We start from the raw sequence: 57671 nt of genomic DNA on the forward strand, positions 1-57671 counted from the left end.
CGGCATCGTGATGGCCATGGTGCCGACTTTCCAGCGCCGCCTGAACCAGCTGTATTCGGCGGAAGGCCAGCGCCAGGGCATGCTGGTGGAAACCATCCACGGCATGCGTACCGTGAAAGCGCTGGCGATCGAGCCATCGCAGCGCCGCGTGTGGGACCAGCGTTCAGCGGAAGCCATCACCATGCACTTCCGCGTTGGCCAGATTTCGATTGCCGGTAACTCCGTTACCGACTTCCTCGGCAAGCTGCTGCCGGTGACCATCATCATCGCCGGCGCCGCCGATGTATTCAGCGGTTCGCTGACGGTGGGTGCGCTGATCGGCTTCCAGATGCTGTCCGGCCGCGTGACGCAGCCGCTGATTTCGATTGTGGGCCTGGTCAACGAATACCAGGAAACCGCGCTGTCGGTGAAGATGCTGGGCGAGGTGATGAACCGCGCGCCGGAAGGCCGCCCGGGCGCCAATGGCCTGCGTCCGATCCTGCAAGGCGAGATCAAGTTCGACAACGTGGTGTTCCGTTATCCGGGTTCGCAGAACATGGCGCTGAACAAAGCCTCCTTCACGATTGAAGAGGGCACGGTGGTGGGCATCGTTGGCCGTTCCGGTTCCGGCAAGACTACGCTGACCAAACTGATTCAGGGCCTGTATCCGCTGCAGGAAGGCCTAGTGCGCTTTGACGGCATCGATGCGCGCGAGATTGAACTGTCGCACCTGCGCCGCCAGATCGGCGTGGTCCTGCAGGAGAACTTCCTGTTCCGCGGCACCGTGCGCGAGAACCTGGCCGTGACCAAGCCGGATGCCACATTTGAAGAACTGGTGGCCGCGGCGCAAGCGGCTGGCGCCGACGAATTCATTGAGCGCCTGCCGCAGGGCTATGACACGGTGCTCGAAGAGAATGCCACCAATCTGTCCGGCGGCCAGAAACAGCGCCTGTCGATTGCCCGCACGCTGGTGTCGCGTCCCCGCATCCTGATCCTGGATGAAGCGGCATCGGCGCTCGATCCGGAATCGGAAGCCATCTTCATTAACAACCTGTCCAAGATTGCCGTCGGCCGCACCGTGGTGATGATTTCGCACCGCCTGTCGACGCTGGTGAACTCCGACAAGATCATGGTCATGCAACAAGGCTCGCTGGTTGATTCCGGCCGCCACGAAGAACTGCTCACCCGTAGCGATACTTACCAGCACTTATGGAACCAGCAAACAAGTCACCTTTAAACTTCAAGCGCGGCAAGAAGGACGAGACCGAGATCGAGTTCCTGCCGGACGCCGACGCCATCGAGCGCGGCCCGCTGCCGAAGTCCGTGCGCATCACGCTGCACGTGCTGCTGTTCGCGTTTGTGTCCTTCATCATCTGGGCCTGCGTGTCGCCGGTGGAGAAGATCGTGGTCGCCCACGGCAAGCTGGTGAACCCGCTGCCAAACATCGTGGTGCAGCCGCTGGATACGTCCATCATCCAGAGCATCGATGTGCGTGTTGGCCAGGTGATTAAAAAAGGCCAGGTGCTGGCGACGCTGGACCCGACCTTTACCGCCGCCGACGAGACGCAGCTGCGCGTGCGCCTGGAATCGCTGGATACGCAGGCGCAGAGCCTGCGGTCGGAGCTGTCCGGCAGGCCGGGCGCCACCACCAGCGCCGGCAGCAGCGACGATGCAGTGCTGCAGGCCCAGTTGTCGAGCGAACGCAAAGGCAATTACGAAGCGCAGAAAACCAAGATGGACCAGAACATCGCGCGCCTGCGCGCCGGCCTGGAAACCAACAAGCATGACCAGAGCATCCTGGCCCAGCGCGTGAAATCGCTGCGCGAAGTGGAAGCCATGCAGGAGCAGCTGATGGCCGAGCAGTTCGGCGCCAAGATGCACTTGCTGGAAGCGCGCGACCGCCGTCTGGAAGTCGAACGCGATATGGATTTGCAGCGCAATAAATCGATCGAGATGGGGCGCGAGCTGGCGTCGGCGGAATCAGAGCGCGCGGCATTTGAAAAGAGCTGGCGCCAGAAGTCGATGGAAGACCTGCTGAGTGCTAGCCGTGAACGCGACAGCATCAACGAACAGCTGGCCAAGGCCGACAAGCGTCACAAGATGGTGCAGATGGTGGCGCCGGCCGATGGCGTGGTGCTGGAGATCGGCAAGCTGTCGGTCGGCTCCATCGTGCGCGAAGCCGAACCGCTGTTCACCATCGTGCCGCTGGGCGCCGAGCTGGAAGCGGAAGTGCAGATCGATTCGATGGACGTCGGCTTTATCAAGCAGGGCGCCGCAGTGCATTTGAAGGTAGATGCGTTCAACTTCCAGGAGCACGGCATGCTGGAAGGTAAGGTACGCTTCATCAGCCAGGACTCGTTCAAGCGCGATACGGCCGACAAGACCGGCGGCGGGCTGGATCAGTATTACCTGAGCCGCATTCCGTACACCGGCAAGCTGCGCAAGCTGACCCCCGGTGCGCGCCTGATGCCGGGCATGACGGTGACGGCGGAAGTGGTGGTGGGCCATCGCACGGTGATGTCTTACCTGCTGTTCCCGCTGACACGCGCACTCGACGAATCGATACGCGAACCATAATTTGCAGGAGCTGCCCCGTGTTCACCATCATCATTCCTACCCACGACCGTCCGCTGCTGCTGAAACGCACGCTGGAGTCGCTGATTGCGCAGACCTGCCAGGACTTCAAGATCGTGGTGGTGTCGGACACGCCGGGCTATCTGCCGCCGTACCAGGAGTTGTCGCAGCTGGACAAGCGCTTTGACTACGTGCTGCGCTCGACCGGCGTGCCGGGACCGGCCGCCAGCCGCAACCTGGGACTGGCGATTGCGGATGCCGAATACATTCTGTTCCTCGATGACGATGACACCTATCGTCCGGATCATCTGGAAAAGCTGAAGGCACGTCTGCTCAAGGACAAGCCGGAACTGTTGTTCCACGACTTCCAGATCCAGAACGAAGACCGCACGGTGTATCCGCCCACGCTGCTGCCAGGTGGGCAGAAGGTGTCGATCGCGGATGTGACGTCTGACAGCGTGTATGTGCGCAACCGCATTCCGAACAGCTGCGTGGCGTACCGGCGCGATGTGCTGCAAGGTGTGCGCAATGAAACCGATCTGATTATTTACGAGGATTGGGATTTCCTGCTGGCCGCCCTGCATGGCCGCAAGCTGGTGCACTTCGCCACCGACGGCGTGGTAATCCACAAGAGCGCCGCCACGGCGCCGGAGAATATGCGCCGCGGGAATTCGCGCGATGACAAGATCGTGGAGGTGATGCTGCAGCTGTACCGCAAGCATCCGGCGCCGAACATGGAAACCCGCAAGACGCGCCAGGCGCTGATGGCCAGTGCCGGTGTGGTGCTGGATATCGCGAACTTTTAACCCGCACAGCCAACCAGTCGGGGTCTGACCCCGGACGGGGTCAGACCCCTGCGCCCGCGGGGGTTATGCTGTGTGGAACAGCGCCAGTCCCTGAGCCAGATCCACTTTCGGCTGCCAGCCCGGCACGGTGCGGTAGCTTTGCCACGGCACCATCACTTCGCGCTCGCGGTACGGGCGGCCGCCCCATTCGATATTCAACGGCTTGCCGCTGACCTGTGCATATAGCGCGGCGATGTCCTTCAGTGGCAGGGGCTTGCCGCTGGAGACGCCGTAGTCTTCCATCGGATGCGCCTGCGCATCCATTTGCTGATACGCCAGCATGAACGCATCCAGCACATCATCAATGTAGACCAGATCCACCAGCTGCTCTCCCGGCGACATGCCCAGCGACGTGCCTTCGTTGGCCACGCGCTTGAGCAGGTTCAACACCTTGGGCCGCGTATCGCCAGCACCGTAGGTGTCGAACAGCTTGAGCGTGACCACGCGCAGGCCGGACACTTCGACGTAATAGCGCAGCAGCGCATTGAAGGCTTGCTTGGTGGCGGCGTACAAACAGACCGGATTGTAGGCAGCATCCTCGTAGTGTTCCCAGGACGTGCCAGTGTTGACCAGCTTGCGCACGCCGCACACCGACATGGCTTCCACCAGCTGCGTGGAGAACAGCAGGTTGGCGTTGATCAGGCGTTCGATGTCTTCCGGCTTGTGCGCGGCCAGGAACAGCGAGGCCAGATGGAACACGGCTTCCGGCGCCGCAGCGCGAATGATCTCGATGAGCTGCAGCGTACCGCCGTCGTGGCGGTGTACCTGCAACTGCGGGCTGGCAGGCAAGCCAGCGTCAGAAGAGCTTTCGCGCAGCAGGACATGGACTTCCCAGCCGTCAGCCAGCAGGCGACGGGTCAGCGCGGCGCCGATGAAGCCTGAGGCGCCGGTGACGAGGGCGCGGCGCGCGCTCATGCGCCCGCTCCGGCGTTGGCGGCGTAGACGAACGGCGAATCAAACGCCGCCAGCGCCGGGAAGGTGCCGTCGCGCGGCGACATGACCGGGTCCTGCACGGGCCAGGCAATGCCGGCCGAATTCCACAGCACGCCGCCGTCGTTATTCGGCGCGTAGGTGGTGGTGACTTTGTAGACCATCAGCGACTGGTCGCTCAGCGAACAGAAGCCGTGCGCCAGGCCGGCCGGCAGATACAGCATATGGCCGTTCTCCGCGCTCAGCTCCAGCGTGATGTGCTGGCCGTACATCGGCGAACCTTTACGCAGGTCCAGCGCCACGTCCATTACCGCGCCGTGGGTGCAGTAGACCAGTTTGGCGTGGTCGTGCGGCGGCGTCTGGAAGTGCAGGCCACGGATCACATTGCGCTGCGAGGTCGAATAGTATTCTTCCCTGAAATCCGTCGCCAGACCGTGCTCGCGGAAGATGTCTTCGTGGAAGACCTTGACGAAGCTGCCACGGTCGTCGCGGCGGATGTCGGTGATGATCTGGTAGCAGCCAGGAATGGCGGTAGCAACAATCTTCATGATGGCCTTACTTACAGATTGGGATAGTTTTCGCCGAGCAGAACCAGCGGACGCTGGATCACCTTGTCCTGGCCCCATTCCGCAATGCGCTTGGACAGCAGGAAGGCCTGCAGGCGTTCGCAGCAGAACGCGATGCTGCGGTCGGCATAGCCTTCGCGGTACACATAGTGATGGCGGAAGTAGCGCGAAGCCACCAGCTCCAGGTCGTGGATGATTTCGACAAACCACTGCACCGGAATGAAGGCCACGGTCGGCGCCGGAATGAAGGCTTTGCCGCTCAGGAAGTTGGCGGCTTCCAGATTGCTGATGACGCCGCAATCGATGGCGTCGCCAAAGAACATCAGGATGTCGCGGCCCGTCACGCAGGCTTCGTACTGCTGCAGCACGGTGCCGGCCCAGCCGACAGAAATCGGCACGATGGGTGTCTTGCCGTCGCCGTAAAAATGCTCGGGCTTGACCTTGGCCAGCATGTCCGGATGGGCGTGGTAGTTGAACTGGTGCAGAATGCCGATCGGATCGGTCAGCGCAAAGCGGCGGTAGTGGCAGAAGCCGACAAAGCCTTCGGCCTTTTCCGCGATCAGGCGGCGGCGGATTTCAAACAGCGCCAGGTATTCGCCCAGATAGCGGTTGCGCATCGCTTCCTCAGGCGATAGCAGCTGGCTCATGGCCAGGCCTTTCTCCGGCACGTAATCGCCGGAGCCGACCATGGTCATAAAGTCCGGCATCTTCCAGTTGAAAGGCGCGTGGGCGATGCAGTAAAAGGGCGGAGTCGGATTCATTACGCGGGGACGGCTTTGATCAGGTAGTGAGACGGCAGGGCCGCCTCGATGAGCGTTTCCGCCACGCTGCCGTCGCGCGCGGCTTGCGCGCGCAGTGCGGTTTCGACGTCGGCCGGCAGCGGCGCCGGGTTCAGCAGGATGCCGCTGACGACGCGGAAGTTGGCGCCAGTGAACAGCTCCAGGATGCCGGCGATGCCCCACGCATGGCGCGCTGGCGTGGACGAGCCTTCCCAATGGTCGCGGTTGGCAATGCGGGCAATGATGGCGGCATCGACCGGCATCACCTTGCGCACCTGCTGCAACACGCGCTGCGGCTGCTGGTACTGCTCCAGCGTGGTGTCGAAATACCAGCCGTCGGCCCACTCCAGCTGCTTGTAGAAGGCGGCGCTGACGGTATCCAGATCGGCCATATACACACGGTCGGCATAGTCGCGCGCATGTTTTGCGCGTTCCGCATCGGCATCCACCACCATCAGCGAGGTGGCGGGATACAGCTTGCGGTAAGCGCGTGCCAGTTCGCCGTCGTTACCGCCTGCCTGCACCAGCAGGCGGGCGTTTTGCTGCAGGATGTCACGGAACGGTGTGATGTATGCAGCGGGGTCGCTCATGGCAGGCTTAGAAATTGACACCGAAGAAGGCTTCCAGCTTGTCGACCACGAAGTCCAGCATTTCACGGCTCAGGCCTGGGTAGACGCCGACCCAGAAGGTGTCGTTCATGACGCGGTCGGTGTTGGTCAGCTCGCCCGAGATGCGGAAGTTACGGCCTTGCATATACGGTTGGCGCACCAGGTTGCCGGCAAACAGCAGGCGGGTGCCGATCTTGTGCTGGTCCAGATAGGTCAGCAGGTCGACGCGAGCGACGTTGGCTTCCGGCTTCAGCGTCATCGGGAAACCGAACCACGAAGGATCGGAGTTCTCGGTGGCTTCCGGCAGGATCAGGAATTCCTCGCACGACTTCAGGCGGTCTTTGAGGTAGGCGAAATTGTCCTTGCGCGCCTGCACGAAGCCCTCGGCACGGTCGATCTGCGCCAGGCCGCAAGCGGCTTGCATGTCGGTGATCTTGAGGTTGTAGCCCAGGTGGCTGTAGGTGTACTTGTGATCGTATCCGGCTGGCAGCGTGCCGAAGCACTGGCAGAAGCGCTTGCCGCAGGTGTTGTCCTTGCCTGGGGGGCAGTAGCAGTCACGGCCCCAGTCGCGGAACGATTCGGCGATCATTTTCAGTTCCGGATTGTTGGTGAATACTGCGCCGCCTTCGCCCATGGTGATGTGGTGCGCAGGGTAGAAGGACATGGTGCCGATGTCGCCAAAGGTACCGACCATCTTGCCGTTATAGGTCGAACCCAGTGCGTCGCAGCAGTCTTCGATGAGCCACAGGTTGTACTTCTTGCAGATCGCGGTGATGACGTCCAGGTTGTACGGATTGCCCAGCGTGTGCGCCAGCATGATGGCCTTGGTCTTCGGCGAGATCGCCGCTTCCAGCTTGGTCACATCGATGTTGTAGGTGCCCAGTTCGACGTCGACAAACACGGGAATCGCGCCGAACTGGATGATCGGGTTGACGGTGGTCGGGAAGCCGGCAGCGACGCCGATCACTTCATCGCCCTGCTGGATCGCGCGCGGCCCCAGTTTCGGCGAGGTCAGCGCGCTGAACGCGACCAGGTTGGCCGAGGAACCAGAGTTCACGGTGATCAGGAAGTCCACGCCGATCAGCTTGGCCAGCTTGGCTTCGAACTGGTCGTTGAAGCGGCCGGTGGTCAGCCACGCATCCAGCGAGGCTTCGACCATCAGTTCCATTTCCGGTGCGCCCACCACTTTGCCGGCTGGCGGGATGACGGTCACGCCCGGCTCGAATGGTTTTGGTACGCTGGCCAGCGCGCCGTATTCGGCCACTAGCTTGTTGATCTGCGCGCGGAGTTGTTCCTTGGTTTGTGCTTCACTCATGATTGCTGCCTTAGATGGGTGCGGTGTTTTGATAGGTGTCGATTTGTGCCAGCGTCAGTGCGCGCATGTCGGCGCCCGACACGTGGGCCTGATGCCAGGCGACGATCATGTCGATCGTGTGTCCCAGGTGCCAGCGCGGCTGCCATTGCAGGCGGCTGCGGGCCTTGGAGCAGTCCAGTTTGAGATAGTGTGCCTCATGCGGCTGTGGCGCGGCGTCCAGTTCCCACGCGGCGCCGTCGCCCCAGCTCTGGCAAAGGTGTTCGATGATCCATTCGACGGGACGGGCATCGATATCGTGCGGGCCAAAGTTGAAGCCTTCGGCAAAGGCCGGGCCGTGCTGGTACAGATGCTCGGCCAGCGTCAGGTAGCCGGACAGCGGTTCCAGCACGTGCTGCCACGGACGGATGGCGTGCGGGCTGCGGATGCGCACCGGCGTGCCGGCCGCAATCGCGCGCACCATGTCGGGGATCAGGCGGTCTTCGGCCCAGTCACCGCCGCCGATCACATTGCCGGCGCGGCCCGAGGCCAGCGCCACGCCATGTTCAGCGTATTTTTCGGGATTGAAGAAGGAAGAGCGGTAGCCGGCCGTCACCAGTTCAGCGCAGGCCTTGCTGTTGCTGTACGGGTCATAGCCGCCGAAGGCTTCGTTTTCACGGTAGCCCCAGGCCCATTCCTTGTTTTCGTAGCACTTGTCGCTGGTGACGTTGACTACCGCCTTGATACCGGGCGTGTTGCGCACCGCTTCAAAGAAGTTGACCAGGCCCATGACGTTGGTCGCGTAGGTTTCAACCGGGTTGGCATACGAGTAGCGCACCAGCGCCTGCGCTGCCATGTGGATGACGATTTCCGGCCGGGCGTCCTGCATTGCCTTCTGCAAGGCGGCGCCATCGCGGATGTCGCCGATGATGGAGGTCATGCCGCTGCCGACCTGGGCTACGTCAAACAGGCTGGGCTTGCTTGGCGCTTGCAGCGCAAAGCCGGTCACATGTGCGCCAAGCTGTTGCAACCACAGGCTGAGCCAGCTGCCTTTGAATCCCGTATGGCCGGTCAGGAAAACCCGCTTTCCTTGCCAGAACGAAGGCTTCATGGCCACTTCTTCCACGGCGCCTTGCCGCTGTCCCACAGGTCTTCCAGGTGGATTTTGTCGCGCAGCGTGTCCATCGGCTGCCAGAAGCCGTGGTGGAAGAAGGCGTCCATCTGGTTGTCCAGGGCCAGCGTTTCCATCGGTTCTTTTTCCCAGATGGTGGCGTCGCCTTCGATATAGTCGATCACCTTGGGCGACAGCACGAAGTAGCCGCCGTTGATCCAGGCGCCGTCGCCGCGCGGTTTTTCCTTGAAGCTCACGATGCGCTGGCCGTCGATGTCGATGGCGCCAAAGCGGCCTGGCGGCAGCACGGCCGACATGGTGGCCAGCTTGCCGTGGGCCTTGTGGAATGCAATCGACGCGGTGATGTCGATGTCGGCCACGCCGTCACCATAGGTGAAGCAGAAGGCTTCTTCGTTCTTCAGGTGTTCGCGCACGCGCTTGAGGCGGCCGCCGGTCATGCTGTCGGCGCCGGTGTCGATGAGCGTGACGCGCCATGGTTCGGCGTGGCGCTCATGCACTTCCATGCTGTTGGCTTGCAGGTCGAACGTGACGTCCGAGGTGTGCAGGAAGTAGTTGGCGAAAAATTCCTTGATGACGTAGCCGCGGTAGCCGCAGCAGATCACGAAGTCATTGATGCCGTGCGCCGAATAGCTCTTCATGATGTGCCACAGGATCGGCTTGCCGCCGATCTCGACCATCGGTTTCGGCTTGACGGTGGTTTCTTCGCTGAGTCGTGTGCCCAGGCCGCCTGCCAAAATCACTGCTTTCATGCTGTCTCCGGAATGGTGATGAGTGTGTTCGCAGACTGCATTGTCAGCCATTGCCGTCGTATTTTAAACGAAAAGAACAATGGTTTTGGCCCCTCTGCCGGGTGGATCGCATTTTCTGCAGGAAATATTTTAGTGGGATGCCAGTAGCATCTGATAACCCTGGCGCAAGACCTGCTGGATTGCCTCGTTGTGCTGCGGGTCGCCCTCCGCCAACGCGCGGTAGTGCTGCTGGACCAGTGCGCTGAGCGCGTTCAAGCGGCTGGCCAGCAAGGCCTTGAATTTAACGCTGTCCGTGAGGAAGTGCTGGCGGGTGTGGGCCTCATACAACAGATACAGGCGCTCCAGTGCCGGCGCCAGCAGTTCCTGCACGGCGCTGGCGCTATCGGCGGCGGCTGGCAGCTGCGGCTGGAAGGTCGATAGCGGCGCCGGCAGGTAGGCGCATTCGCGCCCGGCCAGCGCGGCCAGTGCGGTGGCGACGCCAGCCAGGTGACGATAGCGGCGTCCCTGGTAGTGGCCGAAGGAGGCGCCCAGCTCGGTACGGCGCAGCAGCAGGCTGGCAGGCTGGCATAGCACGTCGCCAGCGCCGCTTTCACTGGTCAGCAGCACATTGGCCAGCGAGGAGCCGACTACCGCGGTTTCCGTCGGCAGCAGCGGCGCGCCGGGCAAGGGCGTGCCATCCGCGCCGACCGGCTGACGCCAGCACGCCACCAGGCCGATGCCGGGGTAGGTCTGGTAGAAGTGCATCATCCGGCTGAGTTTGTCGGCGTGCAGCACGTCGCCTGGCGGAGCGACAGCGATGTAGTCGCCGAGGGCCAGCGTCAGGCAGTGGTCCAGATTGTCTTCGGGATTGAGCGCTGGCGCGCGGTTGTAGCGCAGCTGCGGGTGGGCTGCCAGCAGCTTGGCCAGCTTGCGGCGGCGGCTGTCGCCGGTGCCGCTGTCGCTGACGATGATTTCGCAGCGGCCATAGTGCTGCTCCAGTGCGCTGCGCACGGTACGCTCCAGCTGCTCTGGGTTGTCCAGGTCGCCGGTGGGAATAAGTATGCTGACCAGCGGCAGGCTGACGTCCGGCTGGCTGGCGTCCACATCGCACTGCAATGTGCCGCGCGCGACTTGTAGGTAGAGCTGTTCCAGGTGGCGCACCAGTGCTGGCGTGTCGAACAGCGGCGTACGGTCGCGGTTTTTTGCCAGACGGCGGCGTAGGCGCGCGAGTTCCTGCGGTTTGCCGGCCAGGCGCACCGCCTTGTCTTCGTAGGCGCGGGCGCTGCGCGTGACCAGTTCCGGCAGGCCGATGGCGTGCAGCAGGCTGCCGCCGAGGCGGGCGGCGTAGCTGTGGCCGGCATGGGTCAGCACCGGCACGCCGGCCCACAGCGCATCGGCTGCCGCTTCGCCGCCGCTCAAGGGCAGGGTGTCGAGGCACAGGTCGGCCAGTTGCAGGCGCGCGAGGTACGCGCTTTGCGGCGCGCGTGGCGCGAACACCAGCCGCTCGCTGGCGATGCCGTGGCGTAGTGCGGCCACGCGCAGGTTGTCGCGCACCGGTTCGGTATCGGTGCACAGCCACAACACGCTGTCCGGCACGCGCCGCAGTATGCGCATCCAGGCGGCGAACTGCGCTGGCGTCAGCTTGCGTGCACTGTTAAAGCTGCAAAACACAAACGCTGCATCCTGCAGGCCGCAGCTGGCGCGCGTGGGCGCCGGGCCGACGGCGCGGCGGCGGTCGTGGATCTGCACGCAATCCGGCAAATAAAGCGGCTGCTCGGTCAATGACGGGGTCAGCGCGGGCGGGGCGACAAATGAGTCTGCCAGCAGGTAATCGATGGCAGGCATGGCGCTGGTACCGGGATGGCCCAGCCAGGCGATCTGCACCGGGGCCGGGCGGTGCGCCAGGATGCCGGGACGGCCATCGGCGCCGAGGCCGTGCAGGTCGACCAGGATGTCGATTTCGTGCGCGCGGATGGTCTGCGCGGCTTGCAGGTCGCTCATCACCGTCAGGCGGATATGGTGATCCAGCTGCGGCGCGATGCGGGCGCGCAGGCCGCTGCGGTCTTCCTCGTTCCAGCTGAAGCCGTAGATCTCAAACTGCGCGCGCTGGTGCAGGCCGTACAGCTCGGCCGTCAGACGGGCGGCGGCGTGGTCGCTGAAATCGGCGGACAGATAGCCGATGCGCAGCTTGCGGTGCAGATAACCTTGCTCATCCGCCAACGGCGCGGGCGGCGCGGCGCGGTTGACGGGATGGCGGCTGGCGGCGGCCAGCTGCCTGGCCGGATCGTCGCTGATGCACAACATGGAGGCAGCCGAGGCGCTATGGTCCAGGTCGGCCTCGGCCAGCCCCGGCAGTGGCGCGCAGATCGGCCAGGCGCATTGCTGCTGGCGCAGGCTGATCCACTGGGCGACAATTTCAGGCTGCTTGGGATCGAGCAGCAGGCTGCGCGCGCAGGCGTCTTCGGCTTCCGGATAGTGCTTGCGCAGCGCCGCCACGCGCGCCACGCTGTTGAGCGCCTGGATCTGTTGCGGCCGGCTGGCGGGATGGTCGGGGTCGATCTGGGCCAGCGCGGCGCGCCAGGTGGCCAGGGCGGCCTCGTGCTGGCGCAGGCGCTCCTGCAGCGTGCCCAGCGTCATGCGGGCGTCGATGAAATCGGGTTTGATGGCCAGCGCGGCGCGCAGCGACTGCTCCGCTTCCTGCTGCTCGTCCGCCTGAATCTGCAGCACGCCCAGGTTGTACCAGGCGGCAAACAGCAGCGGCGATTCGGTACAGTGCAGCCACAGATGGTAGAGCTCGGCAGCGCGCTGGGTCTGGCCGGCGTGGCCCATGAGTCCGGCCAGGCCGATCAACTGCATGATGGGCAGGGCGCCGCGCCTGGCCAGCACAAACGCCACCGTGGCCGCCTGCGTGAGTTCGTTGGCGGCGATGGCGCGGTTGAGTTCCTGCAGTTGCGATTCATCGCTGGGGCGGCTGGCAGTCATACTGGTATTGTCGGCTGAATCCGTCTAGGATTCAATCTTCGCATACCAAAGTGAGACAGTATTGATGAGCAGACCGTTTGAAATTCTGGGCTTGCAGCAGATTGCCGTCGGCGCCGCGTCCAAGGAACCGCTGCGCAAGCTGTGGGTAGACATGCTGGGGCTGGCGCCGTCCGGCCATTTCGTCAGCGAAAAAGAGAACGTCGACGAGGACATCGTGCTGCTCGGCAGCGGGCCATTCCAGGTCGAGGTCGACCTGATGCAGCCGCTCGACCCGGCGCGTTCGCCGCGCGTGGACCAGCCGGCGCTGAACCATGTCGGCCTGTGGGTGGACAATCTGGCGCTGGCGGTGGAATGGCTGACGGCGCAAGGCGTACGGTTTGCACCGGGTGGCATCCGCAAGGGCGCGTCGGGCCACGACATCGCGTTTTTGCACCCCAAGGCCAATGAGGCATTTCCCATTGCCGGGGCCGGGGTGCTGATCGAGCTGGTGCAAGCGCCGCCAGAGGTGATTGCCGCATACCGCCGGGGAGTGTGAGATGAAGATCAAAGACATCATGAGCCGCAACGTAGTCACGGTGGGGCTGGACGATACGCTGGGGCTGGTCAAGGAGATATTCGACCACAGCAAATTCCACCATCTGCTGGCGATGGAAGGCGGTGAGCTGCTGGGCGTGGTATCGGACCGCGACCTGTTCAAGGCACTGAGCCCGAACATCGGCACCAACGTCGAGACTTACAAGGACACGGCCACGCTCAACAAGCGCGTACACCAGATCATGTCGCGCAAGCCGAAAATCCTGCGCGAGGACGCGACCATCGACATGGCCATTGATCTGTTCAATGAGCATGCCATCTCCTGCATTCCCATTTTGAGCCACGACGACCGCCTGGTCGGCATCCTCAGCTGGCGCGACATCCTGCGCAGCCTGCGCGGGCACTCCGACGAAGAGTCTTAAAAAAAACGGGGTCAGGTCCGTCATTTCTACACGAGCTCTGCCTTAGACCTATTATCTAAGGCAGAGCTCGTGTAGAAATGACGGACCTGACCCCGGAGTGTTTAGAGTGTTTAATGGCCTTCAGCGGCGTTGAACATGGTTTTGGCGTAGATCAGGCCGAGGCCGTAGCCGCCGCCGTGGGCGATGGAGGTGGCGACGGTTTCGTCGTAGGTTTCGCCGCGCGCCCAGTCGCGTTGCAGTTCCAGCAGGTATTGCAGCGAGGTCATCGGACGGGCGCCAGCCTGCACCATGCGTTCGACGGCGCGCTGGTGGGCTTCATCGGAAACGTCGCCGCTGGCGTCGGTGATCACATACACTTCAAAGCCCTGGTCCAGCGCTGACAGTGCCGGACCAACGATGCATACCGAAGTCCACAGGCCGGCCAGCACGATTTTCTCTTTGCCGATGGCGTTCACGCGCTCGGCGATGCGTGGGTCTTCCCAGGTGTTCATGGTGGTGCGGTCGATTGCCACTTCGTTCGGGAACGCGTCTTTGATCTCGTTGAAGATCGGGCCGGAGAACGATTTTTCTGCCACGGTGGTCAGGATGGTCGGGACCTTGAATTCCTTGGCGGCCTTGGCCACCAGCGCCACGTTGTTGCGCAGCTGGACCGGATCAATCGATTTGGTGGCAAACGCCATTTGCGACTGGTGATCAATCATGATCAGTGCGTGGTTGCTTGGGCTCAGCAGAGTTTGACCTGGTTTTGCGATTGCGGTTGGCATGGTAGTGCTCCTTAAGTTCAATAATTTCGATTTGTATTTCGCGGTGTTCTGCGCTGTTGGAATGAAGTATGCGCGGCGAAATGGAAAACAAAAAGCGGAAAAATTTCCGCTTTATTATCGAAATTTTCGAATATGGAGATTTACTGTTGCGCCAACATCAGCAAGCCGACGAAGTCGAGGTGGCGGCCGCTGGCCTGGGGCAGGCCGGGGGCGTAGCAGTCGAAGCCGCTCTGGGCGCCGCCAGCGTCTGCCGGCACCGACACGCCCAGCTTGCTACCGCCGTAGTGCATCAGCAGGCTGTGGCTCCACAGCAGCGGCAGCGGGATGCTGGAGTAGATGAACGGCAGCGTCTCGGTGTCCGCATGGCGCGTGGCGACGCGGGTGTTGATGTTGAGGCCTTCCGGTGTGCTCAGTTCCAGCTGCAGCGCGTCGTGCTGCGGGTCGGATTTGAGGAACAGGGCCAGCGGGAACATGGCGCTGTGCAGGTCGAAGCGGCTGCCCGGCAGCATGCGCAGATAGTCCAGCTGCATCAGGCGGTTGGCGATGTGGCCCGGTTCCACGGGACCGCTGACAAACTGCTGCAGGTTCATGGCCGGAATGTACATCACTTCCATCTTCGCAAACGGCGATAGGGTTTGCAGCCGCGCGGCGGTGCTGACCAGTGGCTCGGCGTTCTGCGCCTTCAGCGTCAGCAGACGCTGTGCGACCAGCGCGCCGATGATGGAGGTGGCGTGCGGCGTGTCGTAGTGGGCTGGATCGCGGTACATCCATTCCGGCGCGCGGCCGAGGAACAGAGACGACATCCATGCTCGCACGTCGATGTAGGGCAGCGCCAGTTCCTGGTAGGCGCGGATCTGCGCGTCGTAGATCGGATTCTGTACGCTCATGGAGAAGTGCTGCTGCTGCGCCAGCACCAGCGGCACAAACACGGCCGATGGATACAGGCGCGCTGCCACTTTCAGCAGCAGATGGAAGCACATCAGCCATGAATCCGCACCGCCGGGGCGCGGCGCGAAGTGGCCGGAGTCGTTGATGCCGTATTCGTACAGGATCACATCGGCAGGCTGGCCATTGAAGGTTTCGTGCAGGCGGCCGATCGCCGACAGCGAGGTGGTGGCGCCCACGGAGATCTGCACGATCTCCGCTTCGGCATAGCCTTGCAGCGATTGCGCCAGCCCTTGCACATAGCCACCCTTGAGCAGCGAATTGGACCCGCCGATGATGAGGATACGCATGGTCGTTATGCCGGTACGGCAGTGATGATGTAGCGTTGCGCCAGCGCGTCCTGCACCGACAGTTCGGGATCGCTGCCACTGGCCAGGGCGATCTGGCGCAGCAGCGGCAGGAAGGCGTCGCGGCCCGGTTCATTCAGGATCACGGGCGAGCCGCCGGTCAGGCGGAAGCCGCATTGCTGCACCAGTTCCAGCAGCGTGCCGCGCGTGAACTGGCGCAGTTCGTCCTGCTGCATCACGCCATCGGGACGATAGCGGAAGTCGCCCATGTTCAGGCGCACCTGCGCGCCCCAGTGCTGGGCGTTGCGCACCGAGAGCACCAGCGTGCCGTCGGCAGCCATGCTGCTGCGGATGTGCGCTAGCAGCGCCCACGGGTCGCGCGAGCGTTCCAGCGCGCCATCCAGCACCCAGCAATTGGCCTGCGCCAGTTGGCGGTCGCGCTGCTCGTCCGGCGTTTCGAAGTCCTGGTTGTAGACGAAGTCGCAGTGCGCGCGTGCCTGCTCGGCGACGATGGCGTCGCGCTCGATGCCGGTGTAATTGCACACGGGGTTTTTCTGTTTGTAGGCTTTGGCAAACGCGCCATCGCCACAGCCCAGTTGCACCACCTTGATCGCGGCCGGCGGCATGAAGGCCATCAGCTCCTGATTGATCTGCGTGGTGATCGGCTTGTCGTAGTGGTAGCCGCCGGTGCGGCGCACGGTGCCTTGCCAGTCGTGGCGGATGAAGATGCGCTGCGCCGGGTTGTCACTGAAGTCGTTGTTGACCCATTCGACGTTGCGCAGCAGGTCGCTCTTGCCGGCACGGGCCAGCGCGATCATCGGCGGCAGCATTGGGGCGCCGTGCTTGACCGGCAGCGGCCACTGGCGCACGACCTCGATATTGGTCAGCATGCAGGCCGGGTGCAGGTAGGGCATGCTGTTCGGACCATTCGGCTGGCCATGTTCGTCCACCGGCGTGACGTTGCCGACGCCGTACATCTGCGGTTGCAGGTGCTCGTCCAGCGATTCCAGGAAGCCGCGCTTGAGGATTTCCACGTCTGAGTCGAGGAACAGAACGCGGCCCGACAGTTCGAGGTTTTCAATCGCCCACGCCATGCCCGGGCCGTGGTGGATGTTGTAGCCGAACGGGATGAATTTCACGCCCTGGTATTGCGCGCAGACCGGCGCGATTTGCGCCGCGATCTCCGGCGCCGAGCCGTCGATGATGGTGACCGGGTTGTGCGGGTAGTGCTGGCGGAAGGTGCTCAGCAGCGAGGCAATCAGGTCGGGTGCGTTGTACGACACCGCGATCATGGGGATCTGGTCGATAGGGTTCATGGTCTGGCTCTTGGAAGTAGGGGCGGCGACGCGCTTCATGGCCGCCTCCAGGTTGCGCACCAGGCGCGGCGTGTCAAACAGGGCACAGCTCATGCGGTTGTCGTTGAGCTGCTGCTTCATGGCGGCGATGCGGGCCGGATCGTTGGCCAGTGCGACCGCCTTCTCTTCGTAATCTTCGAAGGTGGTGGTGATCAGTTCGGGCAGGTTCACAGCATGCAGCAGGCTGCCCGCCATGCGCGAGGCGAAGGTCGGGCCGGAGCAGGTCAGCACCGGCAGGCCCGCCCACAGCGCATCGCTCGCGGTGGTGCCGCCGTTGAACGGGTAGGTATCCAGGAACAGGTCGGCGATGCGGTAGCGTGCCAGATAGTCGGCCGGCAGCGCGCGGGTGGCGAAGATCAGGCGTTCTGGATCAATGCCGGCTTCTTTGGCGTGGTGCTTGAGGTTCTCGCCGACCAGCGGCGTATCGGCCACCAGCCACAGGACGGAGTGTGGCACGCGGCGCAGGAGGTTCATCCAGTGCGCAAACAGCTCCGGCTTGTATTTGTAGCTGTTGCTGAAGGAGCAGAAGACAAATGCGTCTTCCGGCAGGTTGACCGAGGCGCGCGTTGGCGTGTTGCCGATCAGGCGCTGGCGGTCATTGATCTGGAAGGTGTCGGGCAGGTGCAGCGGCTTCTCGGTGAAGTCTTTTTCCATCTCCGGCGTGATCAGGTATTCGTCGGAGATCACGTAGTCCACGCCAGGCAGGCCGGTGGTGCCGGGGAAGCCCAGCCACGTCATCTGCACTGGCGCCGGGCGGTAAGCGAGGATCTGCGGACGCGCGCCGGAGGTCAGGCCGTGCAGGTCGACCAGGATGTCGATTTCGTTGGCGTGGATCAGCTGGGCGGCCTGTTCGTCGCTCAGCGTGTGGATCGGAATGTAGTGGTCCATGCCGGCGACCACGCGTGCGCGCAGCGGCGAGCCGTCGTCGCGGCTCCAGCTGAACGCGTAGACTTCAAACTGGCTGCGGTCATGCATGCCGTACAGCTCCGCCGTCAGGATCGATACGGCGTGCGAGCATAGGTCGGACGACAGATAGCCGATGCGCAGGCGCTGGTGGCCGTAGCTCTGGCCTGGCTGCGTCAGTGGCGCTACGCTGGCATCGAGCTTGTCGCTGACGAAGCGTTTGGCGGCGGCCATTTGCAGGTCCGGGTTGTCGGTGAGGCTCAGCATGGCCAGCGCCGAGGCGCCGTCTTCCATCTGCTTGCGGCTGATGTGCTCCAGGCCCGCCCAGGTCGGCCAGTGGCACTGCTTCTGGCGCAGGTGGACCCAGTGCGTCATGACGTTGGTCTGGCTGGCATCCATGCGCAGGCTTTGCGCCAGCATCTTTTCCGCTTCCGGATACTGCTTCTGGATTTCCAGCAGGCGTCCCAGATTGTTCAGGGTCTGGATGTACAGGGCGCGCTGTTTGACCTTGTCGATCTTGACGGCGGGCGTCAGGATGGTGCGCCACATGTCCAGTGCGTCCTGCGGCTTGCCCATGCGTTCCAGCAGCGTGCCCAGATTCAGGCGGCCTTCAATGAAACGTGCCTGCAGCGCGATGCATTTTCGGTAGGCCGCTTCGGCGCCGGCATCGTCGTTGGTAGCGGCCAGCAGCGCGCCGAGGTTGAACCAGGCGGCATACGCCAGCGGCGAGCGGCTGGTGTGTTCTATCCAGGTGCGATACAGGTCGATGGCCAATTGCGGCTGGCCTTGTTGCGTCAGTGTGGCGGCGGCATCGAACAATTCGGGGATCGTCATGTTGCCGCGTGCGGCCAGTTTCAGCCATTGCGCGTGGGAGGATGCAGTCATTGAGGCGTAGTGTATTGATCGGTTGATCGGTAGGGCTGGCCTATCATACCCGCTTCCCCTCAGGGACGAAAGGCGTCCAGCAGCAGGGTGGCCAGCGTGGCGGGACTGGCGTGGCCGTCGGCGACCTGCTGCAAGGCTTGCGGCAGCGCGGCACGGACGGCGGCGTGGCTGCGGAAGCGTTCCTGCAGGCCGGCTTCCACCAGGTGCCACATCCATGCTTCGGCTTGATGCTTGCGGCGCTCGTCGAAGGCGCCGGCTTGCTGCATGGTGTCGCGGTAGCTCTGCAGCACGGCCCAGACTTCCGGGATGCCTTCGCCGGTGCTGGCGCTGGCTTGCAGGACCTGCATCTGCCAGTGCGGCGAGGCGGGACGCAGCATGTGCAGCGCGGCTTTCATCTGGCCAGCGGCGACGGCTGTGGCGCGCGGGTCGAGGTCGGCCTTGTTGTAGACGACGATGTCGGCCAGCTCCAGTATGCCTTTCTTGATGCCCTGCAGTTCGTCGCCGGCGTTCGGCAGTTGCAGCAGCAGGAAGACGTCGCACATGCTGGCGACGGCGGTTTCGCTCTGGCCGACGCCCACGGTTTCAACGATGATGATGTCGAAGCCACCCGCTTCGCAGACCAGCATGGCCTCGCGGCTCTGGTGGCCCACACCGCCCAATGCGCCGCGCGCGGGCGAGGGGCGGATATAGGCGTTCTCCTGCTGCGACAGGCGCTCCATGTGGGTTTTGTCGCCGAGGATGGAACCGCCGGTCAGTGGCGATGAGGGATCGACTGCCAGTACCGCCAGGCGCAGGCCCTGCGCCAGCAGGTACATGCCAAAAGCTTCAATGAAAGTGGACTTGCCGACGCCCGGTACGCCGCTGATACCGATGCGGAGCGCTTTGCCAGTGTGCGGTAAAAGACGGTCCAGCAAGGATTGCGCACGTAGCCGGTGGTCGGGCCGCGAGGATTCAACCAGGGTGATGGCTTTTGCGAGTGCGCGCCGTTGCCGCGCCAGCAGGGCGGCGGCGAGGGCCTCGTCGTCCGGTTCAAGCGCCATCAGACGCGGGCCGCGTTTGCAGTGGTTGCGGCAGAGGCGGTGAAAGCCGCGTGGTTCGCGGCGACGGGAGCCGCCAGCGATTCGCGGATTTGCTCCAGCACTTCGGCGGCGCACAGCGGAATCGGCGTGCCGGGGCCGAAGATGCCTTTGACGCCTGCCTGGTACAGGAAGCCATGGTCCTGCGTCGGCACCACGCCGCCGACGAACACGATGATGTCTTCCGCACCCTGTTCGCGCAGGGCTTCGATCAATTCCGGTACCAGCGTCTTGTGGCCGGCGGCCAGCGTGGACACGCCGACCGCATGCACGTCATTTTCAATCGCCTGCCGCGCGGCTTCCTGCGGCGTCTGGAACAGCGGGCCAAGGTCAACGTCGAAGCCCAGGTCTGCAAATGCGGAGCCCACTACGCGTGCGCCGCGGTCATGGCCGTCCTGTCCCAGCTTGGCGACCATGATGCGGGGACGGCGGCCTTGCTCTACCGAGAACTGTTCCACTTCCGCGCGCAGGCGCGACCAGTTTTCATCATCGGCCAGGCCGGCCGAATACACGCCGGAGACAGTCTGGCTGGCGGCGCGATGCCGTCCCCATGCCTGTTCCAGCGCGTCGGAAATCTCGCCCACGGTGGCGCGCAGGCGGGTGGCGCGGACTGCCAGTTCCAGCAGGTTGCCGTGGCCTTCGTAGGCCGCTACGCCCAGTTCCGCCAGCGCTGCGCCCACCGCCTCCTGATCGCGTGACGCACGGATCTCGGCCAGCCGCGCAATCTGCTGCTCGCGCACGGCCGTGTTGTCGATCTCGCGCGCTTCAACCTGGTCCTCAATGCCGCTCTGGTATTTGTTGACCCCCACGATGACATCCTTTCCTGCATCGATGCGTGCCTGCTTCACCGCAGCTGCCGCTTCGATCTTCAGTTTGGCCCAGCCGGAACCTACGGCCTGCGTCATGCCGCCCATCTGCTCCACTTCCTCGATGATGGCCCAGGCCTGATCGGCCACGTCCTGCGTCAGTTTTTCCATCATGTAGGAGCCGGCCCATGGATCGATGACGTTGGTGATCTGCGTCTCTTCCTGCAAAATCAGCTGCGTGTTGCGGGCGATGCGGGCGGCGAATTCGGACGGCAGCGCAATCGCCTCGTCCAGCGAATTGGTGTGCAGCGACTGGGTGCCGCCAAACACCGCCGCCATGGCTTCCACCGTGGTGCGTACCACGTTGTTGTATGGGTCTTGCACGGTGAGCGACCAGCCGGACGTCTGGCAGTGCGTGCGCAGCATCAGCGACTTTTGCGACCTGGCGCCAAACGCTTTCATGATGCGGCACCACAGCAAGCGCGCGGCGCGTAGCTTGGCTACTTCCATGTAGAAGTTCATGCCGACGCCAAAGAAGAATGACAGGCGTCCTGCAAAATCGTCAACATCCATGCCCTTGTTGATGGCGGTGCGCACGTACTCCATGCCGTCGGCCAGCGTCAGGCCCAGTTCCAGCGCGGGCGTGGCGCCGGCTTCCTGCATGTGGTAACCGGAAATCGATACCGAATTGAACTTCGGCATATGCTGCGCCGTGTAGGCAATGATGTCGGCGACCACGCGCATCGACGGTTCGGGCGGATAAATATAGGTATTCCGCACCATGAATTCTTTGAGAATGTCGTTCTGTATGGTACCGGACAGTTGTTCCGGCGCCACACCTGCCTCCTCTGCAGCGACGATATAACCGGCCAAAACCGGCAGCACCGCACCATTCATGGTCATCGATACGGACACTTTATCGAGCGCGATGCCGTCAAAAAGGATCTTCATGTCCTCCACCGAATCGACCGCCACGCCAGCTTTGCCGACGTCGCCTTTCACGCGCGGATGGTCGGAATCATAACCCCGGTGGGTGGCCAGATCGAAGGCCACGGACACGCCCTGGCCACCGCCGGCCAGCGTGCGGCGGTAGAAGGCGTTGGATTCGCTGGCGGTGGAAAAGCCGGCGTACTGGCGGATGGTCCACGGGCGTGCAGCGTACATGGTGGCTTGCGGGCCGCGCACAAAGGGCTCAAAGCCGGGCAGGGTGTCGGTGTGCGGCAGGCCGTCCAGATCCGCCGCCGTGTACAGCGCCTTCATGGTGATGCCATCGGCCTGCTGAGTATTGAGCCGGGCCGCATCGCCGCCGGGCGCGGAACGTGCCGCTGCCGCATGCCAGTCCGCCAGCGTGGCAGCAGGGGCGGGAGGAACTGGGCGGCGTTCGGTCATATCTGGCTTTCGGCGGGCTGACGGTTGTGTGCCGATTGTACCTTGCAGCGACGGGCTTTCCTACCCATTGCACAGATGCTGAAAAGGGTGGTTTTTCCGTGGCTGTTTGGCATACCCAAAACCGGGATGGGTATGCTAGAGTGCAGCCTTCTGCCGGACGCTCGGCCGGTTTCTGATGTTTTAGCCAAACGCGATATTCATGCCTGAAAACCATCCCTTCCAGCTCGACCGGGTACGTTACCCGGGGCTGACCCGCATGGCCGACATCCTGCGTGCCAAACACCGCTTTGCCGCTGACATCATCGACCGTGGCGCCGCCCTGTTTGGCGCCGAATGGGCCGACGCATTCGAGCCGGTGCTCAACGCGCTGTTCCCGACCGAGGAGGCAGTGACGGCAGCCGCCAAGGGCTATTCGGTTTTCGCCATGCAGTCCATGCGCTTGCAGGCCGTGTTCGAGCGCGAACGCCAGTACAAGGCCAAGACCCACGAGCAGGCCTCCAGCGAGGTGTATTTCAACGAACAGCACATGATGCAGGAATACCTGCCAGGCCTGCTGCTGTCGCACTTCCTGTGGCCCCACCACTACCGCCAGATCCAGTTCTTCAACAGCGCCTTTGTGCAGGCGATGCGCGTTGCCGGCGCCACTTCGTTTATGGAAGTCGGCATCGGCACCGGCTTGTATTCGGGCCTGCTGCTGCGCGCCTTGCCGCAGGTGCGTGGCGTGGGGCTGGATATCAGCCCGTCGTCGCAGCGCTTTACTGAAACCCAGCTGGCGGCGCTGGGTGTGGCGGACCGCTACCGCACCGAGCTGCGCGACGTTACCGCAGAGCCGCTGGAACCGAAAGCCAACTGGCTGGTGTGCGTGGAAGTGCTGGAGCATCTGGATGATCCCGTCGCATTCCTGCGCGGTCTGCGCCGCAATATGGCGCCGGGCGCCAAGGCCTTTATCACGGCGGCGCTGAATGCGGCGCATGCCGACCACATTTACCTGTACCGCAACGGCGGTGAAGTGCTGGCGCATTTGATCGAGGCTGGCTTCACGCTGGAGCAATCGTTCATTGGCATGGCTTACAAGCCGTCCGCACCAGGTGTGCCGGTGCCGGAAGCTGCCGCCTTCATCGTCTACTAGGAAGCCTTATGTCCCAAGCTGCCGTACCGAACACCGAAGTGCTGAGCGGTGAATTCGTCAACCTGCGTCCACTGCGTCCGGAAGACGCCGCGCTGACGCTGGACTGGCGTACCGCCCAGCGTGCGCGCTTCCTCAACGCTGGTGCTGCCAGTGTCGAACAGCAGGCTGCATGGATCGCCAGCCGTCCCGCATCCGAGTACAACTACATCATCGAATTGAAAAACGGCCACCCGGTCGGCATGCTGTCGCTGGTCGGCATCGACCGCGCCAACCGCCACGGTGAACCGGGCCGCTTCCTGATCGGCGACGAAGCCGCGACGCAGGGCGTGCCGGCTGCGGTGGAAGCCATGAAGCTGCTGTATGAACTGGCGTTTGACCGCCTGGGCCTGCTGCGCGTGTGCGGCATCATCGCCGCTAACAACACGCTGATGATCAAGTGGCAGAAATACCTGGGCATGAAGGAAGAAGGCCGTCTGCGCAAGCACCTGTGCCAGAAGGATGGCTCGTTTGAAGATGCCGTGTACCTGGGCATGCTGGATGACGAATACCGCAAGAACGCGCTGCCGCGCATGAAGGTGCTGATCGCCGCTGCGCGCCAGGCCGCCAAATAATTCATTACAAGGACTACCCATGCTGAACCAAGACGCTATCCACGCCATCATCCTGCAGGCACTGAACAACATCAACGACGAGCGCGGCCCGGATGAACAGCTGACCGTCGGCCTGGACACCCGCCTGTTCGGCGCCGATGCGGTGCTTGATTCGCTGTCGCTGGTATCGGTGATCGTTGACGTTGAAGGCGCTGTATCCGAACAGGCAGGCCGCGACATCAGCCTGACCGACGACCGCGCCATGAGCCAGGAAGTTTCACCGTTCACCGACGTGAACTCGCTGACCGCCTACATCGAGCTGCTGCTGTCGGAAAAGGCATGAACCCAACTGGCGCCACCTATGCTGGCAAGCTGGCGCTGATTACCGGCAGCCGGCGTGGCGTTGGACGCCTGATCGCTGAGTACATCCTGCGCAATGGTGGCCGTGTGGCCGGCTTTGCGCGCGGTGAGTCAACGATCGATCATCCCGGCTACCATCACTTCCAGGTCGATATCGGTGATCCGGCTTCGGTGCAGCAGGGTTTTGCGGCGCTGAAAAAGGTCAGCGACGCGGTGCATATCGTGATCAACAACGCTGCCGTGCTGACCTCGCAGTATGCGATGATTATGCCGCCCGCACAGGCGCAGGCCATGATTAACACCAACCTGATGGGCGCCTTCATGGTGTCGCGCGAAGCCTCAAAGCTGATGCGCAAGGGGAAGTGGGGCCGCATCATCAATATCGGTTCGATGGCGGTGAGTCTGGAGCCGATTGGCGATTCCGTCTACGCCGCCTGCAAGGCCGGCCTGACGACGCTGGCCAACGTGATGGCCAAAGAACTGGCGCCGCTGAACATCACCTGCAATACGCTGTCCATCACCGCGATCAAGACCGATATGCTGGCGCAGCTGCCGGGCGATAAGATCGATGCCGTGATTGCCGGCTTGCCGATTCCGCGCTATGCGGAGCCGGACGACATTTTCAATATCATCGACTTCCTGGCGTCTGAACGCAGCGCGTACATCACCGCACAGACCATCTACATGGGCGGAGTGAACTAACATGGCGAGCGTGGTTGGCAATTGGGGCGGCGGGAATGTCTGGCGCGTCACCAGCGGCGAGTTTTCGTCGAATGCCTACTTTTGCGAAGCGCAGGTAGAGGGCGGCGGCATCCTGATCGATGCCGGGCTGGATGGCGAGACCATCGATGCTGAACTCAGCGAGCATGGCCTCCGTCCGCACGCGGTCTACTGCACCCACGGCCATTTCGACCACACTGGCAGCGCATCGCATTTCCAGAAAAAATACGGCAGCGCGGTGTTCGTGCCCAAGGCAGACCTGAAGCTGATGAAGGCGTCCAATTTCCTGCTGATGGCCATGAAGCTCAAGCACAAGGTGGTGCTGCCGGAAGCGACACTGGTGGAGCCGGGCCATGTGGCCGACATTGCCGGCACGCCGCTGCGCTATCTGCCTGCGCCTGGCCACACGCCGGGTTCCTGCATCATCGAATTCGGCAATGCCTGGTTCACGGGCGACACGCTGTATGCGCGCGGTGTAGGCTTGTCGCATCTGCCGGGAGAGGACCATGCGGTGTTGAAGCAGACGATACTCGGCTACTGGCAGGATCTGACGCCGGAGCGCACCATCTATCCCGGCCACGGCAACGCGGCCGACGGCGAGTCGGTCCGCACCGGCAACGCCGCTTTGTTAAACTTTTTAGGGCTGGCAGCATCGTGAGCACTTCTCCATTCCCAGGTATTACCATCTCCGGCGTCGGCCATCATCTGCCCGAGCATGCGGAGGACAACGCGACCCTGTGCCGCAACCTGGATGTGACGCCAGAGTGGATCGTTGAGAAAACGGGCATCGAACAGCGCTACATTGCGGGACCGGATGAATCGGCATCGCAGTATGCAGTGCTGGCGGCCCAGCGCGCGATTGAAATGGCCGGCATCAGCGTTGAGGAAGTGGACCTGATCATCGCCTGCACCTTCTCGGGCGATTACATTTATCCGCCGCTGTCGGCCAAGGTGCAGATGGAGCTGAAGGCCACCAATGCGCAGATCTTCGATTTGCAGGCCAACTGCACCGGCTTTGTGACTGGCCTGACGGTGGCGTCGGACCGTATGCGGGTTGATCCCTCGGTGCGCAATGCCGTGGTGATTGGCGTGGAGTTCCTGTCGCGTTACATCGACCGCTCGGACGTCAACACGGCGATTTACCTGAGCGATGGCGCGGGTGCTGCGGTGCTGAGCCGCAGCGACGATCCGAAGGACGGCATTATTTCTTCGGCCTTCCATACCGATAGCTCGAACTATGAGTCGGTGCGCATGCGCGGCGGTGGTTCCAGCCATCCGTTGATCGGCCGCGCGTTTGATCCGGCGGTGGATTACATGGAGATGAACGGCATCGCGACGTGGAAGCAGGCGATTACCCATCTGCCGCGTGTGATCCGCAAGGCGTGCGAGAAGAGCGGCGTGGCACCGGCGGATGTGGATTTCATGCTGTTCCATCAGGCGAACCTGCGCATGATCGAGTACATCGTGCGCAAGATGGGCTATAAGCTGGAGCAGACCTATACCAACGTCGCCCGCGTGGGCAATACGGGGGCGGCGTCGCTGGCGATTGCCATGAGCGAGGCGGTGCAGAATAAGCTGGTCAAGGATGGCGATACGGTGGTGCTGGCTGCTGTGGGCGCCGGTTTCAACTTCGGCGCTTCGGTGTGGCGCTGGAAGATGGCCAAGAAGGAAGCGTAAATGTTTAAAGATTTCGATGCGATCCAGGTTGGCGAAACGCAGATGCTGACCAAGCACATTACGGAAGCGGACGTGCGCAAGTTCGTCGAGATGACGGGTGACGATAATCCGCTGCACGTGGACCGCGCGTATGCGGAGACGACGGCGTTCAAGGATATCGTGGTGCACGGCATGCTGGGTGCGTCGTTTATCTCGACGGTGATCGGGACCAAGCTGCCGGGAACTGGCGCGCTGTGGGTGTCGCAGAATATGGAGTTCCTGCTGCCGGTGCGCCTGGGCGATGTGCTGACGATCAGCGCGACGGTGTTGAAGAAGCATGAGCGTGAGCGTTTGCTGGAGCTGGATACGAAGATCGTCAATCAGAACCAGCAGCTGATTTTGACCGGCGTGGGCAAGGTGAAGGTGCTGGTGACGGCGGAGCCGGAGGCCAGGCCGGCTGCGGATGCGCGTCCACGTGTGGCGATTGTGACGGGCGGCGCTGGCGGCATCGGCAAGGCGATTTGCCAGCGTCTGGCGGCGGATGGCTTTGACGTGGTGGTGAACTATCGCGGCCAGGCGGATCGCGCGGCGCAGATTGTGGCGGAGATCAATGCTGGCGCAGGCGAAGGCAAGGGCCGTGCGCTGGCGGTGCAGGCCGACATCGCGACCGAAGCAGGCGCGCAGGCGCTGTATCAGGCGGCGGTGAAGGCGTTTGGTGCTGTGAGTGTGCTGGTGAATAACGCTTCGCCGCGCATCAATCCAAAGCCGTTCGGCGCGACGGCATGGGACGATGTGCAGCAGCAGATGGATGTGCAGGTCAAAGGCGCATTCCTGATGACCGGTGCGGTGGTGCCGGAGATGGGCGCGCGCAAATGGGGCCGCATCGTGAATATTACGTCGCAGGTGCTGGATGGTTCGCCATCCGTCACGTGGACTGGCTACGCAATGGCCAAGGGCGCGTTGCAGGTGTTCTCCAACTACATGGCCGCTGAACTGGGGCCGCAGGGCATTACGGTGAACTGCGTGTCGCCAGGCATGTGCGAGACCACGCTGATTGGCGATATTCCGGAGAAGGCGCAGCTCATGATCGCGCGCCAGACGCCATTGCGCCGCCTGGCCAAACCGTCCGACGTAGCGGCGGCAGTGGCCTACCTGGTGTCGGATGACGCTGGCTTTATCACCGGCGACACCGTGGCCGTCAACGGCGGGATGGCGATGCGATGAACGAGGTTCCTGTCGACCCTCGTGCTGCGGCGCTGGCGGTGCTGGCCAAAGCCGACAGCACCATGATGCAGCTCACGCAGGCGGTGAACGCGCTAGAGAAGGAAGCGCAGCCGCGCACGGTGAAGATCGGCGTGTCGTCTTCCGCGACTGTGGACCTGCTGAATGTCTACCTGCGCAAACATGGCCTGCTGAATGGTGCGCGCATCGATCTGGTGGCGGGTAATTATGACGATCCTATCGGCGACATCGATCTGTTCACGCAAGCTGGCGTGGAGCAGATCGTGCTGCTGCCGTTCTTTGATAACCTGCTGCCGTCGTTTGAAGCGCAGCTGGGAAATCTCGACCCATCCATCATCGATGCGAAGGAAGCGGAGCTGCGTCAACGCTACCGCATGGTGTTTGACAAGGCGCGCGCTGTGCCGGCCATCTATCTCGGCACCTTCCATCGCATGGGCAGCCCGGCTGACGCAGCAGGGCAGGATGCGGTGGCGATTGTTCTGGCACGCTTCAATGCCGCGCTGCGCGATGAAGCCGCCGCCTACGCGAATATCCGCATCATCGATACGGAAGACATCGTGCGCGCAGTCGGCCAGGGCGCTGCGTTTGATACGCGTTTCTACTTCCGCAGCAAAGCACCCTACACCGGCGCCTACATGAATGAGCTGGCGCGGCGCATTGCCGCCGCTGCACGCGGTTTTGGCGCCCACTTCTACAAAGTGCTGGCGCTGGATTGCGACAATACCTTGTGGGGCGGCGTGATCGGCGAAGACCTGCTGAACGGTATCAAGCTTGGTCCTTACGATTATCCGGGCAATATCTTCTGGCGCATGCAGCAGGAATTCGCGGCGCTGGAACGCCAGGGGATTCTGCTTGCACTGGTCACCAAGAACAATCCGGCGGATGTCGATGAAGTGCTGCACAAGCATCCCGACATGGTGCTCAAACAATCGCAGCTGGTGGCCAAAAAGGTCAATTGGGAAGACAAGCCATCCAACCTGCGCGCGCTGGCCAAGGAGCTCAACGTCGGTCTGGATAGCATCGTCTTCCTGGATGATTCCTCGTTTGAATGCGAAGCCGTGCGCCAGCAGCTGCCGATGGTGAAGACCGTGCAGGTGCCGACCACGTTGTCCGACTATCCGCGCGTGGTGGCGGAAATCAAATCACTGTTCCTGGCCGGCGGCATCGCAGCCGACAGCAAAGACAAAACCGAACAATACCGCCAGCGTGCCGGCGCCGAAGAACTCAAAGCGCAATTCGACACGCAGGAAGACTATCTGGCCTCGCTGGAGCTCAAGGTCGAATTGACCCGCAACGCTCGCGCCAGCGCGGCCCGTATCAGCGAACTGTCGCAGAAGTCCAACCAGTTCAACCTCACCACCACGCGCTACAGCGTGGCCGAGATCGAGCAGATGATGGAAGGCGATAGCCATGCCGTCTATTCGCTGGTGGTCAGCGACAAATTCGGCAATGCCGGTCTGACCGGCGTGGCCGTGATGCGCTACGAAGGCCAGGCCGCTATCATTGAAAACTTCTTTATGAGCTGCCGCGTGATTGGGCGCGGTGTCGAGACGGGCATCTGGCCCCGCATCGTCGCTGACGCCATGCAGCGCGGCTGCACTGAACTACGTGCGCAATACATCCCCAGCGCAAAGAACGCCCAGGTGGCAGACTTCTACAACCGCCTTGGCATGCCCGCACACGAAGAAACCAGCGAAGGTGTGCGAAGATACACCATCGCCGCAGCGGATTTCGCTGCGCCCCCTAACCCATGGATCGAGATGACTTATGTTGAATGAAGACGCACTGAAACAAGTAATGGCCACCATGCTGAACGTGGATGCTGCCACGATCAACGAAGATTCCAGCATGGACAACGTACCTAACTGGGACTCGCTGCGCCATATGAATCTGGTGCTGGCGCTGGAAGAGGAATTCAAGGTGAGCATTCCTGACGAAGACGCGGGCAATATCACTTCCTATAAACTGATCAAGCTGGTGCTGAACGATCTGGGAGTGTAAGCATGGAATGGCTGATCGAACGGTTCCAGAGCGCGCCGGAGCGTATCGCTTTCATCCACGAAGACCGTGAGGTCAGCTATGGCGGCGTCGTCTCGTCGATAGATGCTTTCTACCAGCGTGTGCAGGCAGCAGGCATCCAGCGCGGCCAGACCGTGGTGGTACTGGGTGACTATTCGCCGGAAGTGTTCTGCATGATCATGGCGCTGTGCCGCAACGGCAGCATCGTGATTCCGCTGACCCGCAGCTCGGTGGTGGAAGAGTCGGTGGCGCTGGCCGTTTCGGGCTGCGAATGGTATGTGGAGTTTGACGCGGCTGGCCGCGACGCCACCATCACCCATCGCGGTCTGAAAAGCGATAACGCGCTACTCAACGAATTCCGCCAGCGCGGCACGCCGGGCATGGTGCTGTTCTCGTCCGGTTCGACCGGCAAGCCGAAAGGCATCCTGCACGACTTCAATCAGGTTGCGGAGAAGTTCCGCAAGCAGCGTACCCCGGTTGTGGCCATACCGTTCCTGATGATCGACCACTTCGGCGGCATCAACACCATCCTGGCGATTACGTCCAGCCTGGGCACAGTGGTGACGGTGGCAGACCGCTCGGTGCCGAACATCTGCGCGGCAATCGAGAAGTACAAAGTGGAGCTGCTGCCCGCCACGCCGTCCTTCCTGACGTTGATGATGGCGTCCAATTTGCAGAACCAGTACGACCTGTCGTCGCTCAAGCGCATTACCTACGGCACGGAAGTGATGCCGCAATCGACGCTGGACCGCGTACGCGCGCAGTTCCCTGGCGTGGATCTGCTGCAGACCTATGGCCTGTCGGAAGTCGGCGTGCTGCGTTCGCAGTCGCGCGAGGATGGTTCGCTGTGGGTGCGCGTTGGCGGCGAGGGCTTCCAGACCAAGGTGGTGGATGGCGTGCTGTGGATTAAATCGCAGTATGCGATGGTCGGCTACCTGAATGCGCCTTCCGAGTTTGATGCGGATGGCTGGTTCAATACGCAGGACCAGGTGGAGGTGGATGGGGATTACTTCCGCATCCTGGGCCGCGTGACGGACCTGATCAACGTGGCGGGCCAGAAGGTATATCCGTCGGAAGTGGAGAGCGTGATTCTGGAGATGGACAACGTGCAGGACGTGGCGGTGTTCGGCGAGAAGCATGCGATGCTGGGTAACATCGTGGTTGCCAAGGTGGTGGTGGATACACCGGAAACTGCGGACAGCCTGAAGAAGCGCATTCGCCAGGAATGCCTGGCGCATCTGGCGCCGTTCAAGGTGCCGGCCAAAGTCATTCTGGCAGAAGGTCCGCTGCACAGCACGCGGCAGAAAAAAATCCGCCGCGCCTAACCCCAGAGCATGGGGTCTGACCCCGTACGGGGTCAGACCCCTGTTGTGCGGTGTGCGGGTTAAAACTCGACCGTCGCACCATCCGGGAGATATTTGCGGTATTGAAGCAGCGCCCCCCTGATGGCGGCGTTGCTCATTTCGAAGAAGTAATCCTCCTCGCTCTCATCCACCTTCACGGCGCCAAAGCGTTCGTGGAACTGGATGACGGAGGCGTTCCCCTTGCGTACATCGAAGTGCGCGCGCTGGAAGCCGATTTGCAGCGCGAAATCGTAAATCATCAGCGCCGACTCGACACCAAAACCACTCGGCGCCTGGTCGCTCTTGATCCACGATCCCCAGCAGAACGAATCGCCACGCTGGTCATACAGCCGCACGGTGCCGCACGGCGTGCCATCGAGCTTGCAGATGATGAAGTAGACCTGCGTATCATCTGCGGCATACCGCGCCAGCCAGTCACGCTGCGCTTGCACGTCCGGCGTGGTGGCGGACAGGAATTCACCCTTCTTCTCATCCGTACGCAAGGCCAGGATGAATTCTGCATCGGCGACCGTGGCATCACGGAACATCAACTGCCTGCCGCGCACGGAGCGCGGCTTACGAAACTGCGGCGTACTCATTTCAACCTGCGATCTCCGCCAGGGCGGCTTTGACGCCGGCCACCACTTCCGCTGCATCGTCCAGCGTCATGGTCGGCGACACGGGCAGGCTCAGAACTTCGCGGTGGATGACTTCTGCAATCGGGAAGTCGCCTTCCTTGTAGCCCAGGTCTGCGTAGGCAGGCTGCAGATGCGGCGGCACGGGATAGTGCACGATGGTGCCGATCTGTTTTTCCGCCAGCTTCTTGGCCAGACGGTCGCGCTGCGCGTGACGCACCACGTACAGATGCCATACCGGCTCTGCCCACGCTGGAATCTCCGGCAGGATCAGGCCATCGATGCCAGCCAGGTGCTGCTGATAGTAGGCGGCGATGGCGCGGCGTTGCTGGTTACCCGCATCCAGTGCTGGCAGCTTTACTGCCAGCAGGGCGGCCTGCAATTCGTCCAGGCGCGAGTTGTAGCCGGGAACGTCGTTGTAGTACTTGATCTTGGAGCCGTAATTGCGATAGGTGCGGATGCGTTCCGCCAGTGCGTCGTCGCTGGTGGTGACTGCGCCGCCGTCGCCCAGTGCGCCCAGGTTTTTACCCGGGTAGAAGCTGAAGGCTGCAGCATCGCCCAGCTGGCCCGTGACGCCACCTTGATAGCGCGCGCCGTGTGCCTGTGCGGCGTCTTCGATCAGCTTCAGGCCATGGCGTTTGGCGATGTCTTTCAACGGCCCCATATCGGCCGGCTGGCCGTACAGGTGGACGGCGATGATGGCCTTGGTCTTGGCGGTGACGGCCGCTTCCACTTTCGATGGATCGATGTTGTAGATGCCTTCCACCGGCTCCACAGGCACCGGCTTGGCGCCGCAATGGCTCACTGCCAGCCAGGTGGCGATGAAAGTGTTGGATGGGACGATGACTTCGTCGCCAGGACCGATGCCGTAGCCTTTCAAAATCAGGAAGATGGCATCAAGGCCGTTGGCCACGCCGATACCGTGGGCGCTGTTACAGTACTCGGCAAAGCTGGCTTCAAAGGCGGCCGTTTCGGAGCCCAGGATGTACCAGCCGGAGTTCAGCACGCGCTTGAACGCAGCTTCCAGCTCGGCGGCTTGCGCCAGGTTGATTGCTTTCAGGTCGAGGAAGGGGACGCTCATGATAATTCCAATCTGTGTTTAAAACACCGTATTCACCAGACGCAGCAGGTCTGGCATGTACAGGTCGGGCACGCGCTTCAAGGTGAAACGGCGGGTGCCGAGGATTTCCAGGAAGCTGGCGCCGTTCAGCCAGTCGGACGAGGCAACCTTGTCCAGCTTGAAGTGGTGATACGGACGGCCTTCGGTGAACTGGTCGACCATGCGGGCCTGGTAGGTCAGGCAGTCGATTTCGACGCGCACCTTGTCGCCGCGGTAGTCCATGTCCATGCGGACGATGTTGTCGATCGGCGCGCCGCAGCCTTCCAGGCGCGCATTCAGCTTGTGCAGGAACTGCTGCATGTCGACGGCGGGACCATCCACACTGGCGCTCTTCTGCGGGCGCGAGGCGAGGAATTCCTGCGCGTCGTCACGGTAGCTTTCCGCTTCGTAGGTCTGGGCGATGGTCAGCTCGGGGCCATCCGGGCCGATGCCGTAGTAATCGCCGGCCAGCATGGGCTGCACGCGCCTGGCGGTTTCCGGCCGCACCTTGTGGGCGTAGTCGGTCAGCTCCACCGGTGTCTGCACCGCCATGTTGATGTCCGAGCGCATATTGCCGTCGTCGATGAGCAGGTTGGCGCCGAACGGAATCGCCACGTCAGGATTCAGGATCTCCACATTGTTGAGGAAATCGTCCATGTAGTGGTTGACCAGGCGCGCGCGCTCGCGTTCCTTGTGCGCCTTGCCTTCGACATCGTCGTCGTACTCCATCAGGAATGGGTACCAGTGGATGTAGGCATACGGCACGCAGGCGACATTGATGTGCGGATTAATCTGCGTGAACTTGCGCATCGACTCCGGCTGCAGGTAGTTGTCGTTGCCGTGGTAGACGCAGAAGCGGTCGTTGTAGACGATGGCCGAGGAGTCGATGCCATTGCTCTCGTGGTTGATCGCGTACAGCTTCACGCCGGGGAAGATCTCGTTGACGGTTTCCGGCGGCACCACGGTGACTTCGCGGCCAACCTTCTCCTTGATGTCGGACTCGAAGCCGGGACGGTCGCCAACGATGATGAGCTTCACTTCCGGCTTCAACTTGCTCAGGAAGGGCACATCGTAGTGGTCCTGGTGGATGTGCGACACCACCACTGCATCCACCTCGTACCAGCGCGGATCAACCACCTGCGGCGGGTAGAACACCCAGGCGTTATCGTAAGGCTGCGACAGCACGATCGGGTCGAACAGAATCTTTTTGCCGCCCAAAACCACCAGCGCCGAGGCGTGGCCTGGGTAGAACAAGCCGTCGCCGGCGCCGAAGCGTTGGTAGAAGCTGGTCAGTTGTGGATTCGTCATGATGCGTTATGTGGGATGATGTTTGTGTGCGGCCTGCACGAATTCGTCGTAGTCGAAATAGTAGTCGGATGGGTCGTAGTGGGTCGATGCCAGCACCAGGCAGACACCGCCCGACGAGAAGTTTTCCACCTCGCGCCACATCATGCCCGGCACATACAGGCCGTAGTAGGAGCGGTTCAGGTGCACACGTTTGCGGTTGTAGCCGTCATCGACAATCACGTCGAAGCTGCCCGACATGGCGATAAAAAACTGCTGCAGTTCCAGGTGGCCGTGGCCGGCGCGCGACGAGCCGCCCGGCACGTCGTACAGGTAGTACACACGCTTGATGTCGAACGGGACCTGCTGTCCGCCCTCGATCACGGACAGGTTGCCGCGCGGGTCGTGGAACTTGGGCAGATCGATCAACCGGCTTTTATCCAGGTGTGACATCCATTGCTCCTTACTGATCCAGCTTGGCCAGTTTGGCCAGGTAGCGTTCGCGCGCTTCGCCGACTTGCGGGAAGATGTTATTCAGACGCAGGAACACGGCATCCACCTGCGGATTCATGGAACGGTACTCATCGCGGCTGATCGTGTCCGCATCCAGCGAGACGCGCAGCAGGTCGATGTAGTCTGAGAAGCAGTTGCCAAAGAACGGGTTCGACGCCGGGTTGGAATTCGACTGCAGGCGCTGGTCCTTGCGGAAGTAGGTCAGCTCTTCGTCGATGTAGAACATGCTGGCGTTTTTGGTCAGGTTCAGATACGCGATCAGGTCGGCCAGGCCGGTGAGGAAATCGTGGTCGCCCATCTTGTACAGATTGTGCAGGCCGACGTTCCACATGGTCTGACGGCGGAACATCACCGTGGTGAATTCGCCGATGAAGTTCTCCATGCCCAGCGTGACGCGGCGCTGCACGTCCAGACCGGACAGGGTGCCGCTGGCTTCGTACGGCCGGCGGGTTTCGGTACGTTCGTTGTCGGAGTTGATGACTTGCGAGGCCGAGAACACCAGCTCCACTTCAGGACGCGGCTGCATCGCCGCGACCATGCGCTCGAGGCAGAACGGGTGCAGCAGATCATCATCGAACAGCGGCTTGACGTATTCGCCTTTGGCGCCAGCCAGTGCCGCGTTGACGTTCTGCTCACGGTAGACGCTGGAGCGCTGGTAGATCACGCCGTTGTGCGCATAGCGCGCGCAGATGTCTCGGATCTCTTCGGTCGGGCAGTTGTCGCTGACCAGAATCTCGGTGTTCAGATAGGTCTGGCCGATGGCCGAGCGCAGACACATCTCGAAATGCTGCGGCTTGTAAGACGGGATGATGATGCTGACTTTTGGATAGCTCATGTAAGGGTCCGTGTAAGTCGGTAATTATGCGGTGACCGCGACCATGATGTACTGCCATGGCAGCGCATCTTCCACTGCCATCACCGGATCGACGCCGCTGGCGCCGGCCATCATGCGGATCGCCGGCAGGTATTTCTCGCGCGCCGGTTCATCGGTAATGCGCGCGCTGCCGCCGCTGATCTGGAAGCCGGACTGCTGCAGCATCTCCAGCATGACGCCGCGCGTGAACATGCGCTTGCGCGATTTTTCGATGCCGCCGGCGCCATACCGCATATCGCCCACATTCAGGCGCGCCTGCATGCTCCAGTGCTGGAAATTGCGCAGCGCGATCACGATCTTGCCGCCCGGAGCGATATTGGTGCGGATCTTGTGCAGCAGGCTCCATGGATCGTCCACCTTTTCCAGCGCCTCATCCAGTACCCAGCAATCCGCGCCGCGCACGTGGTCCCACAGCTCCGCGCCGGCATGCTCGATATGATCGTTGAAGACGAAATCGCAATGCGGACGCGCCGCCTGCGCCAGCGCCGGATCGGCTTCGATGCCGGTGTAGTTGGCCAGCGGATTGCGGGCGCGGTAAGCCTTGGCGAAGGAGCCGTCGCGGCAGCCCAGCTCCACCACCTTGCGGGCAGTGACCGGCACAAGGTTCAGCAGGTCCGCATTGATCTCGGTACTGGCGCTCGGCAGGTCGTAGTGGTAGCCGCCGGTGCGGATCACCGTGCCCTGCCAGTCATGCTTGATGTAGTGGCGCTGCGGCTCGCGGCTGAAATCATCGCGTACCCAGTCCACGCCCAGCAGCAGATTGCCGGCGCCGGCCTGGTGCAGTGCGATCATGGCCGGCAGTAGCGGGGCGCCGTGCTTGATCGGCATTGGCCACTGGCGCATCACCTCCACATTCACCAGCATGCAGGCCGGGTGCAGATAAGGGATGCCGTCCACATCGCGGCTGTGGCCCGATTCGTTGACCCACTGGACGTTGCCGACGCCGTACATCTCTGGTTTCAGATTGCTGTGCAGCGATTCCAGGAAGCCCGGCTTGAGGATCTCCACATCCGAATCGAGGAACAGCACCTCGCCCGACAGGCCCAGATGATTGATGGCCCACGACATGCCGGGACCATGGTGGATGTTGTAGCCGAACGGGATGAACTCGACGTTGTCGTAGCCATCGGTGATGGCGCGGATCTGTTCCGCCACATCCGGATTCGAACCATCGATCACGTAGACGCGGTTGGTGTAGTGCTGGCGCAGGGTGCGCAGCAGCGCCTCGATCAGGTCCGGTGCGTTGTAGGACACAGTGACAATCGGGATCTGGTCGATACGCACCGGTGCTGGCGAAGCTTCTTCCGACGGATGCACGGCATGCGCTGGCGCGGCCAGGCGCGGTGCGGCCGGCTTGGCGACCTTGAGCAGCGCCGCTTCCATATTGCGCACGAAGCGCGGGCTGTCGAACAGCGCGCAGGTCAGGCGGTTGGCCTGCAGCTGACGCTTCATCGCGGCGATACGCTGCGGGTTGTTGGCCAGTTCCACGGCCTTCTCTTCGTAGTCGGCGAAGTTATGGGTAATCAGCTGCGACAGGTCGACCGCGCGCAGCAGGCTGCCCGCCATGCGCGACGAGAAGGTCTGGCCGGCGCAGGTCAGCAGCGGCAGGCCGGCCCACAGCGCATCGCTGGCGGTGGTGCCGGCGTTGAACGGGAAGGTATCCAGGAACAGGTCGGCCAGCTGGTAGCGCGCCAGGTATTCGGCCGGCACGGCGCGGGTGTTGAAGATCAGGCGGTTGCGGTCAATGCCGGCCGCTTCGGCATTGCGGTACAGGTTCTCGCGCACTTCCGGATAATCGGCCACCAGCCAGAGAACCGAATTCGGCACGCGGCGCAGAATATTCATCCACACCTCGAACAGGTCGGGCGTGAACTTGAAGTTGTTGTTGAACGAGCAGAAGACAAACGCGTCTTCCGGCAGGTTGACGGAGGCGCGCGTTGGCTTGGGTGCGATGGCGCGCTGGCGGTCGTTGATCTGGAAGCAGTCCGGCAGATACAGCGGCTTCTCGGTGAAGTGCGCGGTCATCTCCGGCGTAATCAGGAACTCGTCGGCGATCACGTAATCGATGCCGGGCAGGCCGGTACTGCCGGGGAAGCCGAGATAGGTCAGCTGCACAGGGGCCGGGCGGTAGGCCAGGATCTGCGGGCGGGCGCCCAGCGTCAGGCCGTGCAGGTCGACCAGGATATCGATTTCGTGGGCGCGGATGGTGCGCGCGGCCTGCTCGTCGCTGAGCTTATCGATGCGGATGTAATGGTCCATGGCCTTGACCACGCGGGCGCGGATCGGCGAACCGTCTTCGCGGCTCCAGCTGAAGGCGTAGACCTCGAACTTGTTACGGTCATGCAGCTCATACAGCTCGGCTGTCAGGATGGACACTGCGTGCGAGCAGAAGTCCGACGACAGGTAGCCGATGCGCAGGCGGTTGTGGCCATAGCCATGGGCGCCCGTCAGCGGCGCCACGGCGGCGTTGATCTTCTCGTTGACGAAGCGCTTGGCGGCGGCCAGCTGCATGGCCGGATCGGCAGAGGCGCTGAGCATGGCCAGCGCCGAGGTGCCTTCCATCATGGTGGCCAGCGAGATGTGCTCAAGGCCCGAGTAGACCGGCCACTCGCACTGCTTCTGGCGCAGGTGCACCCAGTGGGTCATCACATTGGCCTGTTGCGGATCGACGCCGAGGCTCACGGCCAGCATGGCTTCCGCTTCCGGATAGCGTTTTTGGATTTCCAGTAGACGGCCCAGATTGTTCAGGGTCTGGATGTACAGCGTGGTGTTGGTCTTGATGTCCGGTTCGATCGGATCGGACAGGATGGACTGCCACATCGCCAGCGCGTCGTTGGGACGGCCGGTGCGTTCCAGCAGCGTACCGAGATTGAGGCGGGCCTCGACGAAATGCGGATTCAGCGCCATCGCCTTGCGCAGCACCACCTCGGCGCCGGCGTCATCGCCCGAGCTGGACAGCACCACCGCCAGATTGAAGCAGGCGGCATACGCCAGCGGCGAAGGCGTGTAATCGATCCAGGTACGGTACAGGGCGATAGCGGCTTGCAACTGACCGCTTTCCTGGAGCACCGCCGCCGCGCCGAACAGGTCGCCGATGGAGAGGACGCCTTTGACGGCCATACCCATGACAGTGCCCAGCGGGCTGTTATCGACGGGGACAGGTGCAGCAGGTACTTGTACGGTCATAGCTGAGCTTCAAATAGAACCACAAAAGGTAAGCCCTATCATACCTTTTTGTAGCTAGGTAAGGGGCAACTTTTGGCTCTGGAGCAAGACTGTAAAACGCCCGCTGCTCAACCATTCAGCAATCCGGGGTCAGTTCTTGCAATCCAACACGAGCTCAGCCGTAAGATGACTTACGGCTGAGCTCGTGTTGGATTGCAAGAACTGACCCCGGATTGGCCGCGGGTTTTTAGCGGTTGGGGACGGTGAACCAGCTGGTGGCGTGCTCGGCTGCCGAGGTTTTTCCGGTGACGGCGGCGGTGAAGCCTTGCAGGCCTTGGACGGCGCGGTATTGCTTGAGGGCGTCGCTCAGGGCCTGGCTGCCGTCGGCCAGGGCGGCTGCCGAGGCTGCCGGTTTGGCGGTCTCCAGCTGTGGCGCGGAGGACGCCGGCGCGGCCGCAGTGCTGGCGTAGCCGGCGATGGCGTTGCTCAGGCCGCTCACTTGCTGTTGCAGGGAGGCAGATGGTGTTGCTGTCTGGTTCTGTGCCAGGAACCAGACGTCCGCGCTCTGGTGCACGCTGCCGTCGCTGCTGGTGTAGCTCGAGGTCAGGCCGACGAGGTTGCCGTTCTGCTGGGTCAGGGTGTTGTTGGCCTTGACGCTGATCGATGCAATCTTGAGCTGGGCCAGGGTCTTCAGTTCATCGGCCTGGCTGATGCCGTCGGAGTTGCCGTCGATCCAGACGCGCAGTTCGCCGTAGGCGCTGTCGGCGCTGGTGATCTGGCCGTCGCCGTTGCTGTCCAGCGCTTGCAGGGCACTGTAACCGTCCTTGGCCTTGCTGCCGTCGGCCAGCGTGGTGCCGCTGCCGAACAGTTCGCTACCATCGTTGATGATGCCGTCGCCGTTGCGGTCCAGGGCCAGCAGGCCGTCGTGGGCGTCGACCCAGCCGGTGCTGACTTTCTGGCCGGCGCCGCGGATGTCGAACTGGACGCCGGCGGCAATGCTCAGCGTTTGTACGCCGTTGCCGTCAAGGTCGAGGATCAGCGGCGTGGCGTAGTTCACCGAGGAGGCGTTCAGCGACATGGTCTGGGTGACCGACATCGCTGCCACCTGGCTGCCGGTGAAGGCGTTGGCCTGGGACAGGCTCAGCGCCGCCAGTCCGGCGGTCGCCAGCGATGGCATCTGGCCGGCGGTGAAGGCTTGCAGCTGGGTGTTGCTGAAGACTATGAGCTGGCTGGTTTTCAGGCCGGCAACCTGGGCGTTGGTCAGGCCGGCGATCTGGTCGGTGGACAGGTAGCCGATCTGGCTGGCGGTCAGTGCGCCCAGCTGGACCGTGCTCCAGGCCGCCAACTGGGTGGTGGTGAAGCCGGAGATCTGGTCCACGCTCAGTGCGGCGATCTGGGCGTTTTTGAGCGCTGCCATCTGGGTGGTGGTCAGCGCACCTGCCTGGGTGCCGGTCAGGGCGTTGAGCTGGGTGCTGCTCAGGGCCTGGATCTGCGCGGTGGTCATGGCGCGCAGCTGATCGGAACCGAGTGCGCCCACCTGGTCGACGGTCAGCGCCGGGATCTGGCTCAGCTTGATCGCGGCAACCTGGTCGGTGGTCAGCGACTGGACTTGCGGATCGGACAGCGCGGCCAGCTGCGCGGTGGTCAGGTAGCCGATCTGGGCGGTGCGCAGCGCGGTAATCTGCGTGGTGCTCAGGGCGTACATCTGGTCGGCGGTCATGGCGCCCAGCTGGACGCTGGTGAGCGCCTGGATCTGGCTGGTGTTGAGGCCGACCAGTTTGCTTGTGTCCAGGCTGGACAGTTGCGAGGTGCCGATGGCGGCCACGTCCTGCGTGGTCAGCGCCCCCAGTTGGTCGGTGGACAGGCCGGTGAAGGCGTCCACGCTCAGCGCGGCTGCTTGTTGCGTGCTCAGCGCTTGCAGCTGGTCGGTGCTGAAGGCGGCGATCTGGCTGGCGTCCACGGCGTTGACCTGGGCGGTTTTCAGGCCGCGTACCTGGCCGGTGGTCAGCGCGGCCGTTTGCGCGGTGCTGAGGCCGGCGAACTGGCCGGCGCTCAATGCTGCCACGTCCTGGGTGTCCAGCGCGGCCACTTGCGCCGTGCTCAGCGCGGCCAGCTGGTCGGCTGTCAGCGTTGGCATCTGGGCGGTGGACAGGCCGGTCATCTGGTCGCTGCGCAGCGCGGCGATCTGGGCCGTGCTGAGGCTGCTGATCTGCGCGGTGGTCATGGTGGCGATCTGTACCGTGCGCAGCGACTGGATCTGGTCGCTGCCGAGCGCGGCCAGGCTGTCGACGGTGAAGCCGTACGCCAGCTGGGCGGTGGTCAGCGCCGTGATGTGGTCGGTGTCGAGCGCTGCGGCCTGCGCCGTGGTGAGGCCATTGCTGAGTTGGCTCGTGCCAAGTGCGGCCAGTTGCGCGGTGCTCAGGGCGTTGAGCTGGATGGCAGCCATGGCGCCCAGTTGCTGGGCGTTCAGGGCGGCGATCTGGCGCGTGGTCAGGACGCCGACGTCCGCCGTTTCCAGCGCGGCCACCTGGTCGCTGCCCAGGGCGGCGATTTGCTGAGTGGTCAGCGTGGCGGTCTGGGCGGTGGTCAGGGCGACGATCTGTTCGGTGGTCAGCAGGCTGATCTGGGTGGTGCTCAGCGTCGCGGTTTGCGCGGTGCGCAGTGCGGCCAGCTGGTCGGTGGTCAGTGCGGCAATCGCGGCCGCGCCCACACCCCAGGTCAGCTGGCTGGTGCTCAGCGCGCTGATGTGGTTGGTGTCCAGCGCGGCCAGCTGGGCTGTGCTGAGACCGGCACTGATCTGGGCCGTGGTCAGCGCGGCCAGCTCGGTGGTGGTCAGGCTGTTGAGCTGATCGGTGCTCAGCGTGTTCAGCTGGTCACTGGTCAGGGCCTGCATCTGGCGCGTGCTGAACGAGGACAGGTCGGCAGTTTCCAGGGCGGCGATCTGGTCGGTCGTCAGGGCGGCCACCTGCTTGGTGGCCAGCGCGGCGGCTTGCGCGGTGGTCAGCGCGACGATTTGCGCGGTGGTCAGGCCGCTGCTGATCTGGTCGGTGCTCAAGGTGCTGATCTGCGCAGTCGACAGCGAGGCCAGCTGGTCGGTCAGCAGCGCTTGCAGCTGGTCGGTGTTCAGCAGGCCCAGCTGTGCCGTGCCCAGTGCGGCCAGGTCGGTGGTTTCCAGTGCGGCCACCTGGGCGCTGGTCAGGGCGCCCAGCTGCATGCTGTTGAGCGCGCGCACTTGCTGCGTGGTCAGCGCGACGATCTGGTCGGTGGTCAGCGCGCCAAACTGGCCCGATTGCAGGTTGCGGATGGCGGTGGTGCTGATGACGGCGAACTGGTCGGTGCTCAAGGTGCTGAGCTGTCCGGTACTCAGCGCGCCGGCCTGGGTCGAGGTCAGGGCGCCGATCTGGGCCGTGGTCAGCTGGCTGAACTGGCTGGTGGTCAGCGATTCCAGCATGGCCGTGGTCAGCGCGGTGAAGGCGCTGGTGGACAGGGCGTTGAGCTGGTCGCTGGTCAGCGCGGCAAATTGCGTGGTGCTCAGTGCGGCCAACTGGTTGCTGCGCAGCGCAACAAAGTCGGCCGTGCTCAGCGCACCGATCTGGCTGGTGCTGAAGGCGGCAATCTGGGCCGAGTTGAGCGCGGTGGCTTGCGTGCTGTTCAGCGCGGCAACCTGGTCGGTATTCAGGGCCTTGATCTGATCGCTGCTGATGCCGGTCATTTGCGCGGTGGTCAGCACGCTGACCAGGTCGGTGGTCAGCGCGGCGATGTTGGCGGTGGTGATGGCGGCAATCTGCGTGCTCTTGAGCGCGATGAAGTCGGCGCTTTCCAGCGCGTCAAGCTGGTCGCTGCTGAGTGCGGCGACCTGTGCGGTGCCCAGCGAGGCGGCCTGCATGCTGCTCAGCGCTACCATCTGGTCGGTGGTGATGGCGCCGAACTGGGCGGCGTTGAGCGCGGCGATCTGGCTGCTGGACAGGGTGGCGAAGTTGTCGGTGCTGAGGGCGGCGATCTGGCTGCTGCTCAGTGCGTTCAACTGGCGCGTACCCAGGTTGTCCACTTGCAGTGTGGTCAGCGCGGCGACCTGGTCGGTAGTCAGCGCGCGCGCCTGCGACGAGGTCAGTGCGTCGATCTGGTCGGTGGTCAGGTGCTGCAACTGGTCGATGGTCAGCGAGATCAGCTGGTTGGTGCTGAGGCCGGCAACTTGCGCGGTTTTCAGCGCCGACACGGCGTCCGTGCCCAGGGCCTGGAACTGGTCGGTGCTCAGCGCGCCGAGCTGGGCGCCGCTGAGGCCGGCGGCCTGCTGGGTGCTGAAGCCGGCGATGTGGGCCAGGTCCAGCTGGCTCATCTGCAAGGTGCTCAGCGCGGCGATCTGGTTGCTGCTCAGGACGGCCAGGTCTTCCAGCTCCAGCGCGGCCAGCTGGGACGAGTTCAGCGAGGCGATCTGCGCGGTCGCCAGCATGCCGGCCTGGTCGGTGGTCAGCAGGATGATCTGGTCGCTGCTCAGTGCGCGGAATTGCGTGGTGGTCAGCGCGTTGAGCTGGGCGGTGCCCAGGTTTTGCCACTGGACGCCGTACAGGCTGTTGAGCTGGTCGCTGCTCAGCGCCTGCAGCTGCGCGGCCTTGAGGACGGCCAGGTCTTCCGTTTCGACAGCCTGGATCTGGCTCGTGGTCAGCGCGGCCACCTGCGCCGTGCCCAGCGCCTGCACCTGCTGGGTGGTCAGGGCAATGATGCGGTCGTTGGTCAGCGCTTGCAGCTGGGTGCTGCTGAGGGCCTGGATCTGGCTGGTCTTGAGCGCAGCCAGGTCTTCCAGCTCGATCGCGCCCAGCTGGGCGGTGGTCAGCAGCGCCACTTGCGCCGTGCTCAGGAAGCCGAATTGCTGGGTGGTCAAGCCGACGATCTGGTCACTGCTGAGTGCCTGCAGCTGTGCGCTGCTGAGCGCGGTCAGCTGGACCAGGCCCAGGCTTTGCAGCTGGCCCGGTTGCAGCGTGTTCAGCTGGTCGCTCGACAGCGCCTGGATCTGCGCGGATTTCAGCGCGAACAGGTCGTCGGTGCTGAGGGCTTGTACTTGCGCCGAGGTCAGCGCGCGCAGCTGGCTGCTGCTCAGCGCCTGGGCCTGGGAGGTGGTCAGGGCGCCGACCTGGTCGGAGGTCAGCAGCTGCACCTGGTCGCTGCTCAGCGCCAGGATCTGCGCGGTTTTCATGGCGGCCAGGTCGACCAGTTCCACGGCACGCAGCTGGTCGCTGCTCAGCGAGGCGACGCCGGCGGTGCTCAGTGCGCCGATCTGGCGCGTGGTCAGGGCCACGATCTGGGCGGTGTTGAAGCCCGCGATCTGGGCCGTAGTGAGGCCGGCGATCTGGTTGGTGGTCAGGCCCTGGATCTGGTCGGTGCTGAGGTTGTTCAAGCCGCCCAGCGCTGCCAGCTGGGCGGCGCTCAGCGCGGCGAAGTCGTCGGTGCTCAGCGCGCCGATCTGGTCGGAGTTCAGCGCCGTCAGCTGGGTGGTCGACATGGCGGCCACCTGGTTGCTCTTGAGCGCGACAATCTGGTCGGTGCTCAACAGCGCCACTTGCGCGGTGCGCAGGGCGCCGATCTGGGCTGATTTGAGCGCGCTGATGTCATCCGTGTTCAGCGCGGCCAGCTGGTTGTTGCCCAGCGCGGCGATCTGGGCCGTGATGAGGGCGCCGATCTGCTGGGTGCTGAGGGCGGCAATCTGCGAGGTCAGCAGCGATTGCAGCTGCGCCGTGCTCAGCGCGGCCAGCTGGGCCAGTGTGACGGCTTGCAGCTGGTCGGTGCTGATGGCGTCCAGCTGGTCGCTGGACAGAGCCAGCACTTGCTGGGTCTTGAGCGCGGCCAGGTCTTGCGATTCCAGCGCCACGATCTGGTCGGTGATCAGCGCGGACAGTTGCGCGGTGCTCAGGTTGGCCACTTGCAGCGTGCTGAGGCCGGCGATCTGGCTGCTGTTCAGCAGCACCAGTTGCGACGTTTTCAGCGCGTTGATCTGGGCCGTCTTCATGGCGGCCAGGTCCTGGGTTTCCAGCGCGGCCAGCTGGCTGGCGCTCAGCGACTGGATCTGGGTGCTGTTCAGGCTGGACGCTTGCAGCGTGCTCAGCGCCACGATCTGGTCGGTGCTCAGCGACTGGAACTGGGCGGTGGTCAGTGCAGCGATCTGGGCGGTGTTGAGAACGCGGAACTGGTCGCTCAGCAGTGCGCTGAGCTGGTCCGTGCTCAGCACCGCCATTTGCGCGGTGCGCAGCGCGGCAATCGCGGCGGTGGACAGGCCTTGCAGCTGGCTGGCGTCAAGCGCATTGAGCTGGGCCGAGGTCAGGCCGGTGATTTGCTGGGTGGTCAGCGCGCCGGTCTGGCGGCTGCTCAGGCCGGCCACCTGGGCCGTTCCCAGGGCGGCGATCTGCTGGGTGCGCAGCGATGCGAGGTCTTGCGTTTCCATCGCGTTCAGCTGGTCGCTGCCGAGCGCGGCCACTTGCTGGCTGCTCAGGTTGCTGACTTGCTGGGTGGTCAGTGCAATGATCTGGTCGCTATTGAGCGTGGCCACCTGGGCCGTGCGCAGCGCGGTGATCTGCTGGGTCTTGAGGCGCGACAGGCCATCCGTGCCCAAGGCCACCAACTGGTCGCTGCTCAGCAGGCTGATGTGCGTGCTGGTCAGGCCGGCGACCTGGCCGGTAGTGAGTTCGGCCACTTGCGTGGTGTTCAGTGCTTGCAGCTGGCTGCTGCTCAGGGCGCCGATCTGGGCCGTGGTCAGCGCTTGCACCTGGGCGCTGATGAGGGCATTCAGATTGTCGCTGCCGAGGCCGGCGATCTGCTGGGTTTTCAGCGCGGCCAGGTCGCGCGTTTCCAGCGCGATGACCTGGTCGGTGGACAGCACGGACAGCTGGCGCGTGCTCAGGTTGCTGACTTGCAGCGTCGACAGCGCCACGATCTGGTCGCTATTGAGCGCGGCGATCTGGCTGGTGCTGAAGGCGGCCACCTGCTGGGTTTTCAGGGCGGCCAGGTCCTGGGTTTCGATGGCTTGCACCTGGTTGCTGTCGAGTGCGGCAACTTGCGCGGTGTTGAGGCTGCTGATCTGTGCGGTGCTCAGCGCGGCCACCTGTGCCGTGCCCAGCGCCTGAACCTGGTTAGAGGTCAGCGCGGCAGCTTGCTGGGTTTTCAGCGCGGCCAGCAGCGACAGGCTCAGCGCGGCAATCGCGCCCGTGCCCAGGCTGGCGATCTGGTTGCTGGTCAGCGCGCCCAGGTCCTGGCTTTCCATGGCGTTGAGCTGGTCGGTCGACAGCGCCCCCAGCTGACGCGTGCTGAGCTGGCTGGCTTGCTGCGTGGTCAGCGCCACGATCTGGTCGCTGGTGATGGCGGCGATCTGTTTGCTGCTCAGTGCGTTGAGCTGGCTGGACTTGAGGGCGGCCCAGTCGGCGGTGGTCAAGACAGCTACCTGCTCGGTCAGCAGGTAGCTGATCTGGGCGCTGGTCAGGGCGCCGATCTGCAAGGTGCTCAGCACGGCCAGCTGGCTGCTGCTCAGGACCTGCACCTGGTCCGAGGTCAGCTGGATCAGCTGTTCGGTCTTCAGTGCGGCCACCTGGCCCGGCGTCAGCGTGGCGATGGCCTTGGTGCCCAGGCCCAGCAGCTGGCTGGTCTTCAGCGCGGCGAAGTCCTGGGTTTCCATGGCGTTCATCTGGTCGCTGGTCAGCGCCACCAGTTGCACCGGCGTCAGTGCGCCGGCCTGGGCGGTGGTGAGGGCGACGATGAGGTCGGTATTCAGTGCGGCCACTTGGCCGGCGGTCAGCGCGGCAATCTGGTTGGTCTTGAGTGCGGCAAAGTCGCGCGTTTCCAGCGCGTTCAGCTGGTTGGTCGACAGCGCGGCCAGGCTGCGCGTGTTGAGGCTGGCCACTTGCTGGGTGCTCAGCGCAACGATCTGGTCGGTGGTCAGCGCCGCCAGCTGGTCGCTGGTCAGCGCGTTCAGTGCGGCCGTGCCCAGCACCGACAACTGGTCGGTGGTGATGGCGGCAATCGCGTCGCTGATGAGGGCGACGACCTGACGGGTTTGCAGCGCGTTGAGATCGGCTGTCTGCATGACGGCCACCTGCGCGGTGCTCAACGCGGCCACTTGCTTGCTGGTCAGCGCGGTGTATTGCTGGGTGCTGAGGCCGATGATCTGGTCGCTGTCGAGCGCGGCGATCTGGCCGTTGGTCAGTGCGGCGATCTGGTTGGTCTTGAGCGCGGCCAGGTCACGGGTTTCCATGACGGCGACCTGCTCGGTGCCCATGGCGGCGACTTGCTGCGTCGTCAGCGCACCGGCCTGGGCCGTGGTGAGGCTGACGATCTGGTCGCTGCTGAGCACGCTCAACTGGCGGCTGCTCAATGCTGCCACCTGGGCCGTGGTCAAGGCCGAGAACTGGTCGGTGGTCAGCAGGCTGACGTTGCTGGTGCTCAGGCCGGCCAGCTGCTGGGTGCGGATCACAGCGAGGTCGGCGGTCGACAGCGCGGCCAGCTGGTCGCTCGAGAAGGCCGACAGTTGCAGCGAGGTCAGGGCATTGGCCTGCGCGGTTTTCAGCGCGGCGATCTGGGCAGTGCTCAGGGCGGCAATCAGGCTGGTGCTCAGGGCGGCGAATTGCTGCGTCTTGAGGCTGCCAAATACGGTGTCGCCCAGCGCCGCCACCTGCGACGACGACAGCGCGGCAATCTGCTGGGTGGTGAAGCCGCCGACCTGGACGGACGTCAGCACGGCGATATTGTCGGTGCTGAGCGCGGCCAGCTGCTTGCTTTGCAGCGCGCTCAGTTGCGCCGAGTTCAGCGCGGCCACTTGCGCGCTCGACAGGATAGACATGGCGGCGGTGGAGATGGCTGCGACCTGCTGGGTGCGCAGTGCGGCCACGTCTTGCGTGTCCAGCGTGGCCAGCTGGGTGGTCGACAGCGTGCCGATCTGCGCGGTGCCCAGCGCGGCGGCCTGGGCGGTACTCAGGCTGACGATCTGATCGGTGCCCAGTGCGTTGAGCTGGTTGGAGGTCAGTACCGCCACCTGCTGGGTGCGCAGCGCGGCGATGTCGCGGGTTTCAATCGCGGCCAGCTGGTTGCTGTTCAGTGCTTGCAGCTGCGCGCTTTGCAGCGCGGTGAACTGGCCGGTGGTCAGCGCGACGATCTGGTCAGTGGTCAGTGCACGGATCTGGCCCAGCGACATGGCGGCCACTTGGGCCGTGGTCAGTGCGGCGATCTGGTCGGTGCCCAGCAGCGCGGTGGTGGCGCTGCCCAGGGCGGCCAGCTGGTTGCTGCGCAGTGCGGCGAAGTCCTGGGTTTCCATCGCGGCCAGCTGGGTGCTGGACAGCTGGCTCAGCTGCAGCGTGGTCAGGGCCACGGTTTGCGCCGTGGTCAGCGCGACGATCTGGTCGGTGCTGAGGGCGGCAAACTGTTTGGTGGTCAGCGCGGCGATCTGCGCGGTTTTAAGGGCGGCAAAGCCGTCCGTGCCCAGCGCGGCCAGCTGCTCGGTGCCGAGCGCGGCAATCAGCGTAGTCGACAGGTTGCTGGACTGGGCGGTGCGCAGCGCACCGATCTGGTCGCTGTTGAGCGTGGTGATCTGGCTGGTGCCCAGCGCATTCAGCTGCTGGCTGCCGAGTACATTGATGTCGGCCGTCTCGATGCCGGCCAGTTGCGCGCTGGTCAGGGCAGCGATCTGGCGGGTGGACAGGGCGACAGCCTGGCTGGTGGTCAGCGCGGCAATCTGGCTGCTGCCCAGCGTGCGCAGCTGGGTGGTGCTCAGCGACGCCAGCTGCGCGGTCTTGAGCGCAGCGATGTCGTTGGTCGGGATCAGGGAGAATTGCGCCGTCGTCAGCGAGCCCAGCTGTGCCGTCGATAGCGCGGCAAATTGGTCGGTCGTCAGGCCGGCGGTCAGCTGGTCGGTCGTCAGGTTCACCAGCTGGCCCGTGGTCAGGGCGGCAATTTGCTTGGTCGTCAGACCCTGGCCCAGTTGCTGGGTGGTCAGCGCGGACAAGGTGCGCGTCGTCATTGCACGCAGCTGGGCGGTGCCGATCACGGCCAGATTCTGGAGGCTCAAGGCTTGCACCTGCGCGGTCGACAGCAAGCTGATGTCCTCCGTGCTCATCTGGATGACTTGGCTGGTCTGCAAGCTGGCGATTTGGTCGGTGTTAAAACCTGGTATTAAAGATGGCATGGTCGATATTCTCCTGACGATAGAATATAGTACCGCCAAACGGCCTTATCCAGAGAAAAGAGCGCTAAAAATCCTTTAAATCTTGGTCTGAAAACAATGACTTAGCGTTGATTTTTCCGCCAAGAAAGTCGCCGATTTTTGCGCGCAAAATAGGTAATCAGGAAACACTGTAAGATGCTGTTCCGTGTCCATCCTCTATTTTCCCGGCTATGCTGCAAACTCCCGCCACATTTACCCCGCTGATACGGCCGCAGGAGCATGACAGGCCGCTAACATTCGTGTTCCATCGCGGCGAGTTGCTTCTGCGCAACACTGTGCTGGGCTTGCCGGAGCTGGCGGACCTGGCCGGCCTGGCCTTGCCGGCCGAGCGCGTGCATCCGCTGGGCGAGATGGCGGGGCGCTACTACCAGGCCGTATGGCTGGATGAGCCACTGCTGCCGGGGCCGGAATTCAGCTATCACAGCCTGCGCTCGCTGTTCAGCGTGGTGGATGACGGCTTCCTGGGCATCGCCGGCCGTGCTTACCAGATTCTTGAATGGGCGCGCACCCACCGCTATTGCGGCGCCTGCGCCACGCCGCTGCAATTGCTCGAAGGCGAGCGCTGCCTGCGCTGTCCGCAGTGCTGCCACAGCGCCTATCCGCGCATCTCGCCGGCCATGATGGTGCTGGTGCGCAAGGGCGATCAGGTGCTGCTGGCGATGCACACCAATTCGCCCTACAAGCGCTACACGGCGCTGGCCGGCTTCCTGGAAGCGGGCGAATCGGTCGAAGAGGCCATCCACCGCGAAGTGTATGAAGAGGTCGGCCTGCGCGTGCACAACCTCCAGTATTTCGGCAGCCAGTCGTGGCCGTTCCCGCATTCGCTGATGATCGCCTACACGGCCGATTACCTGGACGGCGAGATCCGCGTCGACGCGACCGAGATCGCCGAAGCGCGCTGGTTCGGGCCGGGCGACGAATGGCCGGAGACGCCGGTCAAAGTCTCGATTGCCGCCAAGCTCATCGACGCCCACCGGCCCGCCTGAGCGCGGGTGAAGTCCCGGCGTTTTCTATATACTGTCGGGCAAATTTGAAAAAAGGTGTTTCATCATGTCTCAAGAAGAATTCTCGGAAAACGACTGGCGCCGCCTGATTGCCAGTTTTGGTGAAGATCCGGACCGTCCCGGCCTGCAGGAAACCCCGGCGCGCGTGGCGAAAGCCTGGAAGCACTGGACCTCGGGCTACGAGCAGGACCCGGTCAAACTGCTGAAAGCGTTTGAAGATGGCGCGGAGCAGTACAACGAATTCATCATCGTCCGCAATATCCCGGTGTACAGCCATTGCGAGCACCACCTGGCGCCGTTCTTCGGCAAGGCCACCGTGGGCTACATCCCGAACGGCAAGATCGTCGGCCTGTCCAAGCTGACCCGCCTGGTGGACTGCTTCTCCAAGCGCCTGCAGGTGCAGGAACGCATGACCATGCAGATCGCCAACGCGCTGATGGACGTGCTGGAGCCGAAAGCGGTGGGCGTAATCATCAAATGCCGCCATCTGTGCATGGAAAGCCGCGGCATCCGCACGCCGGGCGAAGAGACGGTTACCTCCGCCATGCTGGGCGAACTGCAGCCTAACCTGGCGATGCGGACCGAATTCCTGGCGCTGGCCAAGGATTAACGCCGATGGCAGCCATCGAATGGCTGGGCGGCAGCCTGGCGGATGCGTTTGCGCTGGCCGGGGCGCAGCAGCGGCCCCTGTTCCTGTACTGGGGCGCCGTCTGGTGCCCGCCGTGCAACCGCGTCAAATCGGAGATCTTCGCGCGCGACGAGTTCGTGCAGCGGAGCGCGGCCGTGCTGTGCTATCACCTCGACGGCGACAGCGCAGGCGCACAGGCGCTGGCCGCGCAGTACGCGCTGCGCAGCTATCCGACGCTGGTGCTGTTTGCGCCTGACGGCAGCGAAATCACGCGCCTGCCGTGCGAGCTCGATGGCGAGCTGTTCGTTGCCGCATTCGATACTGCCTTGACCGTCCATGCGGCCGGCTCATCGGCCGCCGCCGCGCTGGACGCCGCCCTGACAGGCACGCGCGCCTTGAGCGGCGACGAGTGGACCTTGCTGGCCCACTACTCCTGGGATACCGACGAGGGCAAACTGCTGGGTACGCGCGCGCTGGCGCCGACGCTGGCAACGCTGGCGGCCGCCAGCACCGATCCTGACGCCGCCCGCCTGCGCCTGCATGCCCAACTGGCGGCCGGCGCAGTCGATGCCGCAGACTTGCTGGCGCTGCTGGCCGATGCCCGGCTGGCGCGCGTCAACATGGACATCTTCAACAACAGCGGCGTCAACCTGATCAAAATTGCCAGCCGCCGCGAAGAACTGGCGGCAGCGCTGGGCGGTGTCGCTGCGCAGTGGGCCGATGACTTTTGGCTCAGCGCACCGGACCGCCTGATGGCCGTGCGTCTGCAAATGCGCCTGGCCCGCCTGCTGGCGCCGGCACACGGCTTGCAAGATCGGGTGCGCGAGAAAGTGGAGGAAGCGCTGGCCGCGTCCACCGATCCCTACGAACGCCACACACTGGTGAACACCGCCGTCAGCGCCCTCAACGACGCCGGCCTGAGCGCGCAAGCGGAACAAGTGCTGCTGGCCGAACTGCCGCGTTCGCATTCACCGTACTACTTCATGCTGAGCCTGGCCGCGAACGCCAAGCGCCGCAGCGACATCGCGGGCGTGCTGGCATGGTATGGCAAGGCATGGCAAGCCGCGACCGGTCCCGCGACGCGCCTGCAATGGGGCGTGACCTACCTGAACAGCGTGATTGACCTGGCGCCGCAGGACAGCGCGCGCATTGAGCAAGCGGCGCAAGGCGTACTGGCCGACATCCAGATCGCCGGCACCGACGCCTTCCAGCAACGCAACCTCGCGCAGCTGCAAAAGCTGGCCCCCAAACTGGCGACGCTCGCCGCCGGCCCCCACACCGCTGCCCTTATCGCCCGCCTTTAACTACTGCCCGGATCAGTGGCGCTGGAATTCGGCGCTGTCTTTCCACTTGGGCTGGTCTTTGGCTTGCGCGGCCTGGTAGCCGGCCTGGAATAGCAGGCTCAGGTCTTCAACCGCGCCGCTGGTGTTCCAGTTGGCTTGTACGGTGTCGCTGACGGTGTGGTAGTGCTGCGCGGTGTAGTTCAGCAGCTTGCCGGCGCTGCTGCGCAGGTAGATGGTCGGGATGCCGACGCGCGCAAATTCCAGCTGGTCGCCGCGGTAGTAGCTGCCGTAGCTGACGTTGCTGTCGGGCTTGACCACGCGCCCCTGTCTGGCGGCGATGGCGGCCACGATGTCGTCCGCCGACGATTTGCCCATGCCGCTCAGCTCGACATCGCGCGTGCGGCCCCACAGGTTCAGGCCGTCAATATTGATGTTGAGGATGGTCTTGCTGATCGGGTACAGCGGATGGCGCACGTAGTATTGCGCACCGAGCAGGCCGCGTTCTTCCGCCGTGGTTGCCACAAACAGGATGCTGCGCTTGGGCGGTGTCGGCATCGCTTTGTAGGCTTTAGCAATTTGCAGCAGACCGGCGACGCCGCTCGCATTGTCCACCGCACCGTGGAAAATTTGCTGCGTGCGCGGGCCTGGAAGCGTTTCATCAATACCGAAATGGTCCCAGTGCGCCGTGTACACCACCACTTCGTTCTTGAGTTGCGGATCGGAACCGGCAATCCGCGCCACCACGTTGTGCGACGCCACCTCCCGCACCGCGTTCACGGTCGCCAGGTTGATTTTGATGCCCAGCGGGATAGGCTTGAAGTTGCGCGACAGCGCCTGCTGCTTGAGCTCTGCCAAGTCCTTGCCGGCGGCCTTGAACAGATCGCAGGCGCGCTCGTTCTGCAGCCAGCCGGCGATGGCGGGCATGTAGCCGTCCGGCTTGCTGCTTTTCAGCGCGAAGTTTTCGCGGCCCCAGCCATTGACCACGACTTCATACGGATAGCCGGCCGCCTTGGTTTCGTGCACGATCAGCGCCGCTGCCGCGCCCATCTTCGCGGCCATTTCGAATTTGTAGTTCCAGCGGCCGTACCACGTCACCGCATGGCCACCGAACACGGCCGGGTCCAGCATTTTCGGTTTTTTCGGGTCAGGCACCGGTGGGTCGTTGATGAGCATGACCAGCGTCTTGCCTTTCAGGTCCACGCCTTTGTAATCGTCCCACTTGAACTCCGGCGCCTGCACGCCGTAGCCGACAAACACCAGTTCGGAATCGGCTACCTCGATCTGCTTGTCGGCGCGCGCGGTCCAGGCCACGTAGTCTTCGCCGAACTTCAGCTGGGTGCTGCCATAGCGCAGCGTGGGATGACTGGAGATGCCGGCCAGCGGCACCGTCTGCAGGTAGGTGCCGTCCGGATTGCCCGGCTCCAGCCCCAGTTTCTTGAACTGTTGTTGCAGATATTCGATGGTCTGGGTTTCGCCATTGGTGCCGGGCGCGCGGCCTTCGAACTCATCCGAGGCCAGCGTACTGATCTGCTCCACCAGCGCCGCCCCGTCGAACTTGGGCACGGCCGGTGCGGCGTGGACTACGCACGCGCTAGAGGCCAGCAGCAGGATCGACAAAGGGAATTTCATGGGGGCGCAGAATTGTTAAGAAGGAAATCATTATTCTGACACATTTCGTTGCTCAAGAACACTACCTAGCTTGTCACAACCACGATCACACGGCTTTATCATCGGATAAACGGATGAATTTGAGTGGAATTTTGCGCTATTTAATCAGAATTTTTAATACTAAGATGACTCCATCGAATTCCTCTTCAGGAGCATGAACATGAAAGCCCAATCTATCCTCGCCGCTGCCGCCTTGCTGGTTGCCGCCGGCACCACGTTTGCCGCTGACACCAACGAAGCCGCCGTCGATCAAGCCTTCCGCAACACTGGCAGCAGCACGCTGACCCGTGAGCAAGTCAAGGCGGACACCATCGCCGCCCGCAAGGCCGGCCTGCTGGACATCAATGAAGCATATCAGGACCCGGCCTACATGGCGCCACGCGCAAAAAACGCCGAGGTCAAGGCGCAACTGGCCGCCAAGCAAGTGAAAGACAAAACTGCACAATAATCAGGCGACAACGTTGCTCTTGACGGGCGCTGCGATCAGATCGCAGCGCCCGTTTTGCTTTATTGCGGATAAACCACAGCATTAAATTTCTTGCACCATACGTGACACATTTGGAGGTATGCTCATTTCCATAGAACAATAGGAGACAAACTAAATGAACAAGTTATCGTTCCAGCAGAAGCTGTGGGTGCCCTTGCTTTGCAGTCTGCTGTGCATCACCGCAATTTTCTTGTTTGAAACTATTCAGACCCGCAATGTCCGCATGGAAGAGCGGCAGAACGACCTGCGCAGCCTGGATGATCTGGCGCTGAATATCGTCAAGCAGTATGGCGACAAGGCTGCGGCCGGCACCCTGAGCAAGGAAGATGCGCAGAAACAGGCGATGGACCTCATTCGCGGCCTGCGCTACGCCAAGGATGGCTACTTCACCATCAGCAGCGGCACCAAGTCACTGATGCACCCGATCAAGCCGGAAAACAATGGCAAGGATCTGGTCGACCTGAAAGATCCCAAAGGCACGTACGTCTACCGCGCGATTGCCGCGACCGGCGCCTTGCCCGAGGGCGGCGGCTTTGTCAGCTATTACTGGTCGCGCCCTGGTTCCAACGAACCCGTGCCCAAGATGAGCCGCGTGGTGCACTACGAGCCATGGGGCTGGGACCTGGTGACCGGCGTGTACACCGATGACATCGACACCGCGTTCCGCGAGTCGCTGCTGGTGTCGGCCGGCTGGCTGGCGCTGGTGTGCGTGCTGCTGTGGGTGGTGGTGAGCCTCGTCAACAAGAGCCTGCGCCACACCATCGGCGGCGATCCCGAGTATGTGGGCGAAGTCACGCGCACCATTGCCGAGGGCGACCTCAGCGTGGACGTCAAGGTGCACGAGTCGGACCAGGGCAGCATCCTGCACTCGGTGAAGGCGATGCAGCAGCGCCTGGCCGAAACCATCCGCGAAATCCGCCACAGTGCCGACACCATCGCCACCGCGTCGGGCGAAATCGCCAGCGGCAATATGGATTTGTCGGCGCGCACCGAATCGCAGGCCAGCTCGCTGGAGGAAACGGCGGCGTCGATGGAAGAACTGACCTCCACCGTGACCCAGAATGCGGACAACGCCGTGCAGGCCAACCAGCTGGTGCAATCGGCCTCGGAAGTGGCGGAGCGCGGCGGCAAGGTGGTGTCGCAAGTGGTGCAGACCATGGAAACCATCAATGCTTCGGCCACGCGCATTGTCGACATCATCAGCGTGATTGACGGCATCGCCTTCCAGACCAACATCCTGGCCCTGAACGCGGCGGTGGAAGCGGCGCGCGCGGGCGAACAGGGCCGCGGCTTTGCCGTGGTGGCGTCGGAAGTGCGCAACCTGGCCCAGCGTTCGGCGGCGGCGGCCAAGGAAATCAAGGAACTTATCAACGCCTCGGTGGACAGCATCGGCGCCGGCAGCGCGCTCGTGGCAGAGGCGGGCACGACGATGGATCAGGTAGTGACCAGCGTTTCACGCGTCACCCAGATCATGTCGGCGATCACCGACGCCTCGAGCGAGCAAAGCACCGGCATCGGCCACGTCAACATGGCGATCACCGAGATGGATTCCGTCACGCAGCAGAACGCCGCGCTGGTCGAAGAGGCCGCCGCTGCGGCCGGCAGCATGCAGGAACAGGCCGCCACACTGGCCGCCCTGGTCGCGCGCTTCAAACTGAGTGGCGATACGCATGCGCCCGCCGCACCACGTGCTCGCGCCGCCACCCGCCGCACCGCCACCTCGCGCCAGATCGCCCTGGCCCGCTGATAAAAACGGGGTCAGGTCCGCCATTTCTACATGAGTTCGTGTAGAAATGACGGACCTGACCCCGGATTATTTGGCGGGGGCGTCGGCGGGGACGGTTTCGACGACGGCGGCTTCGTAGACGAATTTGTCGCCGTCGGCGCGGAATACACCCATCAGCTCGCCACCATCGCCTTTGACGTCGGGATACTGGGTGCAGGTCTGCGTTTCGACCTGCCACATTTCCTGGCCGGCGCGCAGCGTCCAGACGTTGTCGCCGCCCGACAGCAGTTCGATTTCCACATCTTCCGCCGGCATCTCGGTCAGTTCGATGCGCCGCAGGCAGTCGGGCAGGCGCTGCATGATGAGCTCGACGCGGCTGGCGCTGCTCCAGAAGTGTTTCTGCGCGCGATGAATGGTCAGCGCATGATTGCCCACCGGGCCGTCCGCATAGTAGGACGCGGTATCGTCTACGCAGGCGGCCAGCAGCAGTGGCATCAGGACTATCAGAATCTTGCGCATGGGGCTTTCCATTTCGTTGCTATCGATCTGGAAATATTATAGCGCCCCATGCGTGGGGTGGTGCTTCTTAGAAACGGTAGCCGATGCCGACGCCGATCATCAGCGGGTCGATCTTCACGCGGCTGGCCTTGGCACCACCGATCAGCACGTCGCTGCGGATCTGCGCTTTTTTCACGTCGAAGTTGATCGACCAGTTCTTGTCGATGGCAACGTCGGCGCCCGCCTGCAGTGCCAGGCCGAAGCTGTCATGCTCGAGGCTGGCCGCGCCGTTCAGCAGTTCGTTCTTGGAGAACGTGGTGTAGTTGACGCCCGCGCCCACGTACGGACGGAACTGGGCGTCCGGCAGGAAGTGGTACTGCACCAGCAGCGTCGGCGGCAGGTGCTTGACGGTGCCGATCTTGGCGCCATCCAGTGTGACGTCGTGCTTTTGCGGATAGGTCAGGATCAGCTCGGCCGCGATGTTTTTGGTGAAGAAATAGGAGATGTCCACTTCCGGGATGGTTTTGCTGCTGACGCCGATACGGTCGGTTTTGCCGACGCCGCCCAGCGCGTCGGATTTGTCCGCCGGGTCCAGATGCACCGCGCGTGCGCGCACCAGCCATGGGCTCTCTTCTGCAAAGGCATTACCGCTCATCAGGGTCAGGGCTGCCAGTACTGCTGCTAGAGACTTACTCATTTCACTTCCTCTTTGTCGTCGTTAAGTAACGTGACAAAGTCTATTGATGCAGTGCAGTAAAAACATTGATCCAAGTCAAAAATTTCTTAAAGCGAAATTTGGCCTGCAGCGCAGCATAGGTAAATAATATTTTACTTGTGAATTAATTGTGTCCGGCGGCGGCTGGTTTTCCGGCGCCGATCGCCCCGGCTTTGGCGCTAGCGGTAGCGCGCCATGATCTGATCGATGCTGCCATCCTTGATGAGCGCATCGATGGCCTTGGTGGCGTCCTCGAACGGCACGGTGGATTTCTGCGAAAACGCGCAGTGCGCCTTGTAGGCCGAAAACACCAGGTCCGCGCGCACATTGAGCGCGGTGCGTGTGCGGTGCAGATAGTTCAGCGTGGCCTCGCTCATCATGGTGTACGGCAGCTTGCCGGCCACCATCTGCTGGATGTTCTTCTCCATGCTGCCCGCATCGACGCGCCGGAAGCGCTTGCCCAGCACCTGCTCCACGCGCGGATAGCGGTAGTGGACCACCGTACCGACCGGCTTGTCCTTGAGGTCCTTGAGTGAACGCAGGTGCGGCATGTCACTTCGTGCGGCCACCATTTCCGCATCCGGCAGCAGTGGCACGCTCCAGTTGTAGTCGCCATCGATCCAGAACGGCATCACATAGCACATGGCGTCCGCGCGGCCGCTGCTGAGCGCCGGCATCACGTCGGGCGAATCGGCGGTGAGGTAGACCGGGCGCCGCCCCAGGCGCAGCGCCAGCAGGTCGCCCACATCCTTGACGATGCCACCGCTGATGGCGCCGTTCTGAAAGCGCACAATCGGCATGGCCTGGTCCAGCGGCGCCAGCATCACCAGTTCGCCGGGCGCCGCCAGCGCGCAGGCGCCTAGCGTGCAGAAAGCGAGCGGCAGATAACGGAGGGAAAAGTGCATGCGGCCATTATAGCCCGCCTATGTTGGCCCACGCACAGGCAAGCGCCCGCGCCTGTGGCACCCTGTGTCCTCATCCAACCATGTTTGGGAGCAGACACCATGAGCAAAGCTCTACAGGACAAACGCGTCGCCGTGCTGATGACCGACGGCGTC

General features: G+C 63.2%; 45 protein-coding genes (2 of these 45 only partly in view). 21 read left to right on the forward strand and 24 right to left on the reverse strand.

Annotated features, from left to right (window positions below; translation table 11 throughout):
- The 3 genes in view from GTP58_RS14555 to GTP58_RS14565 are tightly spaced (at most 17 nt apart) and all read left to right on the forward strand, a layout consistent with a single transcriptional unit that may run on beyond the window.
- On the forward strand, nucleotides 1–1216 hold the 3' portion of the coding sequence (locus GTP58_RS14555; protein ID WP_161078041.1) for a peptidase domain-containing ABC transporter. Its footprint begins 935 nt before the window's first position; 1216 of the gene's 2151 nt are visible here — the last part of the coding sequence; its start codon lies beyond the left edge, outside the window; it ends in the stop codon at nucleotides 1214–1216.
- Entirely contained in the window at nucleotides 1189–2556 is a 1368-nt protein-coding gene (locus GTP58_RS14560; RefSeq protein WP_072783472.1) for an HlyD family type I secretion periplasmic adaptor subunit, read from the forward strand. The genes GTP58_RS14555 and GTP58_RS14560 overlap by 28 nt, the downstream gene beginning before the upstream one ends.
- A 17-nt stretch (nucleotides 2557–2573) precedes the next feature.
- Nucleotides 2574–3359 carry a glycosyltransferase family A protein gene (locus GTP58_RS14565; protein WP_161078042.1) on the forward strand — a complete coding sequence of 262 codons (786 nt, stop codon included), beginning with the start codon at nucleotides 2574–2576 and terminating at the stop codon, nucleotides 3357–3359.
- Between the two features lie 63 nt (nucleotides 3360–3422).
- On the opposite strand, the gene GTP58_RS14570 is transcribed toward GTP58_RS14565, so the two are convergent.
- The 8 genes from GTP58_RS14570 to GTP58_RS14605 form a co-directional block, all read right to left on the reverse strand.
- Nucleotides 3423–4313, reverse strand: a complete 891-nt coding sequence (locus GTP58_RS14570; protein ID WP_161078043.1) for an NAD(P)-dependent oxidoreductase — start codon at nucleotides 4311–4313, stop codon at nucleotides 3423–3425.
- Entirely contained in the window at nucleotides 4310–4876 is a 567-nt protein-coding gene (gene rfbC, locus GTP58_RS14575) for a dTDP-4-dehydrorhamnose 3,5-epimerase (protein WP_202413674.1), read from the reverse strand. The genes GTP58_RS14570 and rfbC overlap by 4 nt, the downstream gene beginning before the upstream one ends.
- Nucleotides 4877–4887: 11 nt before the next feature.
- Nucleotides 4888–5655: a hypothetical protein gene (locus GTP58_RS14580; protein WP_161078044.1), complete on the reverse strand. Its 768-nt coding sequence runs from the start codon at nucleotides 5653–5655 to the stop codon at nucleotides 4888–4890.
- Nucleotides 5655–6263, reverse strand: coding sequence for a hypothetical protein (locus tag GTP58_RS14585; RefSeq protein ID WP_161078045.1), 609 nt, complete (start codon nucleotides 6261–6263; stop codon nucleotides 5655–5657). The genes GTP58_RS14580 and GTP58_RS14585 overlap by 1 nt, the downstream gene beginning before the upstream one ends.
- Nucleotides 6264–6270: 7 nt before the next feature.
- On the reverse strand, nucleotides 6271–7596 hold the full coding sequence (gene rfbH, locus GTP58_RS14590) for a lipopolysaccharide biosynthesis protein RfbH (protein ID WP_161078046.1): 1326 nt from the start codon (nucleotides 7594–7596) through the stop codon (nucleotides 6271–6273).
- Between the two features lie 10 nt (nucleotides 7597–7606).
- The gene (gene rfbG / locus GTP58_RS14595) at nucleotides 7607–8683 is read right to left on the reverse strand and encodes a CDP-glucose 4,6-dehydratase (RefSeq protein WP_161078160.1); all 1077 of its coding nucleotides are present in this window, start codon (nucleotides 8681–8683) and stop codon (nucleotides 7607–7609) included.
- Nucleotides 8680–9453 (reverse strand): glucose-1-phosphate cytidylyltransferase, encoded by a 774-nt coding sequence (gene rfbF / locus GTP58_RS14600; RefSeq protein ID WP_161078047.1) that lies wholly within the window; start codon nucleotides 9451–9453, stop codon nucleotides 8680–8682. The genes rfbG and rfbF overlap by 4 nt, the downstream gene beginning before the upstream one ends.
- A 129-nt stretch (nucleotides 9454–9582) precedes the next feature.
- Complete coding sequence (locus GTP58_RS14605) at nucleotides 9583–12414, reverse strand: glycosyltransferase (RefSeq protein WP_161078048.1); 2832 nt, start codon at nucleotides 12412–12414, stop codon at nucleotides 9583–9585.
- Nucleotides 12415–12478: 64 nt separating this feature from the next.
- Here GTP58_RS14605 and GTP58_RS14610 point away from each other — a divergent pair, with 64 nt between their 5' ends.
- Nucleotides 12479–12949, forward strand: coding sequence for a VOC family protein (locus GTP58_RS14610; RefSeq protein ID WP_072783490.1), 471 nt, complete (start codon nucleotides 12479–12481; stop codon nucleotides 12947–12949).
- A 1-nt stretch (nucleotide 12950) separates the two neighbouring features.
- A complete protein-coding gene (locus GTP58_RS14615) occupies nucleotides 12951–13370 on the forward strand; it encodes a CBS domain-containing protein (RefSeq protein ID WP_161078049.1) in 420 nt (139 codons plus the stop codon).
- Nucleotides 13371–13480: 110 nt separating this feature from the next.
- Here GTP58_RS14615 and GTP58_RS14620 read toward each other — a convergent pair whose 3' ends face one another.
- From GTP58_RS14620 to scpA, 5 genes are all read right to left on the reverse strand, one after another.
- Nucleotides 13481–14134 (reverse strand): hydrolase, encoded by a 654-nt coding sequence (locus tag GTP58_RS14620; protein WP_161078050.1) that lies wholly within the window; start codon nucleotides 14132–14134, stop codon nucleotides 13481–13483.
- A 140-nt stretch (nucleotides 14135–14274) separates the two neighbouring features.
- On the reverse strand, nucleotides 14275–15369 hold the full coding sequence (locus GTP58_RS14625) for an SGNH/GDSL hydrolase family protein (protein ID WP_161078051.1): 1095 nt from the start codon (nucleotides 15367–15369) through the stop codon (nucleotides 14275–14277).
- A gap of 5 nt (nucleotides 15370–15374) precedes the next feature.
- On the reverse strand, nucleotides 15375–18509 hold the full coding sequence (locus GTP58_RS14630) for a tetratricopeptide repeat protein (protein WP_161078052.1): 3135 nt from the start codon (nucleotides 18507–18509) through the stop codon (nucleotides 15375–15377).
- A gap of 59 nt (nucleotides 18510–18568) precedes the next feature.
- Nucleotides 18569–19549 carry a methylmalonyl Co-A mutase-associated GTPase MeaB gene (gene meaB, locus GTP58_RS14635; RefSeq protein ID WP_161078053.1) on the reverse strand — a complete coding sequence of 327 codons (981 nt, stop codon included), beginning with the start codon at nucleotides 19547–19549 and terminating at the stop codon, nucleotides 18569–18571.
- A complete protein-coding gene (scpA, locus tag GTP58_RS14640) occupies nucleotides 19549–21780 on the reverse strand; it encodes a methylmalonyl-CoA mutase (protein ID WP_161078054.1) in 2232 nt (743 codons plus the stop codon). The genes meaB and scpA overlap by 1 nt, the downstream gene beginning before the upstream one ends.
- A gap of 199 nt (nucleotides 21781–21979) precedes the next feature.
- Between scpA and GTP58_RS14645 the strand changes: the two genes are divergently transcribed.
- From GTP58_RS14645 to GTP58_RS14690, 10 genes are read left to right on the forward strand one after another with little or no spacing between them, the layout of a single operon-like run.
- Nucleotides 21980–22909 (forward strand): cyclopropane-fatty-acyl-phospholipid synthase family protein, encoded by a 930-nt coding sequence (locus GTP58_RS14645; protein ID WP_161078055.1) that lies wholly within the window; start codon nucleotides 21980–21982, stop codon nucleotides 22907–22909.
- An 8-nt stretch (nucleotides 22910–22917) separates the two neighbouring features.
- Nucleotides 22918–23520, forward strand: a complete 603-nt coding sequence (locus GTP58_RS14650) for a GNAT family N-acetyltransferase (protein ID WP_072783506.1) — start codon at nucleotides 22918–22920, stop codon at nucleotides 23518–23520.
- Between the two features lie 19 nt (nucleotides 23521–23539).
- A complete protein-coding gene (locus GTP58_RS14655) occupies nucleotides 23540–23842 on the forward strand; it encodes a hypothetical protein (RefSeq protein WP_161078056.1) in 303 nt (100 codons plus the stop codon).
- Nucleotides 23839–24561, forward strand: coding sequence for an SDR family NAD(P)-dependent oxidoreductase (locus GTP58_RS14660; RefSeq protein WP_161078057.1), 723 nt, complete (start codon nucleotides 23839–23841; stop codon nucleotides 24559–24561). Before GTP58_RS14655 ends, GTP58_RS14660 begins: the two co-directional genes overlap by 4 nt.
- Nucleotide 24562: 1 nt before the next feature.
- Nucleotides 24563–25237, forward strand: coding sequence for an MBL fold metallo-hydrolase (locus GTP58_RS31385; protein WP_161078058.1), 675 nt, complete (start codon nucleotides 24563–24565; stop codon nucleotides 25235–25237).
- Nucleotides 25234–26256 (forward strand): beta-ketoacyl-ACP synthase 3, encoded by a 1023-nt coding sequence (locus GTP58_RS14670; protein WP_161078059.1) that lies wholly within the window; start codon nucleotides 25234–25236, stop codon nucleotides 26254–26256. Before GTP58_RS31385 ends, GTP58_RS14670 begins: the two co-directional genes overlap by 4 nt.
- Complete coding sequence (locus tag GTP58_RS14675) at nucleotides 26257–27459, forward strand: SDR family oxidoreductase (RefSeq protein WP_161078060.1); 1203 nt, start codon at nucleotides 26257–26259, stop codon at nucleotides 27457–27459.
- Nucleotides 27456–29255 (forward strand): HAD family hydrolase, encoded by a 1800-nt coding sequence (locus GTP58_RS14680; protein ID WP_161078061.1) that lies wholly within the window; start codon nucleotides 27456–27458, stop codon nucleotides 29253–29255. The genes GTP58_RS14675 and GTP58_RS14680 overlap by 4 nt, the downstream gene beginning before the upstream one ends.
- Complete coding sequence (locus tag GTP58_RS14685; RefSeq protein ID WP_072783518.1) at nucleotides 29245–29478, forward strand: acyl carrier protein; 234 nt, start codon at nucleotides 29245–29247, stop codon at nucleotides 29476–29478. Before GTP58_RS14680 ends, GTP58_RS14685 begins: the two co-directional genes overlap by 11 nt.
- Before the next feature lie 2 nt (nucleotides 29479–29480).
- Nucleotides 29481–30821, forward strand: a complete 1341-nt coding sequence (locus GTP58_RS14690) for a class I adenylate-forming enzyme family protein (protein ID WP_161078062.1) — start codon at nucleotides 29481–29483, stop codon at nucleotides 30819–30821.
- A gap of 59 nt (nucleotides 30822–30880) precedes the next feature.
- Here GTP58_RS14690 and GTP58_RS14695 read toward each other — a convergent pair whose 3' ends face one another.
- The 7 genes from GTP58_RS14695 to GTP58_RS14725 all read right to left on the reverse strand — a co-directional run bounded on the left by GTP58_RS14695 (nucleotide 30881) and on the right by GTP58_RS14725 (nucleotide 48565).
- Nucleotides 30881–31438, reverse strand: coding sequence for a GNAT family N-acetyltransferase (locus GTP58_RS14695; RefSeq protein WP_202413676.1), 558 nt, complete (start codon nucleotides 31436–31438; stop codon nucleotides 30881–30883).
- A gap of 1 nt (nucleotide 31439) precedes the next feature.
- A complete protein-coding gene (locus GTP58_RS14700; RefSeq protein WP_161078063.1) occupies nucleotides 31440–32555 on the reverse strand; it encodes a DegT/DnrJ/EryC1/StrS aminotransferase family protein in 1116 nt (371 codons plus the stop codon).
- Nucleotides 32556–32573: 18 nt separating this feature from the next.
- A complete protein-coding gene (locus GTP58_RS14705; RefSeq protein WP_161078064.1) occupies nucleotides 32574–33881 on the reverse strand; it encodes an MBL fold metallo-hydrolase in 1308 nt (435 codons plus the stop codon).
- A 6-nt stretch (nucleotides 33882–33887) separates the two neighbouring features.
- Nucleotides 33888–34310 carry an FdtA/QdtA family cupin domain-containing protein gene (locus GTP58_RS14710; protein WP_161078065.1) on the reverse strand — a complete coding sequence of 141 codons (423 nt, stop codon included), beginning with the start codon at nucleotides 34308–34310 and terminating at the stop codon, nucleotides 33888–33890.
- A gap of 10 nt (nucleotides 34311–34320) precedes the next feature.
- Nucleotides 34321–35205 (reverse strand): glycosyltransferase, encoded by an 885-nt coding sequence (locus GTP58_RS14715; protein ID WP_161078066.1) that lies wholly within the window; start codon nucleotides 35203–35205, stop codon nucleotides 34321–34323.
- Nucleotides 35206–35229: 24 nt separating this feature from the next.
- Entirely contained in the window at nucleotides 35230–38430 is a 3201-nt protein-coding gene (locus GTP58_RS14720; protein WP_161078067.1) for a methyltransferase domain-containing protein, read from the reverse strand.
- A 226-nt stretch (nucleotides 38431–38656) separates the two neighbouring features.
- Nucleotides 38657–48565, reverse strand: coding sequence for a hypothetical protein (locus tag GTP58_RS14725; protein WP_161078068.1), 9909 nt, complete (start codon nucleotides 48563–48565; stop codon nucleotides 38657–38659).
- Between the two features lie 209 nt (nucleotides 48566–48774).
- Between GTP58_RS14725 and nudC the strand changes: the two genes are divergently transcribed.
- The 3 genes from nudC to GTP58_RS14740 all read left to right on the forward strand — a co-directional run bounded on the left by nudC (nucleotide 48775) and on the right by GTP58_RS14740 (nucleotide 51540).
- Nucleotides 48775–49590 carry an NAD(+) diphosphatase gene (nudC, locus tag GTP58_RS14730; protein ID WP_161078069.1) on the forward strand — a complete coding sequence of 272 codons (816 nt, stop codon included), beginning with the start codon at nucleotides 48775–48777 and terminating at the stop codon, nucleotides 49588–49590.
- A gap of 64 nt (nucleotides 49591–49654) precedes the next feature.
- On the forward strand, nucleotides 49655–50218 hold the full coding sequence (gene folE / locus GTP58_RS14735; RefSeq protein ID WP_161078070.1) for a GTP cyclohydrolase I FolE: 564 nt from the start codon (nucleotides 49655–49657) through the stop codon (nucleotides 50216–50218).
- Nucleotides 50219–50223: 5 nt separating this feature from the next.
- On the forward strand, nucleotides 50224–51540 hold the full coding sequence (locus GTP58_RS14740) for a thioredoxin family protein (protein ID WP_161078071.1): 1317 nt from the start codon (nucleotides 50224–50226) through the stop codon (nucleotides 51538–51540).
- A gap of 12 nt (nucleotides 51541–51552) precedes the next feature.
- Here GTP58_RS14740 and GTP58_RS14745 read toward each other — a convergent pair whose 3' ends face one another.
- Nucleotides 51553–53148: a M20/M25/M40 family metallo-hydrolase gene (locus tag GTP58_RS14745; RefSeq protein ID WP_161078072.1), complete on the reverse strand. Its 1596-nt coding sequence runs from the start codon at nucleotides 53146–53148 to the stop codon at nucleotides 51553–51555.
- A 199-nt stretch (nucleotides 53149–53347) separates the two neighbouring features.
- On the opposite strand from GTP58_RS14745, the gene GTP58_RS14750 reads away from it, so the two are divergent.
- On the forward strand, nucleotides 53348–53635 hold the full coding sequence (locus tag GTP58_RS14750; RefSeq protein ID WP_161078073.1) for a DUF4148 domain-containing protein: 288 nt from the start codon (nucleotides 53348–53350) through the stop codon (nucleotides 53633–53635).
- Nucleotides 53636–53789: 154 nt separating this feature from the next.
- Complete coding sequence (locus tag GTP58_RS14755) at nucleotides 53790–55421, forward strand: methyl-accepting chemotaxis protein (RefSeq protein ID WP_161078074.1); 1632 nt, start codon at nucleotides 53790–53792, stop codon at nucleotides 55419–55421.
- Between the two features lie 66 nt (nucleotides 55422–55487).
- Here the strand turns inward: GTP58_RS14755 and GTP58_RS14760 are convergent, their stop codons facing one another.
- The 3 genes from GTP58_RS14760 to GTP58_RS14770 form a co-directional block, all read right to left on the reverse strand.
- Complete coding sequence (locus GTP58_RS14760; protein WP_161078075.1) at nucleotides 55488–55919, reverse strand: hypothetical protein; 432 nt, start codon at nucleotides 55917–55919, stop codon at nucleotides 55488–55490.
- Nucleotides 55920–55986: 67 nt separating this feature from the next.
- Nucleotides 55987–56595 carry an OmpW family protein gene (locus GTP58_RS14765; protein WP_072783551.1) on the reverse strand — a complete coding sequence of 203 codons (609 nt, stop codon included), beginning with the start codon at nucleotides 56593–56595 and terminating at the stop codon, nucleotides 55987–55989.
- Nucleotides 56596–56792: 197 nt separating this feature from the next.
- Nucleotides 56793–57518, reverse strand: a complete 726-nt coding sequence (locus GTP58_RS14770) for an ABC transporter substrate-binding protein (RefSeq protein ID WP_161078076.1) — start codon at nucleotides 57516–57518, stop codon at nucleotides 56793–56795.
- A gap of 99 nt (nucleotides 57519–57617) precedes the next feature.
- Between GTP58_RS14770 and GTP58_RS14775 the strand changes: the two genes are divergently transcribed.
- Nucleotides 57618–57671, forward strand: the 5' portion of a protein-coding gene (locus GTP58_RS14775; protein WP_161078077.1) for a type 1 glutamine amidotransferase domain-containing protein. It continues 495 nt past the right edge of the window; only the first 54 of its 549 coding nucleotides appear in the window; its start codon is at nucleotides 57618–57620; its stop codon lies off the right edge, out of view.

It is taken from the genome of Duganella sp. CY15W (genome assembly GCF_009857555.1).
GTDB classification, from domain to species: Bacteria; Pseudomonadota; Gammaproteobacteria; order Burkholderiales; family Burkholderiaceae_D; genus Rugamonas; species Rugamonas sacchari.

Excerpts from the sequence above, each read along its gene's own strand:
- GTP58_RS14560 (WP_072783472.1), top strand. The coding sequence starts at position 1,189 with ATGGAACCAGCAAACAAGTCACCTTTAAACTTCAAGCGCGGCAAGAAG.
- GTP58_RS14570 (WP_161078043.1), bottom strand. The coding sequence starts at position 4,313 with ATGAGCGCGCGCCGCGCCCTCGTCACCGGCGCCTCAGGCTTCATCGGC.
- rfbC (WP_202413674.1), bottom strand. The coding sequence starts at position 4,876 with ATGAAGATTGTTGCTACCGCCATTCCTGGCTGCTACCAGATCATCACC.
- GTP58_RS14580 (WP_161078044.1), bottom strand. The coding sequence starts at position 5,655 with ATGAATCCGACTCCGCCCTTTTACTGCATCGCCCACGCGCCTTTCAAC.
- GTP58_RS14585 (WP_161078045.1), bottom strand. The coding sequence starts at position 6,263 with ATGAGCGACCCCGCTGCATACATCACACCGTTCCGTGACATCCTGCAG.
- rfbH (WP_161078046.1), bottom strand. The coding sequence starts at position 7,596 with ATGAGTGAAGCACAAACCAAGGAACAACTCCGCGCGCAGATCAACAAG.
- rfbG (WP_161078160.1), bottom strand. The coding sequence starts at position 8,683 with ATGAAGCCTTCGTTCTGGCAAGGAAAGCGGGTTTTCCTGACCGGCCAT.
- rfbF (WP_161078047.1), bottom strand. The coding sequence starts at position 9,453 with ATGAAAGCAGTGATTTTGGCAGGCGGCCTGGGCACACGACTCAGCGAA.
- GTP58_RS14605 (WP_161078048.1), bottom strand. The coding sequence starts at position 12,414 with ATGACTGCCAGCCGCCCCAGCGATGAATCGCAACTGCAGGAACTCAAC.
- GTP58_RS14610 (WP_072783490.1), top strand. The coding sequence starts at position 12,479 with ATGAGCAGACCGTTTGAAATTCTGGGCTTGCAGCAGATTGCCGTCGGC.
- GTP58_RS14615 (WP_161078049.1), top strand. The coding sequence starts at position 12,951 with ATGAAGATCAAAGACATCATGAGCCGCAACGTAGTCACGGTGGGGCTG.
- GTP58_RS14620 (WP_161078050.1), bottom strand. The coding sequence starts at position 14,134 with ATGCCAACCGCAATCGCAAAACCAGGTCAAACTCTGCTGAGCCCAAGC.
- GTP58_RS14625 (WP_161078051.1), bottom strand. The coding sequence starts at position 15,369 with ATGCGTATCCTCATCATCGGCGGGTCCAATTCGCTGCTCAAGGGTGGC.
- GTP58_RS14630 (WP_161078052.1), bottom strand. The coding sequence starts at position 18,509 with ATGACTGCATCCTCCCACGCGCAATGGCTGAAACTGGCCGCACGCGGC.
- meaB (WP_161078053.1), bottom strand. The coding sequence starts at position 19,549 with ATGGCGCTTGAACCGGACGACGAGGCCCTCGCCGCCGCCCTGCTGGCG.
- scpA (WP_161078054.1), bottom strand. The coding sequence starts at position 21,780 with ATGACCGAACGCCGCCCAGTTCCTCCCGCCCCTGCTGCCACGCTGGCG.
- GTP58_RS14645 (WP_161078055.1), top strand. The coding sequence starts at position 21,980 with ATGCCTGAAAACCATCCCTTCCAGCTCGACCGGGTACGTTACCCGGGG.
- GTP58_RS14650 (WP_072783506.1), top strand. The coding sequence starts at position 22,918 with ATGTCCCAAGCTGCCGTACCGAACACCGAAGTGCTGAGCGGTGAATTC.
- GTP58_RS14655 (WP_161078056.1), top strand. The coding sequence starts at position 23,540 with ATGCTGAACCAAGACGCTATCCACGCCATCATCCTGCAGGCACTGAAC.
- GTP58_RS14660 (WP_161078057.1), top strand. The coding sequence starts at position 23,839 with ATGAACCCAACTGGCGCCACCTATGCTGGCAAGCTGGCGCTGATTACC.
- GTP58_RS31385 (WP_161078058.1), top strand. The coding sequence starts at position 24,563 with ATGGCGAGCGTGGTTGGCAATTGGGGCGGCGGGAATGTCTGGCGCGTC.
- GTP58_RS14675 (WP_161078060.1), top strand. The coding sequence starts at position 26,257 with ATGTTTAAAGATTTCGATGCGATCCAGGTTGGCGAAACGCAGATGCTG.
- GTP58_RS14680 (WP_161078061.1), top strand. The coding sequence starts at position 27,456 with ATGAACGAGGTTCCTGTCGACCCTCGTGCTGCGGCGCTGGCGGTGCTG.
- GTP58_RS14685 (WP_072783518.1), top strand. The coding sequence starts at position 29,245 with ATGTTGAATGAAGACGCACTGAAACAAGTAATGGCCACCATGCTGAAC.
- GTP58_RS14690 (WP_161078062.1), top strand. The coding sequence starts at position 29,481 with ATGGAATGGCTGATCGAACGGTTCCAGAGCGCGCCGGAGCGTATCGCT.
- GTP58_RS14695 (WP_202413676.1), bottom strand. The coding sequence starts at position 31,438 with ATGAGTACGCCGCAGTTTCGTAAGCCGCGCTCCGTGCGCGGCAGGCAG.
- GTP58_RS14700 (WP_161078063.1), bottom strand. The coding sequence starts at position 32,555 with ATGAGCGTCCCCTTCCTCGACCTGAAAGCAATCAACCTGGCGCAAGCC.
- GTP58_RS14705 (WP_161078064.1), bottom strand. The coding sequence starts at position 33,881 with ATGACGAATCCACAACTGACCAGCTTCTACCAACGCTTCGGCGCCGGC.
- GTP58_RS14710 (WP_161078065.1), bottom strand. The coding sequence starts at position 34,310 with ATGTCACACCTGGATAAAAGCCGGTTGATCGATCTGCCCAAGTTCCAC.
- GTP58_RS14715 (WP_161078066.1), bottom strand. The coding sequence starts at position 35,205 with ATGAGCTATCCAAAAGTCAGCATCATCATCCCGTCTTACAAGCCGCAG.
- GTP58_RS14720 (WP_161078067.1), bottom strand. The coding sequence starts at position 38,430 with ATGACCGTACAAGTACCTGCTGCACCTGTCCCCGTCGATAACAGCCCG.
- GTP58_RS14725 (WP_161078068.1), bottom strand. The coding sequence starts at position 48,565 with ATGCCATCTTTAATACCAGGTTTTAACACCGACCAAATCGCCAGCTTG.
- nudC (WP_161078069.1), top strand. The coding sequence starts at position 48,775 with ATGCTGCAAACTCCCGCCACATTTACCCCGCTGATACGGCCGCAGGAG.
- folE (WP_161078070.1), top strand. The coding sequence starts at position 49,655 with ATGTCTCAAGAAGAATTCTCGGAAAACGACTGGCGCCGCCTGATTGCC.
- GTP58_RS14740 (WP_161078071.1), top strand. The coding sequence starts at position 50,224 with ATGGCAGCCATCGAATGGCTGGGCGGCAGCCTGGCGGATGCGTTTGCG.
- GTP58_RS14745 (WP_161078072.1), bottom strand. The coding sequence starts at position 53,148 with ATGAAATTCCCTTTGTCGATCCTGCTGCTGGCCTCTAGCGCGTGCGTA.
- GTP58_RS14750 (WP_161078073.1), top strand. The coding sequence starts at position 53,348 with ATGAAAGCCCAATCTATCCTCGCCGCTGCCGCCTTGCTGGTTGCCGCC.
- GTP58_RS14755 (WP_161078074.1), top strand. The coding sequence starts at position 53,790 with ATGAACAAGTTATCGTTCCAGCAGAAGCTGTGGGTGCCCTTGCTTTGC.
- GTP58_RS14760 (WP_161078075.1), bottom strand. The coding sequence starts at position 55,919 with ATGCGCAAGATTCTGATAGTCCTGATGCCACTGCTGCTGGCCGCCTGC.
- GTP58_RS14765 (WP_072783551.1), bottom strand. The coding sequence starts at position 56,595 with ATGAGTAAGTCTCTAGCAGCAGTACTGGCAGCCCTGACCCTGATGAGC.
- GTP58_RS14770 (WP_161078076.1), bottom strand. The coding sequence starts at position 57,518 with ATGCACTTTTCCCTCCGTTATCTGCCGCTCGCTTTCTGCACGCTAGGC.